Here is a 51,048-nt window from a genome sequence, read left to right as displayed (position 1 = left end):
CCTACACTCGCGAACACTGGGGAATAGAGAACAAATCTCATTACGTACGTGACGTCACCTGGCGCGAAGACGCGCATCAATCGCACACCGGAAGCGGGCCACGAGCCATGGCGACACTCAAAAATCTCGCCGCCGGCCTGCTGCGACTCAACGGTCATCATGACATCAAGCGAACTACCGAATCAATCTGCCGAGATCGCACCAGAGCACTGCCACTACTCGCCACCTAAGTGACACTCCGCTACTCAAGGTGATCTTGATCTAGCCCTGGGTGGCGACGCACGCGAACCAGGTCATCGACGCTACGTTCGGCCACATCCGCCGCACCATTATCAACCTGCTCGCCGTCCCCGAGGACATCGCCGAACGCCTCTTGGCCATCACGCCGCTGGACGTGCAATCGCTACGCAAGGTGGTCCGCGGTCGTCTGATCGGCACAGCCGCCGACCCCGCCCCAGAGGGCGAGATGTACCCACGGCTGCACTGGACCACCAGGATCGAGTCGGCGGTCGAGGGTCGTACGGTTGAAATGAACCACAAGGAACAGATGACCTTGCACGTTCATCCGGACATCGGCTTCCAACTCGACCGCATCGAGTTGCGCGGCAGGCCCGTCGACGGCCAAGCGCCGATCGACCTGACCGACGATGGGATGGCGGTGAGCACAACACCGACCTCCCCTGTCCTGCAACTGCGCCGGACGACCATGTCGTTGATCGAGGAGACTTTGGCCAACGGTCTACGCTCCGACCGGTCGATCGGCCACAGGTTCGCATTCGTGCTCTACGGACAAGCTGTCGCCTTCTTCCACAGCATCAACAAGCTGATCGACTCTGGTCACCCAATCGAAGCACTACCCGCCCTGCGCGCGTTGGTCATCCTCGCCGCACGATTCGAGGAGATGACGGACCCGACCGGTCCTGGACTGGGGATCGCGGTACGTCTTGCGCTCGACTCGGTCGACGAACACCATCCCGACGTCGCCTTGCAACGACAACAAGAAGTCATCGCAGCCGCCGCAACGTTCGGCTTGGTCGTCCCCGACGCGAGCAGCGCCCCCCACTCCAGCACCGTCTACCAGTGCCTTCGCATCGAGATGCTACTGGCCGACCTCGCCAGTGTCGGAGCGGTGCACACCGCAGGTATGCACCTGTTCGACGGCGTTCCGACCTTCCAGGTGCAGCAGCCACCCGGCCCATTGACCGACCTGGTCAGCACAGCGGCAGTCATAGCCGTCCTGAATGCGCTCCGCGATGCCGCGACAGTGTTGAAGTGGCAGCTTGACAATGACAAGCTCGCTACACTCCTTGGCCGCGCACACAGTGCCAACGAGACAGCAGCTAAGAGCGACCTGAAATCCCGCAGCTAAAGGCCATTCTCTACTGCATTCTGCAGCCGCGCCTGGACCTTGCTTCTGTCGACCGAGACAGGGTTTCTAGATGTGTCGGATGGCGTAGCCGACGCCCAAGGCCAGGGCCAGGGCGCCGAGGAGGCGGCGGAGGGTGGTTTCGGGCAGATGCGGACGTAATCGGGCACCGACGAGTCCTCCGAGGAGGCCACCCACTCCGCAGGCCACGCCGAGTTGCCAATGCGGGGCGCCGGTCAAGGCGAGGATCGTAGGCGCAGGCCCCTACCAGGGAGGACGCGAAGGTGGCGGCCAGAGCGGCGGGAGCGACCCGGGCGACGGGCATTCCCCGGCCGACGAGGATGGGGCCGAGGAGTGCCGCCGCCGATGCCGTAGATGCCGGCGATCGTGCCGATGGTGAAGGCGGTGGCGATCAAGACGTCGTGAGTGGTAGGACTGCCCGATCCCTACATGGGCTACCCAGTCGACTTGGTCAGGTGCTCCCGTAGTTCCCTGGTGGCTCGACGCTGGGCGTGGGGGTCGCCATCGTTGCTGTCGATCTCGTCGAGCAAGCGGATCAGGTCCTGCCTGGTGCTCTCGAACTCGATGCGTAGTCCGATGGTCATGCTGTCGTCCTGGTCCGCGCCGACGACGATCAAGGGCGTCGCCGAGCCAGCGCCCGCCCGGCGGGCATGGTCAACGAAACGTTCCAGGTCACCCAGGGGCAACGTGTCTCCCGGGTACGGTAGGTCGAGTTCTATGCGTGAGGTCACTACGTCAGCCTATCTTCGGCTCCACGCTGGAGTTCCCGCCCAGGCAGTAAACTGACCTGCCGGAATCCAGATCCCCGTACTCGCTCCCGCGGAGATGCCGACGCAGCGGGCAGACCCAGGCGGCGTCCCCGCAGCAACGCGGCCCCTGACGAGATTTCATAGGCACGCCCAGAGAAGCTGATCGCACGACAGGGCTGAGGCACTGTGCGCGACGCAGGCAGGTTTGACGTCACGACGATGCACTTCTCGACGACGATCGTGTCGCGTCCCGGCTAGACCGCGGTCAGCTCTCGACGTATGCACTCTGCCTTCAGAAGCGCACCCTCGTGCCGTCCCCGCAGGGATGACGACGCCTTCCTCGTCGGTGCCCAGCTGCCGCACGTGCCGGACCAGGTAGCGGCTTGCGCCCAGGGTTCGGGCGGTCCGGCGGGCGCCCGGTCCGCGCGTTACGGACTCGCCCCAGCGATCAGCCCGAACTCCACGTTCCTAGTGGAGTCCAGCAACATGCCCGCATCGCGCGGAACCCAGAACATCGGCCGCCGCCCCGATCACTGTCACTCTTGAGGCGGTACGAGCGAGGAATGGTGGGCTGGCGTGTCAAGGTTCGCCAGCTAGAACACCATTGATACTGATGATCTCCGGACCTTCGGGAGACGCCCGCGGCCGTCGAGCGCTCCGCTCTTATCGGCGAGTCAACTCCGTTATCCGAGATCGCATCCTTCGTCGACCGCGCCCGGGACGCTAGCGCCACTCACGAGACCCCGGTGCAGGCGCGTCACCGTTGTCCGGCAGTTGCGCGACCTGCTCGGAGAACTCGACGCCTCCGACGGAGACGTGCGAACCCTCGCGCGTGCCATCGCCGATGCCCACGAAGCGGCAGGGAAGCTCGCGGACGGAAAGGACGTCGGCCGAGAGATCGACTGGACCTGAGCGCAGTCGAGGCGCCAACCAACGGTGGACGCTAGGCCCCGTCACCGATGGTGCTGGCCGTCAGCCTTGGACGCCGATGCGGCTACCAGACTTGTGTCTAATTCGGACACTGGATGTATATGCACCGAAGACTCGTCCACGTACCTAATATGCCGCGGCGCATTGGGTACGTGGACGCAGGGCGGCGAAGGGCGCCGGACGTGATCTCAGTGTCGAGCAGATCGGCGGCGAGCTGGTGGTCGGAGCCGCCGTAGAGCGGCCCGCGCGGCGACCACGTGCGGCTTGCCCACTGCGATCTCAAGGCGGGCGACTTCCGGGCTGGATGAACTCGTGGGAGCGCGGACCGGTGATCCGTTGTCTGCGGGCCTGGCTCAGGTTGCGTCCAGCGTCACCCTCGCTTAGGCAGAGCGGCCCGTGTGGTGATGACGATGGCGAATAGGTCGCCATGGTCGTCGATGCGGTCGAGGACGTTGTCGGCGGTGAACACCAGTTGGTCGGGGTGGTGGCAGGTGTGGACTTCGTCCCAGGTGATGGGGGTGGAGACGGTGGGGTGTTCTCGGCCGCGTAGTGAGTAGGGGGCGATGGTGGTTTTGGCGGGGTTGTTCTGGCTCCAGTCGATGAACACCTTGCCGTGTCGGTGGTTCTTGGCCATCGTCGCGGTCACCAGCTCGGGTGTCTGGGCGGCGAAGCGTTCGGCGAGGGTTTTGGCGTAGGTGGAGGGTCGTTCGGGTTGTCGGGTGCGGATTCCGGCGTAGATCTGCATGCCTTTGGATCCGGAGGTCTTGGCGACCGGGGTGAGCCCGTCGGCGATGAGGACCTCGCGGAGTCGTTCGGCGACGCGGCAGCAGTCGACGATGGTGGTGTCGGGCCCGGGGTCGAGGTCGAACACGAGTCGGTCCGGTGGGCGTCGGGTGGGTCCGGGGCCGATGGTCCATTGGGGGACGTGGAGTTCGAGTGCGGCGAGGTTGGCAATCCACACCAGCGCGGCGAGCTCGTCGAGCAACGGGTACTCGATGGTGCCGGGGCCTCGGCCGCTGCGGGACCCGGAGCTGGGCAGTCGGGTGGTGGGCAGCCAGGGCGGTGCCCCTTTGGGGGTGTTCTTCTCGAAGAACTGCTCGCCGTCGACGCCGTCGGGGAAGCGGATGGTGGTTACCGGTCTGCCCGCGAGGTGTGGGAGCAGGACGGGGGCGATGCGGGAGTAGTAGTGGATGACCTCGCCCTTGGTGAACCCGTCGGCCGGGTAGAGCACCTTGTCCAGGTTGGACAGGGTCAACCGTCGTGTCCCGGCCTGCACGGTGATCCGCTCGCCCGTCCCGCTGCCGGTGACGGGTTTGGGGGCGGGTGCCACGGCGGCGGGTGGTCCGGGCCGGGGGTGGGGGCGGTGATGTCGGTGGGGTCGCGGTCGTCGCGCAGGCCGCGCCAGGCGGTGTGGCGGAGTCTGCCCGCTCCTCGGGTGAATTGGCGGTAGACGACCTCGCCGACCAGGACGGGCTCGACCCAGCGGGCGCGGCGGACGTCCTCGCGGGGCGGGTCGACCGCGAACGGGTGACGGGGGCGTTCGAGGGCGTGGAGGCGGTCTTGGAGGGCGGAGCGTTCGCGTTCGGTGAAGCCGGTACCGACGTCGCCGAGGTAGACCAGCTCGCCGGTGTCGGGGTCGTGCGCGCCGAGCAGGAGGCCGCCGAGGATGCCGGTGAACCTGTTCTGCCCGGGCCGCCACCCGCAGAGGATGACCTCCTGGGTCTGGGTGAGGGGGTGTTTGAGCCAGGTGCCGGGTCGTTGTCCGGGGGCGTAGGTGGAGGAAGGTAGTTTGGCGATGAGTCCTTCGTGGCCGGCGGCGGCGACTTGGGCGAGCAATGCGGCGGGGGTGAGGCGGTCGGCGGCGAGGGCGTTGAAGGTGACCGCCGGGACGACCGAGACGAGGTACGGGTCGGGCATCGGGACCTGGTCGAGCAGCGCGCGCCGCTGGTCGTAGGGGGTGTGCAGCAGTACCTCGTCGCCGAGTCGGAGCAGGTCGAAGGCCAGGAAGCGGACCGGGACGTCCTCGAATGGGTCGGCCTGCCGCGGGGAGGTGCTGTGTTTGCGGTAGCGGCCGCGGCGTTCTTGCAGATCGCCGAAGTCCGGGTGTCCGTGTTCGTCGTAGACGACGATCTCGTCGTCGAGCACCGCCGCCCGACCGTCCAGACCCGGTGTCAGGACGCCGGCCAGGGTGGGGAACTCGTCGGTGAAGTCGATGCCGTTGCGACTGGTTAGCACTGTGGTGCCGTCGCTGGCGATCCGCATCGCGCACCGGTAGCCGTCGAGCTTGTGCTCGTAGGTCCAGTCCGGACTCTCCGGGAGACGGCCGCCATCGGGTTTGGCCAACATCGGCTCCACCCACCCTGGCACCGCGGTCGAGTCGGCTCGTGTCATCGCCCTCGACTCCCCACGCCCGCCATCGGCCACTGTGGACTCGACGCTAACCCCGCGCCCGCCGCCACGCGACGCCGCCGACCACTGGTGATCGTTTGAAGTCACGCTGGGACACCGGTCCGCGGCGCCGTGTGCCTGATCCGGGTGCGTCCGTCACCCGCACGAGGGAAGCACCACACCTAGGCGAACATGTGTTCGATCGGCGGGTTAGGGTGGCGACCATGTTCGACGACCGACCCCCCGACGCCACCGTCCACTATCGACACACCAACGCGGGCATCCGTGTCGCGGTCCTGCCGGCCACCTGCAAGGTCGGCACCCACTCGCTGCGCACGGGGGGATACCAGGCCCGCGCCGACCCGAACGACGGCGTCGTGCGGATCTCCTGCCACCAGTGCGCCGAGGCCCCGGACGTCGACCACTTCTGGGTCCTGCGCACCACCGGCGCGATCCCCGACCTCGCCGAACTCGACGACGATCCCTACCGGCACGTCGTCCCCCTCATGATCGACCCCAGAGGCCGCGGCCAGCTCCCCACCCCGCGCCGGACGATCGACGCCCCGCCGCGGTAGCCGCGGGCGCACTCCCGGGTCGTCTCGCGTGCCCTCGGCGGCAGAGGAAGATCTCATACCGATGGCGTCCACCGGTGTGGAGCCGAGCCGGGTCGCACATACGTTCGATTCCGGGTTAGGCTGTGCGGGTTCCGGTGGCGGGTCGGCGGGGAAGGTCGACCCGCCACCAGGACACCCCGAGATCTCCTTGCTGGTGCTCCTCCGGGTTTCCCGACCCTCTCTGCCGCGCCGGATCAGAACGGTCCGCAAGCCTGCCGCCTTAGCGGCACAACGTCGTTGTCCGGTGATCCCCGACGTAGACCGTCTCATCCGCGCCACCCGGGGCCATCGCGAGGACTCCCTCGAAACTCGGGGGCGGGTTTGGCCACACCCCACTCACTCGAGCTCGCCGCTCGATTGACCGGCAAGTGCAACTCCTGCGGCAGGGTGCCGCGCAGGCGGTTTGGTGCCCGGCCACGCCCACCCAGAGGCCCCCGTGTACGCAGCTTCTCTGCCTGGTCGACGGTGGCGGGATCAAGTTTGCCGCTGCGAGCGGAGAAGCCGTCGGCGCGCTTCAGGGCGCCCGCCGACAGCGTCATCCTGGTCTGTGCGGGCCTGACCGCGTTGTTGCGGTGATCGCCCTGGCCGGTTGCCGGATGTGTCTGGCCGTGGTCGCGAAGTGCGTCCGGTGTGGCTAGAACCGTTGCCAGAGTGCGTGGTCGTGGTGGTGGCGGAGGGTGTCGAGGCGGTGTTTCCATTGGGGTTTGAGTGCTGGTCGGTTGGCGAGGTCGGGGACGAGGTAGGTGGTCATGACGAGTTCGCGGATGCGTTTGAGGACGGGCCAGCCGTCGGTGTTGGTGACGTCGCGGCCGTAGCGGGTGGTGAAGTCGTGGTGGTCGGTTTCGTTGGCGAATCGGGTGGCGCTGACGGCGGTGGGGGTGAGATCCCAGTCGAGTGGGCCGATGGCGACGTTGTCGAGGTCGCAGAGCACGAGGTGTCCGTCGTGGGTGCGGAGCAGGTTGCCGGGGTGGGCGTCTCCGTGGACGACGCCGTGGGTGAGGTTCGCGGCGATGGCTTGGTAGTCGAGTTCGGCTTGGTCCCATGCTGAGGTGAGCCACTCGAGGTCGGTGTCGTCGACACCGCGGGCTTGGGCGAGGTGGTGGCGGGCGTAGGCGAACTTGTTCCACACGGGCAGGTGCGCTGCGGGTGTGACCGTGTGGATGGCTCGCAGCGGGTGGGCCAGGTCGGCGTAGCCGGGCCGGTGGGCGGGTCGCAGTTCGGTCCAGAAGGTCGCGGCCCAGTCCGGGCCGATGACGGGTTGGTCGAGACCGGTTGTCAGTGGCGCGACGGGTGCTCCCGCTGTCTGCAGCCATCGCGCGGTGTGTACCAGGACGCGGGTTTGGTCGGCGTTGCCCGCGTGAGGGTTGAGTCGGACCACGACGTGTGCCCGGGGGAGTCGGTAGACCGCGTTGGAGCTGTAGGTGATCAGCTCGGCGTCGGTCGGGTCGAGACCGACCTGACCGCAGGCGGCGGTCAGCATCCGCTGGAACTCGGTGGCGCGCTGGGTGGTCAAGTGGGTCATCGTGTCTTCAACGCGTCGATGCGGTCTCGCAGCGAGTCGGCGTTCTCCGCCGGTAGGTGGATGGCGGCCCGGGCGATGTCGTCGAGTCGGTCCACGGCACGCACCGAGTGGAGTTCCTCGACCTGGGTGATGGCGCGGTCCGCGAGTCGCATCCCCTGGTCCCGGTCGCCGACGCGGAGGGTGGCCGCGGCGAGGATGATCTCGTCGAACACGCGGGAGCGCGCTGGTCTGCCCTGCTCGGGCACGGTGGTGAGCTTCTCGGCCAGGGTGAGTGCCTGGCCCGCGTAGTCGTCGGTGTCGGGGCCCGGGCGGCGGGCCAGGATGGTGTAGGAGTAGGCCCGGACGCCGTCCCAGTCACCGGATCGGGCGAAGTCCGATGCCCAGGGCGGTGCGACACCGGGTTCGATGAGGCTGAGTTCGTGCTCGGCACGGGCGAAGCTGTCCAGCATTCGTTTCGGTTGTCCACGCAGGGCGTGTGCCCACGCGATGGAGACGTGCAGGCGGGCCAGGTCGGCGTAGCTGCCGACGTTCTGCGCGTCCATCTGTCCGAGCTGGAACGCACGCAGCGCGTCGTCAGGCTGCCCGACGTGCAGGCACACCCGCCCGATCCGGTAGAGGGCCGCGGCGACCATCGCGCGATCGTCGCACGCGACACCGAGTCGGAGCGCGGCGAGGAAGTGTCGACTCGCGTCCTCGTGACGGCCGATGTCGTGAGCCGACCACCCGACCAGGGTGTGCAGATCACCCACGGCGGCCTGAAGGTCGGCGGTGACGGCGTCGGTAGCCGGTGCGTCGAGCATCGCGCGCGCGGAGACCAACGCGCCTTGGGCCGCGTCGAGGCAGGCACCGCCCCCACGGTGCTGGTCCAGTTCCCACAGCGCACGGGTCACCGCACGCAGCCGACCGACATCAGCGACCCCCACCCGCCGCGGCACCAGCGGATGGCTCGCCATCGCCACGTGCGGTAGCCATCGAGAGTCCGGATCGGTCGCCGCGATGGCCAGCGCCGCCGCCACTCCGAGCAGTTCACGACGATACCCAGATTCCGGGAAAGCGATCTCGGCAGATGCGCGAGAGGCTGCATTCGCGGCGATGATCGTGAGATGGTTGATGTCGGGAGTGGCCTGGTCCGCAGGAGGCTCCGTGTCCTGTGACGCGCTGTCGTCCAGCAGTCGTTCGAGCTGATCGGTGCCTATGCCGAGTTGTTTCGCGATCCTGGGTCGTTGCCATGGTTGCGGTGTTTGAGCACCCGACTCCCAACGTCCGACCGTGGTGGCGTCCACCTTAAGGCGTTCCGCAAGAGCCTCCTGGCTGAGGCCGAGTGATTTTCGCCGTGCGGCTAGGCGTGGTCGCTTGGCTGCCATGTGGTGTCCCTTGGTGTTAGCGCTGGTAGAGCCCTTGCTCGCAGGTTTTCGCCGGGAAAGCGCGGGGAGAACGCTGTGTATCTGGTCGGTGACGGATGGTTCTCTTGCATTGTACGGTCTGCTTAGGTTTTCGACAACGCAACGAAGCTGTATTTCAGCGAGAATGAGCGATCGGGCGGGATTCCGCAATCGTTTGGGAGATGTCTTCCGTGTTTCAGGTTGCGCGGCACAACAGCCTTGGCCTCAACTCGTGAGATGGGTATTGAGTATGGACTCGGCAGTCACAGATCACGCGGCTGCAGGCAACCCTTCGTACGGGATGACTGCGTGAACCGAGAGTTGTCACATGCGTCAGACACGCGGCCTCTGTATGACCGGTGGGCCACTTCGGTCCAACACCTACCTGAATGCGGTGATTTCCGGCCGCTCGGCGCGTGCAGCCGTGGACCAGGACTGACGACTGGAAGAGTGACCGAGTGAACACACGACACGACAACGACACCACCGCTGCCGGGCAGGACGCTGCCGCGTTGCGTGCGGTGATGGTCGAGCAGCTGCGCACCGAGGCAGAACTGCGCACCGACTCCGTGATTCGGGCCTTTGCCACGGTGCCGCGGGAGGTGTTCGCTCCCGAGGCGCCCCTGGAGCAGGTCTATGACCGTGACGACGTGGTGATCACCAAGCGGGACGAGAACGGGTTGGCCCTGAGTTCGGTGTCCGCGCCGAGGATCCAGGCGGCGATGCTGGAGCAGGCCGGGATCCGGCCTGGGATGCGGGTGCTGGAGATCGGCTCGGGGGGCTACAACGCCGCGCTCATCGCCGAGTTGGTCGGACCGGACGGCGAGGTCACCACCGTCGACATCGACGAGTTCGTGGTCGATCGTGCCGAGCGCTGCCTGGCCGAGGCCGGGTACGGGCGGGTGCGGGTGTTGCTGGCCGATGCCGAGGGTGGTGTGCCCGAGCACGCGCCGTTCGATCGGATCATCGTCACGGCCGGGGCATGGGACATTCCCCCGGCGTGGACCGAGCAGCTGGCCGAGGACGGGGTGCTGGTGGTCCCGCTGCGGTTGCGTGGGCTGACCCGGTCGGTGGCTTTCGTCCGTGAGCGGGGGCGCTTGGTCAGCCGCGGGTATGAGTTGTGCGGGTTCGTGCCGATCCAGGGTTCGGGAGCGAATGCCGAGCGTCTGGTGTTGTTGCACGGCGAGGACGTCGCCTTGCGTGTGGACGGCGATCAGGCCGTGGACGCCGAGGCGTTGCGTGCCGCGCTGGTGTCCCCTCGCGTCGTGCGCCCTTGCGGGGTCGAGGTCGGCGGGTTCGAGCCGTTCGACGAGCTGGACCTGTACCTGGCCACCGAGTTGGACGGCTTCGGGTTGCTGGTGGCCAAACGGGCCGCGATCGAGGCCGGTTTGGCCGAACGCTCCGCGCGGATGGGGGCCAAGACCGCGATCGAGGGCGCCAGCTTCGCTTACCGGGCGTCGCGGGCGGTGACGGAGGACGGTACGTCGTTCGAGTTCGTCGTCTACGGACACGGCCCCGACTCCGACCACGTGGCCGACCGGTACGTGGAGCTGGTCCGCGAGTGGGACCGCGCGCACAGGCACGGTCCCGGCGCGCGGATCGAGGTCTTCGCGGCCGGAACCCCCGACGCCGAGATCGGCCAGGGGCGCCTGATCGAGAAGAAGCACACGCGCGTCCTGATCTCCTGGCCGACCTCGTCCTGACGACCGGCCGGGTTGTCCCCAACGCAGGATTCACCAGTTCAGCGAAGGAGAGTCGCCATGTCCTTGTCCGCGCAGGCCACCCAGGATCCGGTTGTCGCCTCGGGTACGGAGTTCGATCTCGACCTGTCCATCGTCGCCTCCGGGCCGGTGGTGGCCGACCTGATGCGCAGCACCGACGACAACTGCGGCGCTACCTGCCAAAGCGCCTGCTCCAACAGCACCTGCTGACCCGCGCGAGGAGCTGACCGACGGCCTGGCGGCAGGACGCTCGCCGCCAGGCCGTCCTTGTCGAGGGGGCTGTTCGAGGTGTTCACCGTCGTGGACGCGGCCATGCTCCGACTGGCGACCCAACCGATCGACGCGCAAGTACACCCGTGGCCGGACCTGACCGGCGATCACGTGCCGCGGTGGCGCGACTGGCTGGTCCGGGCCTGGACCGACGAGCCGTTCGCCCACGCGGTGGCCACGGCCAGTCCGCACTTGGCGCGGCGCGTGGCCGAGGTGTGCGCGGGAGTCGAGCAGCGGCCCCGGCAGGTGCGCGGCGCGGTCGTGTCGCTGATGCGCTACCGGCTGCGAGCATCCAGCCGCGCCACACCATTCGGCCTGTTCGCCGGCGTCGCGCCCACCGGGTTCGGCCCGGCCACCGTGGTCCGGATCGGCGATGACCACCGCACCACCACCCGCGCGGACGCGGTCTGGCTCTCCGGTCTGGTGAGTGAACTGGAGCGCTGCCCGGGGATGACCGAGCGGCTGCCCGTGGTGCTGAACAACACCGCCGCCGTGCGCGACGACAGGCTGATCATCAGCCTGCGCCAGCACCCCAACCCCGACGCCGCCCGCACCGACCCCGCCGAGGTGTCAATCCGCCACACCCGCGCCATCGAACTGATCACGCGCGAAGCGCGGACCCCGATCCGGGTGGACGATCTCGCCGAGCTGCTGGTCGCCGAGTTCCCCGACACGGCCCGGCCGGTGATCACCACGATGCTGATCGCGCTGGTCGAGCAGCGAGTCCTGCTCACCGGCCTGCGCCCGCCGATGACCGTGGCCGACCCCGTGAGCCACGTCCAAGCAGCCATCGCCGACGCACACGCCGAGGACATTCCCACCGCAGCTGGCCCGCTCGCCCGGCTGCGCGAACACCCCGCACCCGAGACCGCCGGTGGAACCGACCTGCGCATGGACGCCCACGTCGTGCTGCCTCGCCTGGTGGCTGAGGAGGTCGCACGCGCCGCGGGCATGCTGGCACGGCTGACACCCCATCCCTTCGGCGCACCGCGCTGGCTGGACTACCACGCCCGGTTCCTGGAGCGCTATGGCGTCGGCGCGGCCGTGCCGCTGCCGGAGCTGGTGGATCCTGACATCGGTCTCGGATACCCCGCCGGATACCGCGGCTCCCTGCTCGAACCCCCGGCACCGCGGGTCACCGACCGCGACACCGTCCTCGTGCGACTAGCCCAGACCGCGGCCCTGAACCGGCACATTGAGATCACCCTCGACGATGCGACGATCACCGAACTCCAAGCCGACAACCTCACACGGGCGCAGTGGCCCGCGCACGCCGAACTCGCGGCCCGGGTGCACGCGCGCAGCCGGACCGCGCTCGACCAAGGCGAGTTCCACCTGGTCGTGTCCGGGGCGTTCCGCGCGGCGGGCACCACCGCGGGCCGGTTCCTCGACCTGTTCGATGACACCGACCGCGACCGCATGACCCGCGCCTACGCCGAGCTGTCGCCGGTGAACGAGGGTGCGCTGCGGGTCCAGGTGTCCTGCCCACCGCTCTACACCGAGACCGAGACCCTCGCCCGCCACCCGCAGGTCCTGTCCGACCTGCTCTCGATCGGCGAACACCGCCCCGCGTCCCACACCGTGCTCACCCCGCAGGACCTGGTGGTCGTCGGCGACGCGCACCGGTTCACCCTGTGGTCGCGTGCGACCGCGCGGCCGCTCGAGCCGGAGGTGTTCAGCGCGGTGGAGTTCACCAACTTCTCCCACCCGCTACTGCGACTGGCCTGCGAGCTGACCACCGCAAGGGCCGCGACCTGGGGCCCGTTCTCGTGGGGAATCGCTGCCCAACTGCCGTTCCTGCCCCGGCTGACCTACCGCCGCACCGTCCTCGCACCCGCTCGCTGGAGTCTCACCTCCGCCGACCTTCCCGGCACAGGTGCCCTGTGGCCGGAGTGGACGGCTGCAGCAGCCGACTGGCGAGGTCGAGCGATGGTGCCCGCGATGGTCTACCTCGGTGGCAACGACCAACGCCTGCGCCTGAACCTCGACGAACCCGCACACCTGCACCTGCTCCGCGCCCAGCTCGACCGGCACGGACACGCCACCGTGCAGGAAGCCCCCACCGACGACGTGTTCGGCTGGATCGACGGACACGCCCACGAGATCGTCATACCGCTCGCGTCCACCCACGCCCGCACCTGGCCACCACTGCCGGCCCGCACCGCACCGATCACCACGACCACCGCGGGAGACGGACGCCTACCCGGCCTCGGGCGGTGGCTGTTCTGCAAGCTCTACGGCCACCCCGACCGGCACACCACCCTCCTTGCCAACCACCTGCCCGACTTACTGTCCACACTGGACCAACCGATCGGCTGGTGGTTCCTGCCCTACCGCGACCCCGAGCACCACCTGCGGCTACGCATCCGACTCGCCGATCCCGCGAACTTCGGCCCGCTCACCGCCTCTCTCGGCGAATGGGTCTCACGGCTACGGGAGCACGGCCTGGTCGCGACGATGCAGATGGACACCTACCACCCCGAAACCGGCCGCTTCGGCCACGGCCCCGCGATGGCCGCGGCCGAGGAGGTCTTCATCGCAGACTCCGCCGCCGCCCTCACGCAACGCGCACACCTCGCCTGCCCCGGTGCCGCCGACGGCGCGGCCTTGACCGCCGCGAGCCTGCTCGACCTCGCCGCGGCATTCACCGGCGACCACACCGCCGGCACCGCGTGGTTGATCGAACACCTCAACACCGCCCCGATCCCTGCGCCCGACCGCACGGTCTACGACCAAGCACTGCGCTTGGCCGACCCCAGCGCAGACCACGCCGCAGTGCGCACCCTCCCCGACGGTGATCGCATCGCGGCGACCTGGGCCGCGCGCCGCGACGCGCTGACCGCCTACCGTGCCGCCCTCGCTCAGCCGGGGGCGCCCTCACCGGATTCGGTGTTGGCGGCACTGCTGCATCTGCACAGTATCCGCGTCCTCGGGATCGCACCGGCAGCCGAGCGGCTCAGCCACCGCCTGGCCCGCACCGCCGCCCTGAGCCAGACAACCCGGCTGGATGGCCGCCGATGAGCCGCGACCAACCCGAACTGGCTGCCCTGGCCGAGAACATCGCAGCAGGCTTGGCAGACCCCGAGGCCGCGTACACCAGCGTCCACACACCGCGACCCCAGTCGCTGGCAGGCGGCAGCGCCGGGGTCGCTCTCCTGCACATCGAACGCGCCTTCACCCGCCCCGAGCAGTGGGCGACCGCGCACACCTGGCTTTCGGCCGCTTCCAGCGGCGACCTCAACGGCGGACCCGGCGCGTGCCTGTTCTACGGGGTGCCCGCCCTGGCATTCCTGACCCGCGCGGCGGCCAAAGCCACGGGCGGCTACCGACAAGCCTTGGCCGCCCTGGAGGTCGCCACCGACCAGGTGACTCGGCTCAGACTCTCGGCGGCACACGCCCGCATCGACCGAGGTGAGCGCCCCGTGCTGGCCGAGTTCGACCTGCTCCGCGGCTTGACCGGCCTGGGCGCCCACCACCTGCTCCGCACGCCCGAGTCCCCGTTGACCATCGAGGTACTCGGTTATCTCGTTCGGCTGACCCAGCCCCTGCATCACGCTGACGAGTTGCCGGGGTGGTGGGTCGAGCACGGCCCGACCGGGCAGCCACCGGCCGACTACCCCGGTGGGCACGGCAACTTCGGCATGGCACACGGCATCACCGGCCCCCTCGCCCTGCTCGCCCTCGCACGACGCCGCGGCATCGACGTCGACGGACACACCGAGGCGATCACCCGGATCTGCACCTGGCTCGACACCTGGCAGCAACCACACCCCGCAGGCCCCTGGTGGCCCCGCACGATCACCCTGACCGAAGCCCAGTCCCAGCACTGCGATCAACCGGGACCGGCCCAGCCGTCATGGTGCTACGGCACACCCGGCATCGCCCGAGCCCAACAACTCGCAGCCCTCGCCATCAACGACACCGCCCGCCAACACACCGCTGAAAAGGCCTTGCTCGGCTGCCTGAACGACCCGACCCAACTCGCCCGCGTCATCGACCCCAGCCTCTGCCACGGCGCCGCCGGACTACTCCACACCACCTGGCGCACCGCAACCGACGCCACCAACGACCAACTCGCCCACCACCTCCCCACCCTCACCGCCCTGCTGCGAGACCGACTGACGACCACGCCGCCCAACGTCGAACTGCTCGAAGGCAGCGTCGGAGCCGCACTCGCCCTGACCACCGCAGCAACCAACACGGCTCCGTGGTCGAAATGGGACTCCTGCCTGCTGCTCGCCTAATCACGCCAGGGGAATAGATGAGTACCGATCCCACCGACCTGCAGCCACCGCACCTGGACCCGGTCTGGGCGCAGGTCACCGTCGAGTTCACCGACTACGCCACCGCCGAGCAGATCATGTCCCAGCGGCTACTCCCCACCATCAACGACGTCGCCACATTATGGTGGTTCGTCCGCAAAGCACCCCACTGGCGACTGCGTTACCTACCCGAACAACCCGACAGAGCGGCCGACGCCCACCGGGCCGTCACCGAGGTGCTGAACAATCTTCAGTCCAGCGAGCGCATCAGAACTTGGTTCGACACCATTTACGAACCCGAGACCCACGCTTTCGGTGGTACCGACGGAATGGCCATTGCGCATCGACTTTTTCACCACGACAGCAAGTACATCCTCACTCGCCCGATCGGTCCCGACCATCGCCGCGAACACACAATACTGCTGTGCAGCGTACTCCTGCGCGCGGCCGGACAGGACTGGTACGAACAGGGCGACGTCTGGGCGCGCGTCGCCGAAAACCGACCGCCGCGACCACAGACCGCGGACGAACCTCAACCGTCGTTTACCGCTGGCCTCAAACGACTGATGAGTGTGGACGCCAGCCCGAACAGCCCACTGCTCCAACCGGACGGCGGACTCGCAGACCTCGCCGAATGGACCACCGCGTTCCAGACAGCCGGAAACGTACTGGGCGGCCTCGCCCGTCATGGCCAGCTCACCAGAGGTCTACGTGCCATCCTCGCCCACCACGTGATCTTCCACTGGAACCGACTCGGACTGCCCTACCAAACCCAGAGCCTCCTCGCCGCCACGGCGCGAGAGGTCGTATTCGGCTGAAGGTCGTCAACTGCGCCCGCCGCTCGATTGCCCCGGCGGTTCCGTTGCTTCATCACGCGCGCGGTTGAGCGTTGGCAAAACCTGAGGCGGGCCAGTTCTCCTGCTCCACCCGGCCCTTCCACTCCCGGCCGCGGCCGAGTTCCGTTCAAGTCCGGCAAATGGCCTGCAGGTCGCGCGCGGCGAGGTCGAGGCTGCGCACAAGAAGATCTTCGCTGCGAGTGTCCGGAACGCGGTGATCGCGTTGAGCGCGGTACGGCGAACGCTCAACTTGCGGTCGACGTCGAACACGATGACAGCTAGCGCTCGAGCAGGAAACGGAGGTGTTCCGGCGGCGAGCAGGGTGGCTGTGGCGAATCCTGCTGCTGCCACCACGTCGTCGAGGCCTGCCGTGGCGTGCCGTCTGGTGGGTGGGGTGGTTCAGCCGGGAATGACGATCTCCAGCTCGCTGGTTGTCTGGTACACCTCGCCGGCCTTGGTGGCATAGTGGGTGCAGTTGACCCGGATCTTGCGGGCGTCTCCGACGCCGTAGACGAAGTTCGACGCGAAGTTCACGTCGACGAGCGAGCCGCCATTCTCGGAGTCGTAGTCGGTCGTGTAGCCGCCAAGTGTGTCGTAGGCATTGCACCGGACGTTGATGTAGTCGGCGTCGACCCGGTTGTTGCTTGAGTTCGCCAACCGCGAGTAGCCGCGGATTTTCACTCGACGGCCATATCCCTGTGACTGGTAGCCCTGGTTCTGGATTACCCCCTGCAGGTTGAAGGGCTGGAGCGATCCGCTCCCGCCGCTCCCGCCGCCCTCGCCCACTCCGGTAACGATCGATGGCGACTCTGCCATGGCCTGTGCGGGGATGGCGATCCCCAACGACACCACGACGCTGGCTGCAACAATGTTCAATCGTTTGCTCAATGAGGTCATATCGCTTACTTCGCTGCTGCTCCGCGCGGCGTTAACATCCCGTGAGCCAGAGCCGACCAAATCACTCGCTCAGCCTACGACGACCAACTCACCCGATCGTGCAAGCAGACTTGCGGAGGAGGTCGATCCGACCCGCCTTGAGAACGCTCAACTCCGTTGGCTCCCTCACAACAGGGGCTCGGGCCTGGCGCGTGCAACACGGACGCCAACGCCGTCGGCCGTTATGCTGGGCGACAGGGCGGTCCCGAAGTTGGGGGAGCGTCCTCGGCGAGCACAGCGGCCAAGGCGATGTGGCAGAGGCCATGAGCTTGACTCTGTTGACTGATCTGCTTCACAGCTTTCACCTATCCGCCAGCGTTGCGAGCCCAAAAGCTCTATCCCGATTGTCCGTTACTAGTCGTCAGTTGGGGCGCAGGAAACCTTCGCCTCCGACGCCGGGCTGGTACTGCGCCTACACCATTCCATGATGAGGATCCTCGGGGCCGTAGATCGGGCTTTTGGTTATGGCCCCAAAATGAGACCGTGGTAAGCGTCGCGTAAGGTCGCGGCGTCTGGGGTGTCGATCTTGTCGATTTGGTGGACTATTTCGGTGACGCGCCATATGTTGCTGGGGACGATGCGGCCGGATTCGATGGCTTGGAGTGTGGCGTGGCATGCCTCGTCGATGTGGCCGGTGGTGGTCAGTGCCAAGGCGAGGTCGAGGTGTGCGGAGGCGACCCTGCGTGGCCATCGAGTGGGGGTGGTGGGTGTCGCGGGTCGTAGGCGTTCGATGTCGCGGGCGTGTGTTTCGGCGGCTGGGTCTCCTGCCCAGGCCAGGGTGGTGGCGGTGTAGGCGATGGCTTTGTGCGGGTCGTAGTGGTAGTGGTGTTCGACGTCGCTGGGTGGCAGGGGGTTGACGAGTTGGTGGACAGTGGTGATGGCGTTGGTTGTCTGGCTTGTGTCGCCTAGGCGGGCGTGGGCTCGGCCTTCCTGTGCGGCGGCTTGGATCGCGGCTGAGCTGCCGGGCGGGGCGTGGTGTTGGGCGGCGCGGGAGAGTTCGATGGCTTTGGGGTAGTCGCCGTCGGTCAGGACGCGCCATGCCTCGGTTTCGTAGCACCAGGCGCGGATCTCGGCGTGTTCGGCGTGTCGGGCGAGGCTCGCGGCGGTGCGCAGGTAGCCGGTCGCGGCTTGCCGGTGCTGGAGGTCGATGTGGCAGGTGGCCGCGAGCAGCGACAGCCAGCCGCCCGCGACGATCAGGCGTTGCTTCTCGGCAATCGTGGATCGTTTGTCCAGCAGCGAGGCGACATAGCCCAGGTGGGTGCGCAGTTGCGGCAGAAGGTCGGCGGGTGAGGTGGTGGAGTAGGCGATGGCCAGGTCGTCGAAAGATTGTCAATGCGAGTCACGGTTTCGTCGGAGACGTCACTGGCCGCGACCCGGCGCGCGAACTCCCACGCCAGTTCCATGTCGCAGGTTTCCCTGTCCGCGTCAACCGTGGCCGGGGTCGAGATCTGAGCTCCGGAGACAGATTCACCGGCATCTCCGCGCCTCTGTGATGTGCTTTCGTAAGGTCTGGGGGAGGCCTTCGCAGGTGGGTTCAGATTGGCGGAATCACTCGCCGTGTCTGGCGTGACTGGGTCTGTAAGGAATTGCTCGAGTTGTTCGGTGTCTATGTGGAGTTGTTTCGCGATTCTCGGGCGTAGCCATGGTTGTGGGGTTTGGATGCCTGATTCCCAGCGTCCGACGGTGGTGGCGTCGACGTTGAGGCGTTCCGCGAGGGCTTCTTGGCTGAGGCCGAGTGATTTTCGCCGTGCGGCTAGGCGGTGTCGCTTGGCTGCCATGTGAGGGTCCCTCGGGGTGTTCGCGCTGGTGGGGCGGTTGCTCGCAGGTTTTCGCCGGGGTATCGCGGGTGGAACGCTGTGTATTTGGTTGGTGACTGTTGGTTCCCTTGCATCGTAGGGCCTGTGTGAGCGGTCGACAATGCAAGGGAGGGTCGATGAGCAGCGAGGACGTGGCGGGGCCGGTCGTGTTGTCTGATCGTCTTGGCGGTGCTCTCGAGCGTCTTCGGCGATTGGTGGCGGCGGTGTCGACCACGCACCTCCCGTTTAAGGGTGTGTGTGGTCGTTGCGCGACCGCTTGGCCGTGTTCGTGGATTGTCCTGGCCGAGCACAACCGGGGGTTGCTGCGCTGCTCTCCGACTGGCGGGGCCGGCGGTGATGCCCCCGTCGTCGGCCCCGCCGACCATGCCCCGGACGGGCTGTGCCGGTGACCGCGGCTCTGGGTCGGGAGACGCCGGTGGTGGTGCGGGCCGTGGACGAGCTGTGGCTGGTCGCCAGGCCGACCGCGCTGTGTTGTGCCCGGTTGTTCGCCGCCTCGGTGTCGCAGCGCTGGGATCTGGTGCCCGGGGTGGCGTCGGTGGTCGATGCGGCGTTGGTGGAGTTGACCGCGCACTCGATCGCGACCACCTCGGGGGCGGTGTCGGACGAGCTGGTGCTTCGCCTGTCGCTGTATTCGGAGGCGGTGGGGGTGGAGGTGTGGGACACCGGATCCGTTGATCCTGATCCCCGGCTCGCCGGGGCGCGGGTGTTGGCGGCGGTGGAGGGGTGGGGGTCGACGGTCCACGGTCACCGGGGTCGGGTGGTGTGGTGTCTTGTCGCCACAGCCCCCGCCGGGTCGGGTCTGGGGGAGGGCCTGTGTTGATCGCGTTCGAGGGTCTGGGTGGGGCGGGGGTGAGCAGCCTGGTGCGGTCGGTGCACACGGAGTTGACGCGGCGGGGTGTGCCGGCCAGTCGTGTCCCGGAGTTCTCCCACAGCGAGCCCGGGCACCGGCTGCTCGCGGCGTCGGACCGCGACTGGTTCCCGAGGGGTGGACCGGATGAGGTCGACGCGACGGCTCTGACGCGCGCGTTGGAGGTCGTGGCTGATCTGTATTACCTGGATGAGCGGGTGATCGAGCCTGCGTTGGACCGGGGCGAGGTGGTCCTCAAGGACCGGCACCGCGCGGGCGTCCTGTCGTCGCTGGTACCGGACCTGGTCGCGTCCGGGGCGATCGAGGGTGAGTCTCGCGCGATCGAGTGGCTGGCGGCGCTGGTCTCGCAGGTGCGCCACCACCCGACGGTCACCGTGTTCGTGCTCGCGTCCCCGACGACCCGCCTGGACCGCCTGCGCGCCCGCGCCCGCCGCGCCGGTGCGAGACCCCGGCACTCCGACGAGGACGTCGGGGCCCTGCGCCGACGTGAGTTCATGCTGCGCGGGATGCTTCCCGATCATCCCGGCGGGGTCGTCACGATCGACAACGGCGCCCGGCCCTTGGAGGTCGCGACCGGCGAGGTGGTCGAGCTGGTCATGGCTCGACGGGACCCGGCCTGCGGAGAACGGGTGCGGCGGTGAGCGGCACCTGTGATCCCCGGTCGCCAGCACGGCCACCCCTCTCCCGACGTAGGCGCGCGCGCCTATGTGGCTTGTGCGGCAACGGGATGCAGTTGGCGGTTGACGAGAGGCGCCTCGCCGGTCTGTCCATCGAGGTTGGCCGAGCTCGGCGACGAGGCGGACCGGGCCACCCTGCTCACTGTCCTGCTCGACTGGACGGTGTGGGCGGACGTGGCGGCGGTGGTGGCGGATCGGGATGTTCCACCCGGGCCCCGTCGTTGGGCCTGCTCCCGCCCGCGGTCGGCCGGGGGAGTCGTTCGCCTCGGACCGGATCTGCTCACCCGGCTCGCGGCGACGATCGGCCCCACCCCCACGCGGTTGAACGAGCTGCTGGCCCAGTACCGAGCTCAGGGCCGTGGCGAGGTGACCTACATGCCAGGCCACCGCGATTGGTTACAGGCCAACGGTTTGTGACCGGCTCCGCACCTCGTGACCTTGGGTGCCTCGATCCCCTGTCTCACCAGCCCGCGGCCCCCCGAACGGGTGCGGCATTTCACGAACTGTGGGTGCACGATTAGCGATGGGAACAGTAAATGTCGGAGAACTGGGCAGCGGTAGCGGCGACAATCGTCAAGCACCTGAACCTGAGCGGTATGACGCAACAACAGCTGATCGCGCGATCCCGCGTGTCGAAGGCCATCGTGGGGGAACTGCAAAACAATAGCGCCCAACGCCACCGAAGCGTCCGCACACTCGAGTCCATCTCCACCGCTCTCGGCCTCCACCCAGGCCACCTGCACGCCGTCCTCAACAACCAGAAACCACTACCACCCTCGCAGGCACAGAAGTCGGCTCGATGGGACGGCGTGCCCCTCTCGCAGAACCCGCTGGAACTGGCCCGCCTCCGCCAACGGGTACGCCGCCTGGGCACTGAACTCTACAACACCATGAGAAGCCTCAACGAACTCGACGACGCGATCACCGCGGCCGAACAGAACCTGAAACAACACACAGACCCCACCGGCGCCGACGAGTGAGCCGTACACACTTCGACATGATCGATACCAGTCGAACACCACAACAAAACCGTGATGCCGGTTATCCGACGCCCACGATTCCTTGAGAAATAAACCTGATGGAGACGGCACTATGCCCACAACGTTGGACGCTCGGCCCTTTCTCTGGGGTGAACTGACCCGCTTGTCCGAGGCCGCCCACGCCCACCTCGAGCGCCACCCCTCGCTGTCGGTGGCCAGCCTCGACCTGTTCGCCACCGGCATCGGCCCCGGGCGAGTAGAGATCTACGTCGCCGGTGAACTCGGCCAAGCCTGCGGCCACCTGCTGGCATGGCGCAACACCCTGACCCACACCAGCGTCTGCCTCGTGCCCTCCGAAGAACAGCCGAAGGCCATGCTGTTCGGACAGCTGGCCGACGACACCTCCATCACCGTGGTCGCACCCCTCGACGGAGACACGATCACGGGAGACGCGACCGCTCGAACCGGCGACTGGGAACTGCACTGGCTGCGCATGCACGCCTCAACAACTCCTTAAGTGCTCACCGTCCTACGACTCCCGAGCCAGCCGTACGATGCCGTTGACCGGCCGGTAGACGCCGTTGTAGGTCGTTGAGCGCTACTCAGAGAGCCCTTATGTGTGAACTATATACGCCATATCGTGTTCACCTGCCGGAATCTCATTTCGGCAGGTCAATACGAGTACGTTCAGAAGTGTTGAGTGCAGTTCTGAGCGGTTCGACAGGAATTTCTGCTCCGCATTTCTCCCCGCAGTGCTCCCCAGCGCGGATGCTGCTGCAACCGGGGCGTACCCGTGCTTGTTCCAGCGGATATGGGTCTCCCCCTCTCGAACCTCCTCAGGAACCTCGACCATGTCCGGCCAAGGCGTAGGGCGCAGCCGCAAGGGCGGTAGGGGATCATGCTCCGGTGACGGTTACCGGACGTGAGCTCGATGTGCTGTTGGTCGACTACCAGGCGCTGCGGGACGACGAGCGAGCGACAACGAACAGCCAGGCAGCGCTGGCGAGCGTGTTCGTCGCCCTGCTGGCCGGTCTCTTCGCGATCCTCGTCGGGGACTGCCGATTCCGTGGAGCGAGCGCGGCGGCGGCGCGGGCACAGGGGAGTTGCTACGAGCTGGCCGAACCGGTGTACGTGGTGGCGCCCGCGTTGCCGGTCGCAGTGTTGGCCTACATCGTGATGCTTGGTACGCAGATCACGATCAAGAGCTTCTACATGCGCGCAGTCGAGAACGAGCTGCGGGCCTACGTGCCGAAACCGATGGCCGCGATCCCGGCGGTAACCGCGGCGTCAGGCACGGAGCTGCTGCTGGCCATCACCAGCCCGAGGCGCGGGTCGCGGGCGTATCTGGTGATGCTGGTCTACCTGGTCACCACCTTCATCGTCGCGCTCGCGGGCTGGCTAGTGTTCGTGTCGTTCAAGCTGGGGCTCGGCGCGCGGCTCGGCATGCTGCTGTTCTACGGCCCCGTCCTGCTCCTGTTGATCCGCCAGGGGTTCACGGTCAACACCGGCGGTCGGGCGCTGCTGCGCGTCGCGGCGAGCAAGCTGGCCGACGGCGGCTATCCCGCGATGGCGGCCCTGGTCCCCGTCCCGACCAGGAAGGTGCCCGGGGAACGCTCGATGTGGTCGTACCTCCTGCTCCCACGGCCGCAGGACCTCATCAAGTGGCTGTTCATCCCCGTCGCGTACGTGGTGGGTTCGCTGCTGGTCGGCCCCAGCGCCACGCCTGCTCACCTAACCGCGCTGGTCGGTTGGCTGACGTTCGAGTACCTCTTGTACCAGGCCCGGTACCAGTGGAACGACATCCGCGGCCTCACCGACGACATCAACCACCCCGCACGCCAGGAACGCGGGAGGTTGCCCACCGGTCGCGGGACGAAGTTCGCCGTGAGCACTAGCATTCTCGTGATCGCTGTGCGAATGGCCCTCGCCGTGACGGTCGCCCTGGTCGTGACCCCGTTGACTTGGCCCCTGCTGGTCGCGATCGGCGGTGTGTGGGTGTTCGCGGTGGCCTACGAGGCTTTGCGCACGCAAGGGTCGGAGTCGATGGGCCGTGCGGTCGCCATCTGGCTGATCGTCGGCGCGGGCTACACCCTGCGCACCTCGTTCGGCCTGGTGCTCGCGGGGCTTGTACTGGACTGGCACTTGGCCGCTTTCGCCGTCGCCGCTTGGAGCTTCGGCGTCATGTTCGTGACCCTCACCTGGGCGATCGAAGCAACCGGCCACTGCTTCGGCGGCCCGGACCCGCTCTTCTACCCGCCCGCGCTACGCGCTAAGCCGCACCTGTTCCACCTGCTCCGTTTTACTGGCTCCCGTATAACAGAAGTGACCTCGCCGCCTCCGCCGGAGGCCCTGACGATCAAGCCAGTCTCAGGACGAACGTCGCTGACGGCCCCATGGAACATCGGCGTACTTAGAGCGTGTCTTATTTGGTGAGTTTGTTCCAGCAGGTGAGGGCGGCGGCGAGGGTGACGAAGGCGAGGTAATGGGTGGCTTTGGTCTCGTAGCGGATGGTGAGTCTGCGGCGTCCGGTGAGCCAGGCGATGGTGCGTTCGATGACCCATCGGTGTCGGCCGAGCCGCTCGGAGGTATCGACGCCTTTGCGGCTGACGCGGACGATGATGCCGCGTTCGGTGAGCCATCGGCGTAGGTCGCGGACGTCGTAGGCCTTGTCGGCGTGGAGTTTGTCGGGTCGGAACCGTCGCCGCCCGCCCCGGGTTCGGATGCGGGGGATGGCGGAGACCATCGTCGTGAGAGCTTGGTGGTCGTTGGTGTTGGCCGCGGACACCCCGACTACCAGGGGGATCCCGGCCCGGTCGGACAGGGCGTGGATCTTGGAGCCGTTCTTGCCCCGGTCGACCGGTGACGGACCGGTCAGAGAGCCCCCTTTTTCGCCCGAACGGCCGCGCCGTCGAGCACCGCTCTCGACCAGTCGATCATCCCCCGGGCCCCGAGTTCGTCGAGCACCGCTCGTTGCAGCCGCCCCCAGAGCCCGGCCTCGGTCCACGTGCTGAACCACCGGTGCGCGGTCGGCACCGTCACCCCGAACGACGGCGGCAGATGTCGCCACGCACAACCGCTGGTCAACACGAACACGATCGCGGTGAACACCGCGCGAGGATCGGCCACCGACCTGCCACCACCCTGCCGACGACGACCCGCAGGCGGGATCAACGGCTCCACCAACCCCCACAACTCATCCGGCACCAACCGCAATGACAACTCGTCCACGGCCGAAGATCATGTCCGATCAACTACCAAGATCCAAGTGAGACACGCTCTTATCGCCGTGACGTTGGGAGTGGCCGCAGGAGTACCCAGCACGAAACAGGGCTTGATCGTCATTGCCCTATCCGCGATCGCGACCTTCCTCCTCACCAGATCCCCAGCACCGCCGCAACGAGCACTCGTCCTCGGCGCCTCGACCGCTATCATCACGCTCACCAACGGCCTGCTGATCGACTGGACATCCGCGACGGCCATTGCCCTGACGCTGCTCATCTTCCTCGGCGTCTACACCGGATTCTGCCAATCCTCGTACGCCGACTTCCGCTACTTTCTCCCCAACCTCGCCACGTCGGCCCGAAAAATCCTTGCCTCCACCGCAGCCCTCATCCGCACCTTGGCGCGGCTTGCCATCGGAACCCGTACCTGGAACCACCTGCACAACACCCAGCCGCCGAACAGCAGCCCCTGACGAGCCCGGTGGGGCCCGCACAGGTGGATGAACGTCCTCCAGTTCGGCGATCCGCACCTTGGCTGCGATGACGGCCGCCGAGCCAACCTACGATGCCGTTGACCTACTGTTATACGCCGTTGTAGCTCGTTAATGGCTGCTCAGAGAGACCTTATGTGTGAACTATTGAGCCGAAAGTGATCATGTTCCTGTAGATTGATCCGTTTGTGATCGAGGTCAAGGGTGCGCACCGGTTGTCGCCTGCGGAGCGTGAGGTGCTGCGGTTGCGGGTGGTTGCCGCGTTGGAGTCCGGGAGAGTCGTGGGCTATCGGCAGGCGGCGGAGGTGTTCCGGGTCTCGGAGCGGTCGGTGGGAACGTGGTGGCGGGCTTATCGGCGGGATGGTCGCGACGGCCTGGCGACCCGTGGGGGACGGCCCGGCCCGGCCGAGTTGATCGGTCCGGGGGATCGGGGCACTGTGTTCGAGGCGATGGCCGCCTACACGCCTGAGGAACTGTTGATCGGCGGCCCGTTGTGGACCCGTCAGGCGACGGTCGAGTTGATCAGGCTGGTCGTGGGTGTCGACATGACCGAGCAGGGCGTGGGGCTGTGGCTGCGTCGCCACGGGTTCACCCCGCAACGCCCGGCACGTCGCGCCTACGAGCAGCAGACCCATCCAGTTCAACCAGGAGGCGTTGGTGGGCGTGTGGACCAGCTCGATGCCATTGGCCGCGCACCAGGTCCTGACCTCGGCTTTGCCATGCGGTAGGTAGTTGTCGCAGACCAGGTCGAGCTTGCCGGTGGGGAAGCGGCGGCGGAGTTGCTTGCAGAAGTCGAGGAACTGCAGCCGGCGCTTGCGGTCACGGAACCGGTGGAACATCTGCCCGGTGGCCAGGTCGAGCGCGGCGAACATGTGCCGCACGCCTTTGGTGCGAGTGTAGGTAGCGCGCTGCCGGGCCGGCCGGCCCTTCGGGAACCAGCCGTGTCCTGGTCTGGGCTGCAGGTTCAGCGGCCCGAACTCGTCAACACAGAGCACTCGCCCGTCGGCGGGCGGCTGATCATATAAGTCCAGGATGCGACTCTTCTTGGCCATGAAGTCCGGATCCTTGCTGGTTTTCCACGTCTTCGTCGCCTGCCATGACACACCGGCCACGCGCAGGATCTGGCGGATGGTCTCGGTACTCGCCCTGATCCAGGCGTGCTCGGCGAGGTAGTCGACCAGCTTGGCCAAGCTCCAGGTCGTGAACGGCAACACCAATTCAGTGGGCTTGCAGGCGGCGATGCGGCAGATCTGGTCCCGGGCGGCCGCCCCGAACTTACGAGGTCGGCCACCCTTCCATTTTGGGTCCAACGCCGCGAACCCGGACTCGTTGAACGCGTGGATCACTTCCCGCACATAACCTTCCGTCGCGGCGAACATCTCCGCAATCTCACCCGCAGACCGGCCTTGCGACGGGGCCAGCACAATCCCGGACCGTCGCAGCCGCACCCGATCCCGGGCAGACCTCGTGATCTTGACCAGCCGCTGCGCTTCCACCGGCTCCAGCGACCGCACGAACACCTCAGGCTTGCGCGCCATGACTCACCTCCACCGGCAAGCCTCCCGATCACCAGCCCGGATGTCCACGCGACACGATTACCACGCCAACGTTCCTTGATGAGGCACTAGTGATGCTGTCCAGAAGGTTGAGATCGCCCGACCCAGTACTGGATCTTGGATGAGGGTTTCAGCAGGCGGTGTGGTTGCGTGGGGTGGTTGTGGCACCGCAGACAACACTTTCCACAGGTACGTAGTCGCCCGAGGCGAACTTACCTCGTCGCCCGCGACAACGCTTCGAGGTCTGCGTGGCCCTGCCGATCGTTGTGTGCGGTAGTCGCGCGGTAGTTCGGTGAGGTTTGCGGTATCACTCCGATCGCACGACGTTATCTATGTCGCCCCCCGATCGCGGGCTACTTTCAGTCCAGATCGATGAAGGACCTCACGTGTGCCGCCCACAGCGTCAACGCGGCGTTGCCGGCCACCAGATCCGAACACTCAGCCAGGCTAAGCTCGGCGTCCCATGATCAACACCTGACGCTGTCGAGGACGGATCGGCCTCTGGTCAGAGTGAGCCCTCCAAACATGTGACGATGTTCGACCGCGCAACGATCACCCCAGTATGTCGCGCAAGGTTGTCGTGGTGGTCGGTCTGTTGCTCGCGGGGGCCGGTCTGACCTGGTGGGTGCTGCGGGTCACGCTGATCCCGGGCTCGGCGAGGACCGATGCCAGTGGATACGGCCAGTTCGTGTTGGCGGCCATCGGCTTAGTGATCGCCTTGATACCGGTTCTGCGCGATTGGGCAGCCGGTGATAGCGGGCAACCACGCGCCGACGAACTGGCCGACCTCTTGGCGAACGCCGTCCGCGAACAGTGGACCGCCGCGGCAGCGGACCGGGGCCTCCTGCATCCACGGCCGTTGCCGATCCGATGGCGCCGCAGCACCCGCGCCGTCGCGGGGCCCGTCACCGCCGCTACTAGTTCTCAGGCGGGCGGGTTCGACCCACTCCCCGGGCTGGATCGGGTCACTCAGGGGATGCTATGCGAGGGCACCGACCGCGACCTGCACCGCATCTACGGTGGTTTGGCATCGGGACGGGTCATCATTACTGGTCAGCCGGGTTCGGGGAAGAGTTCTACCGCCATCCTGCTGCTACTGGAGGCGTTGGCCTACCGAGACCGCACGCCTGAGAACCTGCGTTCTCGAGTACCGGTGCCCGTCTTATTCACCCTGAGCGGATGGGACCCCAACACCACGGCGGTGCATGACTGGCTGGTCGGCAAACTCGGCGGTCTGACTCCGTTCGTGCGCAACCAGCACCGGACGCACGCGTCACACCTCCTTGCCACCGGTCGCATCGCGGTCTTCCTCGATGGTCTCGACGAGATGGACGCAGCCAACCGCTCCGTTGCCGTGCGCGCTCTGGCAGGCCAGTCCACCTTTAGGCTGGTGCTGCTCACGCGCACGGAGGAACTGGTTGGGACGGCCGAGCAGTACATTCTGACCAGCGCCGCGACCCTCGAACTGCAAGCACTCACCCGCGCGGACGCCCTCACCTACCTGCGGCACTCCCTGCTCGACCCACCACCGTCCCCGTGGCGAAAGCTCCTCAACGTCCTTGCTTCCAACAACGACACACCGTTCACCGCCGCGGTCGACAACCCGCTGACCATCACCCTGATCCGAGATATCTACCAAGTGCGCCCCTTGCCGGATCCAGACTTAGGAGATCCTGGTGAACTACTCGACATTGAACGGTTCGCTACACCTGCGGAAATCAATAGGCACCTCCTAGATCGCGCCATCACAGTTGCTTACACACCTAAACCCGGTCATGTGTCCCCGCCCTACTCGTCCGACACGGCAGTGCGCGCTCTCACTGTTCTCGCCGAGTATCTCCGCGACGACAACACCCGGGATCTCAGGTGGTGGCGAATCCCCGGCTGGGGCGCTGGCATCGCGGGAACACTCACCCACGGCGCGTTCGCTTCGCTCGTGTTCGGACTCGCGGGCGGCGTGGTGTTCGGGTTGACCGGATCACTCACCTCCGCTATCGGACTCGGCTGCGGACTCCTGGCAGGCTTCATATGTGCTCAGTGGGACATGAGTGGCGTGGTCAACGGCGCTTTTGGGGGACTTCTGATCCTACTCATCGCCGCAGCAACTAAGCAGATCACCAACGCCTTGGTGTTCGGGTTCATCGGAGGGCTCACCGTGGGGCTCATCACGGGCCTCTCAGGCGGCGTTCGAGGAACATGCCGTCCAGCGAATATCGACATGCGAATGTGGACTAGAACTCTTCGAAGTCGAAGTTTCTTGTGCTCCACGGCAATTGGTGCCGGATTTGGATTCTTTTCTTGGCGAACCACGGGGCCTGCCGGCGCTATCTCGATGCTTGCGGGGGGCGTGATGGCAGGACTCATGTATAGTCTGGGGCACGACCGGCACAATCAGAACTGGCTCGAGACTACCGCTGAAGTTCGAACTCTCGGACGATCCGAACTGCTTGTCTCCATTATCTGGGGAGTCCTCGCTGGTCTCGCCTTTATCCCCATTCTCGGAGTGATGGCAGCACGCTACAAGTCATCAATATCGCCGTCGGCCGACTCGCATTTGGCGATAATGTGCGCATTGGCGGGGGGCGTCGCGGGCGGCCTGACCACCTCTACGGCCTGGTCGGTATGGGTCAACCAGCTCCACCTCGCCTCGAAGCACCGTATCCCGATACGCCTCATCGCCTTCATTGAAGACGCCCACAAGCGCCGCCTGCTCCGCTCGGTCGGCCCCATCTACCAATTCCGACACGCTAGCCTTCAAGACCATCTCGCCCCACCATGCCCGCACGACGACGATTCACCGAAAGCGGCGGTTGGAGATGCCGACTAACGGATGTCTCGTAACTGATCTTGTTGTTGGTGTGTGGGGGTTGTCGGGTGGGTTGGTCAGGTGGTTCGGGGGAGGTTGTGGAGGAAGGCGATCCCGGCGGCGGTGGCGGCCAGGGTGTGGGCGGCTCGGCGGTAGTCGCGCAGGATCTTGTAGACCTTCATGTCGGCGAGGCGTGTTCGACGCGGGCGCGGACGCGCTTGTGGGTGGTGTTGAGGTCGGTTTTCCAGTCGGGCAGTGGTGGTTTTCCTTTGGCGGGTTTGCGGTAGGGCATGATCACACCGGTGTTGCCCTGGTATCCGCCGTCGGCCATGACCGGTCGTCCGGTGAGGTCCGCGGCGATGCCGGAGTCGCGGTAGGCGGTGGTGTCGTTGCGGTTGCCCGGCAGGGGTTGCCCGGTGGCGATGACCAGGCGGGTGTCGGCGTCGATGGCGACCTGCAGGTTCGTGGAGTAGCGGTGGTTCTTCGACTTCGCCGCGACCCGGTGATCGCGGGTCGGGACCAGGGTCCCGTCCACGATCGCGACCTGGTCGGTTCGGCGCTTGCGGACCGGGCCCAACGCCAGCAACGGCCCGATGGTGTCGATGACCCGGTGGGCCGCGGAGTGCGACACCCCGAACAACAACCCGATCTGGCGCATCGTGAGATTGGTGCGCCAGTAGACGGCGACCAACAGGACCCGATCGGCCAGGTCCAGCCGCCATTGCCTGCCCGGACGGCCATCGGCCACCGCGTCCCCGCCACGCTCGGCCACGACCCGCACAAGCTTGCGGAACTGCCCGGGCGTGAGCCCCGTGAACGGGGCGATCCACTCCGACCGCGACGTCGAGATCACCTGCACCACAGCATGATCACCTCGAACACCACCCAAGATCACCCTGATGTGAGTTACGAGACATTGCGCCTGCCGATAACTTCATCCATGCAGGTTAAAGCCTTGGGTAGCGTGAGCGCCGAGATGCTCCTACTCAACCGATTGCTGCGTGTCCACCGTCTTCCCGGGTGGCTGGGGTCGAGGCTTCGTGGCGCCACCCGTCGATGCTTGGCGGCGCCCTACCTCAGCAACGCCATGTTGAGGCATACGTGGGCACCAGTTGGGAAAAAGTTAAGCCCATGAGGTAGGTTGTGCTCACTAACGTAAGCATCTGGGCTGGAGGGGATTTGGCCGCGAGCAAGGTGCCGTCGAGGTGGGCGTCGGAGCAGTTCGGCGATGCTGCCGTGGACGTCGAGAGGTATGTCGTCAAGGGTTTGCGGCGTGGGCAGTTGGGCGCGCGTGCGGTGCAGGCTGTTGCCCGGGCCGAGGGGGCGACCGGCAACCACCCGTACGGCAGCTTCTGGAATACGCGGTACGAGTTGGTCGTCCAACAGTTCGCGCTGGCTGACCTGCCCGGGTTTGAGATGATCAAGCCGCCGGGGGCCTCTTACCACTTGGCGGTCGTCAACGGTCGTGTGTTGATCCCCTTCCGACACTCGACGACGATGAACAAGCCGATCGCTCAGGCGCAGCTGGGTAGCTTGCTTCCGCGGCGGATCTCTCGGGAGCACGGGGTGTTGCCCGAGCGCACCTTGTTCGACGAGGCCATCGTTGGGGACACCTCGGTCGAATCACTCGAGTCCCCGACCGTCGGCCAGGTGGCGGCGGACGCGAGGGAGTTGGAGTTGACAGTCGTGTACATCGCCTACGTCGCCAACGCCGACAGTGATGACATCCAGGCCGCGTGGTGGGGCACTCCGACGTCCTTGGAGGACGACGGCAGGATGGCGTGGACCCCTGAGCGGATGGACCTCAGCATCGCTGACCAGGTTGCCGCGGGCGGGCACGACACCAGGTTGCGTCCCACAGGCACCGCGGCCAGTGTGCCAGGCTTCGCCCAGGGTGACGAGCCTGACCTCGACGTCGCCTTGCACGGCGACAAGGATGAGCTTCCCGCATCCGAAGCAGAACCGGACAACCCAGGATCAGCCGCCGAAAACGATGAGTGACGACACAGACCAGTCCAACCATCCATTCTCCGTCACGAATCGGGGAGGGCGCAACCGGCGCGGAACCCGCACGCTCCGGCCCAGCCCGGCTGCCGTGCAGGACGCGTTCGACCCAGTCCGTCTGACCCAAGCCCGCAACCTGGCGGGAAAGACGAAGCGGTGGGTGGCCGACAGCTTGGGCGTGACGCCCGCCGCGGTGAGTCAGTACGAGATGGGTACCAACCGTCCACGACCGGACGTCCTCATCCGGCTCGCCGAGGCTCTCGACGTGCCTTTGGCGTTCTTCCTCGCAGGCCGCCCACATGGCCGGTTGGACCCTTCGGCCGCGCACTTCCGAAGCCTGCGCAGCACACGCGCCTACCAGCGCGCCAAGGCGACTTCGCTCACCGAGCAGGTCTGGGAGCTGGCGTACGCGCTGGAGAAGAGGGTTCGTCTGCCTCACGTGGACGTTCCAGGTTTCACCGGCGGCGAGGTCGATCCGGGTACCGAACTCCCAAGGGAGCCCGCGGCGGCCGCGCGGGCGCTGAGGGTCGCCTGGGGCCTCGGCACCGGCCCGATCACCCACCTCGTGCGCAGGTTGGAGTCCAAAGGCATCATCGTGGTCACCCCTCCCCGGGACGAAGACCTGGCCACAGTGGACGCGTTCTCCACATCGCACCTGCCCCGACCGGTGATCGTCCTGACCCCGAACCGGACCAACGACGTCTACCGGCATAGGTTCACCGCCGCTCACGAACTGGCACACCTCGTGCTGCACAGCGACACCACACCCGGGGACATCGCACAAGAACGTGAAGCAGACGCGTTCGCGGCCGAGTTCCTGACCCCGAAAGACTCGATCGCATCCGATCTGCCCGCTCGCGCCGACCTCCACAAGTTGTCGGCGTTGCGCGAAGTGTGGGGAGTGTCCGTGCACTCCCTGTTGTACCGGTGCCGCGAACTCGGTCTGCTGTCGGACTCTTCGGCAAGCCGGGCGTACATCCGCCTCCGCGCGCTGAACGACGCCCCTGGATTCGGCAAACCCGAACCTCTGGGGAACTTCCCAGGCGAACAGCCTGCTCTCCTCAGCAAGGCTTTCTCCCTCGCATGCGGCCACGGGCTGACGATCGCCGACCTGGCCGACGAACTGGCATGGGAGGTGGGCGCTGTGCGACGGATCCTCGACATGGGCGACGAACGCCCAGTTCTGCGCCTGGTTCACAACCTCACCGATGACAGGATCAGCCTGACTTCGCCTGCACTTGAGTAGTCGCCGGGTTGTGGCCTGATGGTCGATAGGAGTGTCGGGCCGGATGGTGCTGCATGGCGCAGGACATCTGCCGCCGCATGTTCAGCACGATTGACGCTTGTTTGAGTGGGCTGAGATCTTCAGTTCTGATCTTGCAGCCACTCGCCTACGGTGCTCTACGCAGACGTCGCGTAGGTGGGTCATCGTCCGGCGTCATGCATCGCTGACCTGGGGGTTTGATCTGTCGATCAGAAAATGTCGGTGGTTGGGGGTAGAACTAGAGGCGCAGACGGGGAGGGCGTATGACTGGCGACGGAGATCGAGAAGATGTGCCCCTGACCAGGCCCAATGGTTGCCGCTGGTGCGGTCTGGAGGAACGGGAGCACTACCGGAGGTGGAAGCCGCCGATCGGTTGGCACCACTGGGTGGTGCCAACCGACGACCAGCGTAAGCAACGAATGCGCGAACGGCGGGAGCGCGTCACCGACACACCAGAGGACGCCAGTGGATTCCTACTCTGCGGCTAGCGCCCGCATCTCATGAAACTGTTGCCGTAGTTGGCTCGGTACTTCCTCCGGCGATCGCAGCGACAGGGCAAGGTCGGCCATCATCTGGGGCTTGCCGCCCGGACCGGTCTCGCTGCCGGACTGGAGCATCTCTTGCACGATCGAACTGAATTTTCCACCTCGTGCGGCGTGAAATTCGTCTGCAGTCCACGGTTTGTCGCGCTTCCATTGCTGGTTGGCAACGCGCGCCCACAACTCATCGGTGAACAATGCTTCAAACTCCTCGACCTCGTCGGGTTCACCAACGAATTCGACGATGTGGCCTCTGTCTGGTCCGAAGTGATGTGCGAGCCGCTTGTCCTGGAACATCGGGTTGGTGCGACTGTCTGCGTCGACCAAGATTCGCACTTTCCGGTTGTGGTCGTGCAGGTAGCGGGCCAGGTGCAGGGCTCCTTCGTTGTTGTCGCACGACCACAACGCAATGCCTGCCGCCTGCGATGACAGTCCCTCGGACAGTCGGAACAGGTGCGGGAAGGCCTGCTGTTCGGTGTCACCTTCGACTCCGAGGAAGAACCGCTCGTGCAGCAGGACCGTGTTGCGCAAGCCAACGCTCGCGGCGATCTTGCCCAAGAACCTGTCGATGTTCTCGTGGGTCTCGGTGCCCAGCAGTTCGACGACGCTCCGGCCCGACTCCAGTTTCAGGTGCACGACATCGGCGATGTCGACTCCGTCGATGAGGTTCATCGAGTGCGTGGCCACCACGACGTTCACATGCGGGATGGCGCTCTGCTCGAGGATGAGTGCCATGACCTTGCTTTGGTGGGCATAGTCCAGGTGGGTGTCGGGCTCGTCGTAGACGATCGTCTGTACCGGTCCGACCGCCGGGGCACCGCCTTCGGCCAGTTCGTCCTGGGCGGAGTTCTGCTCCGCCAAGAGGTTGCTGGTCCACTCCCAGATCGCCAACGATATTCGTCGTCCGCTGCCGCGCCCGGACCTGGTGAGGTCGACCGGCCCGCCGTGAGGTCGGGAGATCTTCAGCGAAGCACCGCGGAAACCGTGGGTGAAAGAAATGTCGGGATCGACCGCGACATCGGTGAGATCGGGACAGCGAAGCATGATGTGGTCTCGCAGCGACTTCGACTCGGTACACAGCCGGTCTTTGACGTCAGTCTCGATTTCCGCCAGACGGCCTCGCAGGTCCGGGTCGTCGGCGATGGCCTGAAAACGCGAAGTGAGCGCCGCTTTGACAGCGACGTCGGGGTTTTCGGCGTTGCCGTCGAACTGGAGGATTCGTGGCAGACGGGCGGCGAGCCCCTTCGGCGCCAGAGTCCAAGCTTCACCAGAGGTGTTGGCTCGTGCGTGCTCCAGCAGCACTGCGAGGTTGTCCGCCATCCGCGTGCCCGCAGGCTCCAAGGCAAGCTCCTGTACCAGGGCCTTGAGTTCCGGCGCCTTGCACTTTGATAGGTCCGCCAACCGCGTGTCGGCGGGAACAGCGATCCAGCACTGCAGCACAGTGCTTTCACTGTCGGCGATCCGCCTGATGCGGGTCTCGGCGGGGAGCGAGTACTCGGTCCGCTCCCAATCGTTGAGGGAGAACACGCCCTCGACGTCAGTGGCTTCGCAGCGATCCTCAGTGCCGGACAGGTAGGACCGGTCGACGTCTTCGAGTCGACGGACACCGAGGAGGAACGCCAGAGAGTCGATCAACGCGGTCTTGCCGCCGTCGTTGTGCCCGGCGACGATGGTCGGAGAGCCGATAGGGACGTCCTTGACCTGGACGAGTGAACGGAAGCCATTCACAGAAAAACTTTTCAAGTGCACGAGTGCGGAGATCTCCGTTCATGCATGATGCTCCCCGACAGCATCACGGTTGATGAGGTTGACATCGGATTTCCCGGGCAGGATCTCCGATCGACTGATTCTAAGGAAACGACGGTGGCTCCCATCGGCGACACGCCGTGAGGAACTCCGCCGCTCTTCGGTTTCCCGCACGAACACAGCCTTACTGGCGGGTCAACTGCCTAGATTCTAGTGTCTGCGGCCGACCCCGAAGGAGGGGTCACGAGCCCCTGCGCTGACCGACCACCCACGTCGGTCCGGCCCTCAACTGACTTGCGCCAAGGCCACGCTCAGAGGTATTCGCTCCTGCTCGACGCGCCGCGGACCCGGGCGAGTTCTCCGACTACGTTGCTCACATTCCCCCACCGCGCGGCTCGACACTCCCTCGGGTTGCACTTCAAGATCTACCACTTCGCCCGGTGGTCTCGCCGCATTTCCCGGATGTCTCAGCGGTGTGCGGCCTCGTAGGCCTTCTTGACCTCGGTGGAGATCCGCCCCCGTTCGGACACGGAATGACCGTTCTGCCTGGCCCATGCGCGGATCAGTCCCGTATCCCGCAGTTGCGCTGTCGGTGAGGTCATTGTCGCTGTCCGGGTGACGACTTGGCGGGCTTTTCGCCGGACATCCTCACCATTCACCTCGCTCATCGGCGGTGCCGGGCCGAGCTGAGTCACGCTGATGTGGTCGTGGTCGAGTTCAGCGGCCAGGTGGCTGAGGTGCGTGTGGTGGCTGAGCACGATGATCTGCCACTCCTCGGCCAGGTCCGCCATCACCTCGAGCGCCACGCGGGCGCGCGTGTCGTCGAAGGCCATGAGGACGTCGTCGAGCACCACCGGCAGCACCGGCAGGCCGCGGGTGCGGCGCTCGGCCTGCAGCGCTCCGATGCCCGCCAGCCGCAGCGCCAGGAACACCTGGTCGGCCGTTCCCTCGGACATCTCGCCCGTGCGGCGGGCGGTGTCCTCGACGTCGATGATCCGCAGCGACTGCTCCCCGCCTGAGGAATGGGCCTGCAACGCGACGTAGCGGCCCTCGGTCAACCTCTCGAGGAGGCGCCCGGCCTCGTCGAGCAGCGGGGAGGCGTGCTTGGCCTCGTAGGCGCGCAGCTCTCCGTCGAGCAGTTCCCGTTGGATCAGGACGGTCAGGTACTCCTCCACCTGCTGGTCGAGAAGTGCTGCCTGCTCCTCCGCCGCGAACTGCAACTCGGCGACCGCGGGACGGGAGACCAGTTCCTTGTGCTGCTGCTTCACCGCCCCGAACTTCTCCAGGTTCTGCTTCTGACACTCCTCCGCGACGACGAGCCGCTCCTCGGCGTCGTCCACCTGTTCCTGGAGCACCTCGTCCTCGACTTCGCTCAGCTCGGCGACCAGGGACGCCACCTCGATCGCGGGGAGAGCAGAACGGACCTTGTCCGTGTGGTCCCGGAGCAGCTCAGTGAGCCGCACGAGGTCTCTGCTCCGCAGGACGGCAGCGTCCACGTCTTCCACCCCCAGCCGTTCGACCAGGTCTGCCAGCGCCGCGCGGTCCAGGCCGAGCGCCGTGTCGACCTTTGCCCGCTTCGCTTCGAGTTCGTCGACCTGCTTCGCCAGGGCCGACGCCTCGGCCGCCGCGGTGTCGGCCGTTCTCAACCGGCGCGCGAGCTCATCGCAGCCCTCGGCAGGCTCTGCCGCCACAATGTGGTGCCTGGCGGCCAGCTCACTGAGGTCGGCGGCGAACTGCTCGTACCGCGACCGACCGCGCCTGCCCGCTTCCGCGGCTGCCTCCGCCTCGCCGTGCAGTTCCCTGGCGCGGTCGACCACACCGATCCGGTGCGTCCAACCGTCGGGTCGAAGGTCGGCGAGTCCCACAGCTGTGGTGCGGTCGAGCCAGGCGGCGGCGAGTTCGTTCTGGTGGCCTTGGGCCTTGTGCAGGTCCGCCGCCGCGTTCTCCCGTCGGTTCGCCTGATCGGTGGCGCGCACGCGCTGCTCTCGCGCGGCGTCATCCTCGGCGATCAGCTCCTCGGCGGTGACGAGCAGGCTCGGCAGGTCGGCTCCTCGGCGATCGCGACCTGCCTCGGCAAGGCGGGCGGCGAGGGTGTCTCGCTGCCGCTCGACCTCGGGCCACCACAGCTGCACCGCCGCCGCCGCTGCGGTTAGGTCACCCTCGGCGGCGAGGACGTCGTTCAACTGCTTCAGCCGCAGCGCGGCCTCGGCCGGTTGCGGGGCGGACAACGACGTGGGCGACCAGAGCTGGTTCCAATCCAGTTCGCAGCGGGCGAGTTCCTCCTCCAGGCCACCGAGCAACTCCCTGGCCTCCTCCGCCTCGCCACTCACCCGTCCGAGCTGGTCGAGGAGCGCACGGCGCTCGGCAGCAGCGGCCAAATCTTCGGCCAGGCGGTCGGCGAGGTCGTCCGCGTGGGCCACGGCGCGTTCGAGCCGGGTCGGCAGGTGCGGCGCCGCGGCGACGGGCTGGCCGCCCAGCCATGAACTGATCGCCGTCGCGACCAGGTCGTCGCGCTCGTGTCGCGCGACCGCGAGCGAGTCGTGGTCGGCGATCTCCCGCTGCTCGATCCCCTGCAGCGCCTTCTCGGTATCGACGAGTTCGGTGTCGGCCTCGACCACGCGACCTTCAGCCGCGTGGACCCTGTTCCGCAGTCGGGTGATGTCGTCTCGGAGGCCGCTGACCCTGGTGGCGTCGGGAAGGGCCGCGATCCGCGTGGACGGGGGCAAACCCAGTTCGGCGAGCTTCGCCGCCTTGCGGCGGGTCGCCACCAGCAGCTCGTCCTGCGCTCGTCGATGCGACTGGTGTGCGGAGTCTTCTCGAGTCGCCGCCCGCACCGCTTCCCGAACCGCCGCGACAGCCTGCGGGTCGGTCGTCTCGGTCGTGCCCAGGCCGTCGAAAACGGTCTCTTCGGTTTCGAGCGCTGTCTTCCGACGCCGTACCTCGGCCCGGGCCTCGGACAACCCACTCGCCATCGCGCTGAGTTCGGCGGCGCGGTCAGCCCCGATCCAGACCTGGCCGATCAGGTCGGCGGTGAGGTGCTCGGGCTCCACAACAATGATGGAGGCGAGAGTGTTTCTCGCCTCGGTATCGAGCCGTTCGGCCTCTACCTCGGACTCCTCAGCGGTTGCCCGGCCGTGGAGTGCGCCTTCGACCTCGCGGTTTAGCCTGCCGACAGTGCCGCGGTCGGAGCGGAGGGCCTCATCGACGCTCACCTCGGCGAGTTGGACTCGTTTGGTGTCGTTGTCCCGGTCGTACCCGCTCTTGACGCTCTCCGCCTGCTTGATCCGGGCCGCCAGTTCAGCGTGTTCCGCCAGCTCGGACTCAGACAGGCACGGCCCCTCCGCTCTGACCTCCGCGACGCGCCGCGTGGTGCCGACGAGTTCACGGATGCTGGGCATCACGCTCTGCTTGGTCTGCACTAGGTCGAACTCGCCCCGGGCTTCGTCCACCGCTGTTTTGGCGAGAGCACACAGCCCTTTCAGTTCCTTCATCTCCTGCAGGGCCTCCTGCACGCGGTCTGCCGCGACCATGCGCTCCGTGACCTGTTCGGATGCCACGACGAAGTCCTGGAGTGTCTTGCGCACGATCTTGTTCTTGGCGTTGCCGTGGGACTTGTACAGCTCGTCGCACCGCCTGGTGAGTTCGTCGAGCACGTGGCCGACGTCCTGCCCGCTGCGGGCACGGAAAACCAGCTCAGCCAGGTCACCGTCCCCGTCGAACAGGCTCTTGCCACCCTTGCGCAACTCGGCGTGCGAGAGTCCGTACGACCGCAACCACTGCTCACGACTGTCGCCCGGACCGCGCCAGCTCTCCGGAACGAGGAGGCCTGTCCCAGCGTCGACCAATCCCGATGCCCGCCGTGTCACTGTCAACTCGATGCCGTCGGGCAAGCACAGGTCCGCGTGCAGGGCGAGGATCGGCCTGCCGTGCCGAAAGGCCCGCGTGGAGCGTGCGGGTATGGACCACAGCAGATCGGCGAGAGCGTCGAGCGTGGTGGACTTTCCCGTCTCGTTGTCGCCCAACACGAGCGTGAGAGCGGGTCCCAGGGCGACCGAGCGGTTCTCGAACACCCCGTACCGGTCGAGGTGCAGTCTGCGAACGCGCATCAGGCTCCTCCCCCGGACAGGCGAACCAGCAGCGAGGCGACCGCGTCCTCGACCAACCGGGTGTGGTGCTCCGGGGAGCCGAGATCCACGCCGCGCTTGCGCAGGACGCGCCCGACCTCTGCACGCAGTGGCCTGACGAACTCCTCGATGGCGGCCGGATCAGCGGCCAGATCACGGCCAGCGTGCTGGATGGCGGTCAACAGGTCGGGGTCCACTGAGGTGTCAGCGCTGGGGACGGATGCCTTCGACCCCGTCTTCTCGACTGTGACTGACCACTTCGCCGCGGCGTCCACTACCGCGTCCCGGAGCCTCTCGCTGTCGGCCAGTTCAGCGGCGGCGGTGGTCGCGCCGACCGTGGTCACACGGGCGACCAACAACCTGGTCCCCGCCGCTGCCGCGGCGTCGGCCAAGGCTTGGTCGACGGTCTCGATCGCGTCGTCGAAGGACTCCCGCCCCGTGACATCGACCTGGAGCGACGCCCACCTGGCAACGTCCAGCGGGACGAACTCCGGTCGCGCCCGGCCACCCGGCTCGATGTCCACGACCAGAGCGCCCTTCGGCCCGGTCTCCCTGATGTGCCTGCCCTGGAGGTTGCCTGGGAAGGCGGCGACCCACTGTCCGTCGTTGACGATGCGGCGTGCGTGGACGTGACCGAGCGCGAAGTACTCGTACCTGTTCGCGCTCAGGTCCCCCGGCTTGCAGGGCGCATAGGTGTCGTGGCCTTCAGCACCCTCCACCGCCGTGTGCAGCACACCCACGTTCGCCAGGCCACCGACGCGGTCCGGATAGGCGACGACCAGGTTCTCGGTCACCGCTCGCTTGGCGAAGCTCTGGCCGTGTACGGCCATACCCCGGTCTTCCCAGAGCACCGTCTGGGCCCGGTCGGCGTCCAGGATCGTGACGCTGTCCGGTAGCCGGACACTGCGGCTGATCACGCTCTCCGCGTCGTGGTTGCCCGCGGCCACGACCACGCGGATGTCCTCGTCGTGCAGGCGGCTCATCTGCTCCTGGAAGAACCGGCCGGTGGCGTAGTCCCGCCAATCCCCGTCGTAGATGTCCCCCGCGAGCACGACGGCGTCAGCCTCGCGCTCGACCGCCAGGGACACCAGGTTCTCCAAGGCCCTACGGGACGCGGAAACCAGGCGATCGGCGGTCTCCCGGCCCGCGTACCTGGTGATCCCGGTCAGCTGGCTGTCGAGGTGGATGTCGGCCGCGTGGACGATGCGGGGCACGTCAGCCCACCACACCACGGTTGATCAAGACCATCATGATGATCGAATCGCCACACCTCCGATTGTCGCTACACCCGGCGACGAACACGATCGGGTGATCGCGATCTCGGACGAGCACGGGACGGGCGGGTTTACTGCGGGTGCGCCGACTGGCTGCGGGATGGTGGAGAAGTCGAACGAAGGTAGGGGATTTCCACCGACAACTTGATTCGATGGTGTGACTGCCGTCGATGGTAGCCAGTCGGTGCGGCTATCGGCCGATCCGTCGCAGAACAAGATCGTGCCGTTCACCAACTCAGGCGAGCACCTGCAAAATCTTGGGGCACAACTACCACCACTCCGCCGCTGTCGCGGTCACATGACGCACCCATTCGACGGTCCATGGTAGACCACCAAAAAGGCGGAGAAGGCCACGCATGCTCGGAGGGCCGACATCCGGGGTGCAAGGGGTTGAATCGGAGTGGCACGAGCCTCGTACTGCGGCCGCCCATGGCCGAGCATTTGACAAACGCACAAATGTCACCGCTCTGACCAGGGCGAACGGTCTCTGTGGTCGCGGTGTGGTCGCACGGCGGGCACGCTCGGTGCGGCGGCCTGTTGTGGGCCCGCCGACAGGACCGTTCGAGCCGAGGAGTGTGTGATGAAAAGTCCGACACGGGGAAGGGTCTACCGCCGGTGCGCCTGCAGGGGTCCTGACGGGCGGCAGCGGGGTGCGAGGTGCCCGAAGTTGGGGACCAGGGGGCATGGTCGTTGGTCGTTCGCTGTGGACTTGGCGACGGTGAACGCTGCCCGGAAGACGATGCGCCGCAGCGGGTTCGCGACGCGTCGGGATGCGGAATCCGCTCTGGGGAAGGTGTTGGAGTACGAGCGCAGCGGTCTGCATGTGGACGACCGGGAGACGGTGGCCGAGTACCTGCGCCGGTGGTTGCAGGTCAAGGCGTTGGAGCTCAAGCCGACCACCATGGCCGGGTACGAAGACTATGTGTTAAGGACTTGGTCCCGGCGCTCGGGGCGCTGCGGTTGGAGGAGCTCAGTCACCGGCACATCGCTTTGTACATCCGCGACCAGCTCGGACGCGACCGGCTCGGACGCGACCGCGGTGCGACCACCTTGCGCCGGTGCGTGGCCACCCTGTCCAGCGCGCTGGGCGACGCGGTCCGTCAGCACCGTCTGTCCCACAACCCCGCCCGGTACGCCACCGTGCCCCGGCCGCCGAAGCACGAGCGGGCGTGCTGGACACCGGCCGAGGCGGCCCGTTTCCTGCGCCACTGCGCCGAGCAGGAGGATCGATTGACGAACCTCTTCGAGGTGCTCGTCGGCACCGGCTTGCGCAAAGGAGAGGCGCTGGCCCTGCACTGGGAAGACGTGAACCTCGACGACGGGGTGCTCCTGGTCCGCCACACCCTGTCGAACATCAAGAACACCACCCCGGTCTTCACCGCCCCGAAGACCAAGTCCAGCCACGCGTGGGTCTGCCTCTCACCCCGCGTCGCCGCCGCCTTCCGGGACCAAGCCGCCCGACAACCCGGCCGGGACCTGGTCTTCACCCGCGAGAATGGCCAACCACGGCGCCCCGAGTACGTGCTGCGCCACTTCCACGCCCTCACCGCCGAGACGGGTCTGCCCAGGATCCGGGTCCACGACCTCCGCCACTTCGCCGCGACGACCATGATCAGTGCCAACGTCCCGCTGGCCATGGTGTCGAAGACGCTGCGTCACTCCACGGTCTCGACCACCACGCAGGTCTACACCCACCTGCTGCTGCCCGCGGCCCAACAAGCCGTCGGGGCCATCGCCGACGCACTCGACAACGCCGGGCAGGAATCAGGCGACCACATTGCGACCACAAACCCGTAAAATGAGATCAGCGGGCTTGTCCGTGAGGACAAGCCCGCTGATCACGACCGTCGGGCTCCTGAGTCGGTATTCGAACCGCTTTGACCTGCTCGAACAGCTTCAACTAAACCACGACATCAGGCATGCCGCCGCTCCACGGCCGTCCCAGGACCACACGTCACCACGCCCCGCGCCGTCCCGGTCCCGGTGGTTGCGTGACCGGTTCACGCGTCCCGAACTGGATGCCATGGTGGATCTCTACCGATCCGGCGCGACCGCTAGCCAGGTAGCGGACAGGTACGGGGTCGGTGTACGGGCGGTGAAACGGCTTCTCGCGCAACGCCACGTCCGCCGCGACCACGCCTAGTACTCAGGGGTTCGCTGGCCCCGGACCGACACGGCCCGGGGCCACGGGGGCTATGTTTTTTGCTTGATGTAACAGGTAAAATTGTTCCACGCTGCTTGCGTAATGGCGACATGTCCAAGTTCCCTGGATTTGGTATCGCGAATCAAGGTATTGGCTCCGCTATCGGCAACCTCGACGCACTGGTCTTGACCGGTGCCGGTTGAGCGTGAGGATTTTCTCCACTTAGTGGGGATGTTCAGATCGATAGCGGCCACTGTAGATCTCCAATTGTTCGATACGATCCGCAATCAACTTCGCTGAGGGTGCGGAGTCGATCGCAGCTGACAGAATCTGGCTGACGATTCGTATAAATGATGAAACGTCGTTTGTGTCTTCGAAAAACAGACTCTGCTTGCTGTGATCTACCTGAACGACTGGAGGCTTGTCTGCGAACTCGACCAGGGAGAATGGTCCTTCTTGTATTGCTGGCGACCAGCCAGCAGCAAAGGGTAATATTCGAATCTCAACGTTGGCCCTGCTTGACATCTGGAGTAACTCTCTAAGTTGATGCGCCATGACATCCGGGCCGCCGATCATGAGATGAAGCGCGGCCTCGCCAACAATAGCTACAAGTCTGGCCGCACCCAGTCGGTTAATTGCGTCCTTGCGACCAAGTCGGACTGCCACCATGCCGCCTATTTCGTCGTCAGCGGCGTTGTCTTGCCGAAGCATCGCCCGCACGTAATCTCCCGTTTGGAGCAGTCCGGGTATTAGTAGCGCCGATACTGTTGTAATCATTTGGGCGTTTCTCTCGATTTCAAGCAGGGTCACGATTTTCCGACGCTTTGGCAGGTATTGCTTTGAGGTTTCCCATGCCAGTCTTTTGATAGCGTCGATCTGCTCTGGTGTAGCTCCAATCGCGGACCCGTAGCGTGCTATGTGGGGAACCTTTAGCGTTCGTTCGCCGGTCTCCCATCGCAGCACAGTAGATGGCGCAACCCCAAGTGCTTTGGCCACTTCCCCGAGCGTGGCGCCGTGACTTTTGCGTAGGGCACGCAATTCCGCGCCAACAGGTGATGATTCTCGCCCAGTGGTGGCCATGGTCGAGATGATAACGAAACTGCCCTCTCTAAAATTTGCCGCCCTATACGCCGTTCCCCCATTTGATATATTGCGCGGCTTCGTTGCGCCCTGGATACTACCTCCAAGCCATTCGGCAAAAGTTGGCAATAAATGGCAATTGACTCCGGTCGATGAAAGGGAGTCGACCGGCGCCATTCCCCGCCGGGTCACGGGCGGGGACATCTTGAAAACAGATGACAGGAGGCGGCATGAGGGGTTCGAAATCGAACTGCCGCCTCCTGTTTGGCAATCACACGATGGTCATTACGTTTGAGAGCAGGGGAGGGTCAGTGCGTACTGAGTACGTAGCGACAGTGGAGGGCAGTCCGATCACGTGCACGGTTTATGGCGGCGAGATTCACATTTCGATCGGATCGGACGGGCAGATGTCGCGGGTGGCAGAGATGACCCTGGTGATAGACGAGGACAACGCGGCGGTGCTGCTGCCGCAACTTGAAGAGGCGTACAGGCGTGTCAGCGGAAGATAAGGCCCATAAAGGCGCGCCGCTGAACTTCGGGGACTTTCGTTGGTATGTAACAAAACTCCATCCGGAACCGCGTGGGTTGGATCATGCTGTGTGGGCGCGGTGGTATCTGGCTACAGCCAAGCCGTACCTGTGGTTGGCGATGCACCCGGCAGTGGACCTGCGGAGCCGAATTGATGCGCTCTGCGCTGGGGCGAGTCGCCTTCACAGGTCATTTGATCTGTGGGTGAATGAGCAGTGATCGGAGAAGGTAATCAACTGCGGTAACGTACTAAAAACGTGGGGCCGGTTCGCGGGAACGAGATTTCGCGAACCGGCCCCACGTTTGGCTTGTCCTAATTGGACTCTACGATCGTGGTGTTGTCCAATTGTCGTACGAGGCTGTGGGCGAGGGTCCAACGGATCAGGGGGTCATCGAATCGACGTATGTCGGCGCTAGTAGCTCGCATCCCGGTGGGACCGGGTTCGTAGGTGGCTCCCCATACCCCGGCGATGGGGTAGCTACCGACACGGACCAGGACGTGCCCGCGTCGCAGGACTGGGCACAGGCGGGCGGATAGGTCCGCGCATTCCTTACAGATGGGGGGTTCGGTGACGCCCATCCCGGCGGGCCAGCCGGGCCAGTCTTGGCGGAAGTCCCGCAGCATCCACATAACCCCGCCGTCGGGGTGGCGGTGTGCGGGGCCGCCGCACACCTGACACAGCAGTCGTCGCATGGCGCGGCGTTGCCGTAGAGGGTGAACGCCCCCGAATATCGGCCGCCCGGTGCCGGGGGTGGCGGGTGCGCGGGTCCACAGGATGCCCCGCCGATCTCGATCAGCCACGGTTTCGTCGGGATAGGCGATCCCCCCGGCCGGGTGCGCGATGACTCGGGCCGGTGGGGTGGTTTCGCTGCTCCAGGCGGTGACGTAGGGGACGGTGTGGGTTACGGCGGCGCTGGTCATGGTGGGTGCTCCGAGTATGGGAATCGGTGTGGATATGTGGGGATTGAAGGCCGTGTTAGGGGTGGCCTTCGGGGCGTTTGTGCCGTTCCAGCCAGTGCAGGCACTCGAAGACGCCCCGCGCGGTGTCGGTGAGATTCGCGATTTCGTTGCCCTCGCCGAAACTGTCGGTCTCAATGGATGTGATGACCTGAGTGGCGTAGGTGATCAGGTGGCGAAGGTCCTCGATCAGCGACGGCACACCCCAGGGCCACGACTCGCGCGTATACGGTCGCAGGAATGGGCGCGGGCGGGGCCGTGCGCTGCGGCGACCAAGGAGGAACGCGGTCGCGGTCCCAGATACCAGTACTCCGAGCGCGGATGCCGCGAGAACGCTACGGCGCATAACCAATTTCCTTGCTTTCAGCGGGTGTGGTCGATAGCGATATGACTCACGCAGTAATGCACTTTCACGACGGCGTAGGGGTCGAACGGGCATTCGGTGGGGACGGCGAACCCGCACTCCTCGTCGGCGCACAGGACGAACCACTCGTGCTCTGGGCTGTCGGTGTGGGCGAGGTCGGCGTAGGGAGTCACACGGCGGCGGTCGCGCGGCTCCAGGGTGGGCATGTCACGGGGGCGTGCACGGCGGCGAGCTGGTCTCCGTCATTCACGACACCAGCGTTCGTGTTGGTGCGTAAGGCGAAAGCATCGTGTTCGTGCCGTGCGGGGTGGTGAAGGACGGTCCGACCGCGTACAGCACCGAGCGGCGGGGGTTTTGTGGGTCAAGGGTCAACGCCCACCGCAGTACCCACGACACATCACCCCGGTAATGCTCGGTGACCCATTGCGGCCGCAGTGGGTCAGCCCCGGCGATGTGGGGTGCCCGGTAGGCCAGTGCCCGCGCACCCCACACCATGACCACGTCCACGGCGCTGGGTCGCGTTATGCTCGCGCCGAACGCCGCTGGCCGGTGTGGGTCGCCGAGTGGTCCGACGTACCAGCGTCGGCGGAGCAGCTCCCCGAGGTAGAGGTCCAGCCAGAACGTGTCGAGGTTCGCAGTAGAGGCGGCCATGGGGTTTCCCACCTGGTGTCGTTGTGACTGTGTCGGTCGGGCTGGTCGCAGCCTGTTACCGGGGTGGTGACGCGCGCACGCCCTTGCCCACATGCGGTTGGGCATGGCAAACCGGCATGGCGACGTGTGCGGTGAGGGCATGTACTTGGCGCATATCCGCAGGTCCGAGCCGGGAGCGCCGCTTTGATGGGGTCACGGTGCGCGGTCGGTCAGCTACGGTGAGGCTGAACGCGTTGGGTAGCACCCGGAGGCAATCACGTGAACGTCGGCGACGATGAGGACCGAGCCCCGATCGACCCGGCGATCTGGGACGCTCCGACGATGCGGACCGCGCTGGCCGCGCACGACATCGCCAGCGTGTTTCAACTGCTCAAACGGGCGGGTGTGCCACAAGGGCGGATCGCCGCGCTCACCGGTCACACCCAGCCGGACGTGTCGCGGATCATGAACCGCCGCCACCTGGTGCAGTCCTACGCGGTGCTGGATCGGATCGCGACGGGTTTGGGTATCCCTCGGGGGCTGATGGGCCTTGCGTACGCGCCGGGATCAGACCCCCACGCGGCGGTGAACCTGGTGGCGCACGACGGGCGAGAGACCGTGAAAGGAGAAGTGGGCGTGCAGCGACGGGCATTCATCGCGCTGGTAGCTCAAGCGGCGATCGTGGGCGGACTGTCGGAGGTCGACCTAGACCGCCTCGCCGCGGTGACCGGACCGTCAGCACCGGGAGCCGCGGCGTTCCCGGGCAAGGTCGGCGACTCTGACGCCGTCACCCTGGAGGACACGGTGGCGTTCTTGCGGGCCCAGGACGGCCAGGCGGGCGGGGGCGCGGTGCGGGCCGCCGCGACCGGCTACCTGGACTGGGCCGCTTCCCTGGCCACCGCGTCCGGCACCGATCCGGTGAAACGGCGTATTCAGGTCGCCCACGCGGACCTTTACAGCGTCGCGGGGTGGGCGAGCTTCGACATTGGGGACCACGCGACCGCCAAACGGCATCTGGGCATGGGCCTGGCGATCGCGAAAGACGCCGACCAACCCGATCTCGCCGCCACCATCTTGTGGCAACTGGGGAGGGTTTTCCTGCACGCCGAAGACCCTGACGGCGCCCTAAAAATGTTCCAATTGGGCCACGCCGCCGCGCAGGACGCCGATAGCACCCACGCGGTGGCGCTTATGCACATCAATAGCGCGTGGGCCTACAGCGAGATGGGCAAGACACACCATGTCGCCACGTTGGTGGCGCGAGCGTCGGAGGAACTGGAACGCGCCTGCGGGGACGCCCCTTCGTGGCTGACTTTCATGGGACACACGGAAATCCAGGGCATCGCGGGGGTGTGCTACGCCGCCCTGTCCGCTCGCGACCGCACCTACGCCGATACGGCGTTGGAGCACGCGAGCACATCACTGCGAGCCCGGGCGGCAACGGACACGCGTCGGCGCGCGTTCGATCTGATTGGGATCGCTACCGCGCAGCTGCGCGCGGGTGATCCCGACGCCGGGTGTCAGAGCGCGCACCAGGCCCTAGCGGTGTCCTCCACGGTGCGCTCGTCGCGGTTGACTGATCGGCAAGCGTGGATCGCGCACGCCGCCCGCCTGTATCCCCGCCACTCCGGCGCGCGTGAGCTGGTCGCCACGCTGTCCGCTCCCACCCACCTCTAGCGGCCCTGGGCGGTCACGAGCGCGCGAGCAAGGGTGGTCCAGCCCCATGCCCCGTGTGGGTGTGGGCTGGATCTCACCCTCCAGTGGTCTACACCAACACCCCCACCGAGCCTTAGTGTCGTGGTGTCCACAACGGACCACGAACCGACCCGAGGCAGGGAAGCCCCGTGACAGGCACGGCAGCACGCGACCGGCGACCGATCTCGCCGCGCGTCGACGGCACCAACGGCGATCTAACGCCGCCCTGATCCCTGATCGGGTGAAGCCCCGGGCATTCTCGCCCGCGAGGCAATAGCGAAATGTTTCCCTATTTCGTGAATCACACGCAACAGTGTTCCATTCCGTTGCGTGTCACTGCCCATTTTCTTTGTCTACCAACAGGAGTACGTCATGGGTGAGTCCATTATGGATACGAGCCGTATCGAGGATATGCGTGCGCGGGTGCGGCATCTACGCGAACGGGTGGAGGCGATCCAGGTGCGTCTCGCGCGCGTGGTGGAGCAGATCGCCCACCTCGATCCCGATATCACTCGCGATCGATGAGCGCCGTGAGTGTTTCCAGCATGTGCTCAATCCTTTCAAGACGCGCTTCCATGGACGCTAGCCGGTCCTCGTCGTGCCCATGCGCGTCAAGGTCCGGCGCGGGGACGGCGGTGACGTAGACGCCGCTGCCGTGCACGGCCCCCACGAGTCCTTCGGCCTGCAACGTCATCACCGCTTTTTGGGCGGTACTCACCGACACGTCATGAGCGCGGGCAATCGTCGTATAGGACGGCAAAGCGTCGCCGATCGCTATACGGCCCGCCGCGATGTCCTCGCGCAACTCGTCCGCGATCCGCATATACGGCGCTCGCGCCGCAGGTGGTGTCGTGTCGCTCATAGGCGGGGACTCTACGCGCATACAGCCCACACACCGCGTGCACCATTCCGTTTCACCGCAATCGAATCACCCGTTGGTGATCCCTCACTGCTCGCGCTGATCGCGTACTGTCCGAACAGTGCCCACAGGGGGCGCGAAACGGAAAGGAGAAATCGCGATGAGTACCGAACCTCCATCCGCCGCCGATCCCGACCCGATTCCCGTCGATAGCCCTGATAGGGGTCCGTGCCTGCCGTGGACCCATCGGCCCCGGCTGTTGCCGGTGCTACCGGGGTGGGTCCGCTCGTGGGTCACTCTGTGGGCCGCCGCCCGCTGGGTCACCCGCTACGGCGCCCACCTGAGCGTGTTCCACCTCGTGCGGTTCCCGCTGTACGTACTGCGGCTGGCCTGGTGCGCCCCGCGCGGTCTCGCCCGCCTACTCACCGAAACCGCCGCGTGGGTACTCGACGGGGAAGGGCGCCCGCTGCGGGCCGGGGCGGTAGCCGAAGCCACCCCCGATGTGTATCTGCGGTTGGTGGCCGAGCGGCGGCGGCGGGTGCGCCTGCGCCTGGCCCTGCTCGCCGTCCTGGTCGTCCTGGTGGTGGTCGCCGTGCTACTGGCGCCGCTGGCCCCCACGTGGGTCCGGGCCACGGCGGTCACGCTGGTGGTGGCGGGGTTGGGGTGGGCCGGTATCCCAGCCGACGCGCCCCTCGCCGGTCCGGCGGTGATCCCGCACCGGGTGCAACGCTTGACCGCCGACGTCATCACCCGCGCCCTGTTGGCGTTGGGGATCGCCGAAATCAACAAAACCACGAAAGCCGGTGGCGGGGTGTCGTTTCCGGCGCCGATCACCCGCGACGGGCCCGGCTGGCGCGCGGACATCGACCTACCCCACGGGGTCACCGCCGTGGACATCCTCGACCGCCGCGACCGCCTCGCCTCCGGCCTACGCCGCCCCGTGGGCTGCGTGTGGCCAGAACCCGCCCGCACCGAACACGCCGGGCGCCTGGTGCTATGGGTCGGAGACCACGACATGAGCCAAACACGCGCGGTCGCATGGCCGCTAGAAAAACGGGGCACCACAACACTGTTCGAGCCCGTTCCGCTGGGGCAGGACCCACGCGGACAACTCGTGAGTGTGCCGCTGATGTTCTCCTCCGTCCTCATTGGAGCAATGCCCAGACAAGGCAAGTCTTTTGCCTTGCGGGTGTTGCTGTTGGCCGCCGCCCTCGACCCTCTCGCCGAACTACGGGTTTTCGATTTCAAAGGCACCGGGGATCACGGCTATATCCAGAAAATCGCCCACCACTACGCCTCGGGAGCGGCGACACCCGCCACACTCGACGCGTGCATGAATAGCCTGCGGCAGCTCGTCCACGACGAGCTCGTTTCCCGGGCGGAGACGATTTCCCGGCTCCCACGGGATGTGTGCCCGGAAAGCAAAGTCACCCCGCAGTTGGCCGCCGCCGGGTTGGGGCTGCACCCCATCGTTATAGCGGTCGACGAAATCCAAGAGTTGTTCTCCCACCCCGATTATCGGCAAGAAGCAGAAGCCCTGTGCACGGCGCTGATCAAACGCGGCCCGGCACTCGGGATAATCCTGATCCTGGCGACACAGCGGCCCGACCGCGAATCCCTTCCGACCGCGATATCGGCGAACGTGGGCGTGCGTTTGTGTTTGCGGGTTATGGGACAGGTAGAAAATGACATGGTGCTCGGCACCAGCTCCTACCGGGCGGGCATCCGCGCTACTAGCTTTTCGGCGCAGGATCGGGGAATAGGCATCCTGATCGGGGCATCCGATGAGCCGCGCACCGTCAAATGCGCCTACATCACCGCCGAAGCAGCAGAAGCGGTCGTGGGGCGCGCGCACGCCGCCCGCGCGGCGGCGGGCACCCTCACAGGGCACGCCATCGGCGACACCACCACCCGCGATGAGCCCGTCGCGGTGTCGCTGCTCGCCGATCTCGTCGCGGTCACCCGCCCCGAGGAAACAAAGATTTGGCTCGAAGTCTTGGCGGATCGGTTGATGGATTTGCGGCCCGACATCTACCGGTCATGGGCCGAACGCGACGGGGAAACCAAAGCACGCGGCCTATCAGCGGCACTGAAACCCTACGGGGTTTCCACATCGCAAGTATGGGGCACCACAACCACCGGAAAAAGCGCCAACCGACGCGGGATTCGCCGCTCGGATCTCCTCGCCGCGCACCGCGACACCACCACCAGCGGCGCCCGCCACCGGGCGGCATCGGGCGGAGACCTAGCGGCCACCCCCGCTAGACCTAGCAGGCCCACTAGCAACCAAAACCAGCCCTGGGACTGCCCCGGGTTCGGTTGACACTCGGGGTTGATGGTTCTCAAGCCGCCTGAGCGGCCTTGTAGATGGTCTCAAACTCGACTGGGGTGAGTCGCCCGAGGCTCCGTTGTCGGCGTCGTCGGTGG

The 51,048-nt window shown here is 66.4% G+C and carries 43 protein-coding genes and 3 pseudogenes; 25 read left to right on the top strand and 21 right to left on the bottom strand.

The features are described 5' to 3' along the window. Positions 1–230: pseudogene (locus QSK30_RS31810) on the top strand (ISAs1-like element ISMul1 family transposase); the annotation flags it as partial. Between the two features lie 41 nt (positions 231–271). Further along, on the top strand, positions 272–1,369 hold the full coding sequence (locus QSK30_RS31805; RefSeq protein ID WP_285508595.1) for a hypothetical protein: 1,098 nt from the start codon (positions 272–274) through the stop codon (positions 1,367–1,369). 66 nt (positions 1,370–1,435) lie between these two features. On the opposite strand, the gene QSK30_RS37045 is transcribed toward QSK30_RS31805, so the two are convergent. Both QSK30_RS37045 and QSK30_RS31800 read right to left on the bottom strand, forming a co-directional pair. Next, the gene (locus QSK30_RS37045; protein WP_502871916.1) at positions 1,436–1,606 is read right to left on the bottom strand and encodes a TSUP family transporter; all 171 of its coding nucleotides are present in this window, start codon (positions 1,604–1,606) and stop codon (positions 1,436–1,438) included. Positions 1,607–1,821: 215 nt separating this feature from the next. Then, entirely contained in the window at positions 1,822–2,118 is a 297-nt protein-coding gene (locus tag QSK30_RS31800; protein ID WP_285508594.1) for a hypothetical protein, read from the bottom strand. 792 nt (positions 2,119–2,910) lie between these two features. On the opposite strand from QSK30_RS31800, the gene QSK30_RS31795 reads away from it, so the two are divergent. Further along, positions 2,911–3,048 carry a hypothetical protein gene (locus tag QSK30_RS31795; RefSeq protein ID WP_285508593.1) on the top strand — a complete coding sequence of 46 codons (138 nt, stop codon included), beginning with the start codon at positions 2,911–2,913 and terminating at the stop codon, positions 3,046–3,048. 388 nt (positions 3,049–3,436) lie between these two features. Here the strand turns inward: QSK30_RS31795 and ligD are convergent, their stop codons facing one another. Together ligD and QSK30_RS31785 are read right to left on the bottom strand one after the other, a co-directional pair. Continuing rightward, positions 3,437–4,321, bottom strand: a complete 885-nt coding sequence (gene ligD, locus QSK30_RS31790; protein WP_285508592.1) for a non-homologous end-joining DNA ligase — start codon at positions 4,319–4,321, stop codon at positions 3,437–3,439. Then, positions 4,318–5,457, bottom strand: a complete 1,140-nt coding sequence (locus QSK30_RS31785; RefSeq protein ID WP_285508591.1) for an ATP-dependent DNA ligase — start codon at positions 5,455–5,457, stop codon at positions 4,318–4,320. The genes ligD and QSK30_RS31785 overlap by 4 nt, the downstream gene beginning before the upstream one ends. A gap of 221 nt (positions 5,458–5,678) precedes the next feature. Here QSK30_RS31785 and QSK30_RS31780 point away from each other — a divergent pair, with 221 nt between their 5' ends. After that, positions 5,679–6,029 carry a hypothetical protein gene (locus tag QSK30_RS31780; protein WP_285508589.1) on the top strand — a complete coding sequence of 117 codons (351 nt, stop codon included), beginning with the start codon at positions 5,679–5,681 and terminating at the stop codon, positions 6,027–6,029. A gap of 673 nt (positions 6,030–6,702) precedes the next feature. Here the strand turns inward: QSK30_RS31780 and QSK30_RS31775 are convergent. Continuing rightward, positions 6,703–7,581, bottom strand: a complete 879-nt coding sequence (locus QSK30_RS31775; RefSeq protein WP_285508587.1) for an aminoglycoside phosphotransferase family protein — start codon at positions 7,579–7,581, stop codon at positions 6,703–6,705. Positions 7,582–7,586: 5 nt separating this feature from the next. Continuing rightward, a complete protein-coding gene (locus QSK30_RS31770; RefSeq protein ID WP_502871915.1) occupies positions 7,587–8,954 on the bottom strand; it encodes a helix-turn-helix domain-containing protein in 1,368 nt (455 codons plus the stop codon). 476 nt (positions 8,955–9,430) lie between these two features. Here QSK30_RS31770 and fxlM point away from each other — a divergent pair, with 476 nt between their 5' ends. From fxlM to QSK30_RS31745, 5 genes are all read left to right on the top strand, one after another. Then, positions 9,431–10,675, top strand: coding sequence for a methyltransferase, FxLD system (fxlM, locus tag QSK30_RS31765; protein ID WP_285508584.1), 1,245 nt, complete (start codon positions 9,431–9,433; stop codon positions 10,673–10,675). Positions 10,676–10,732: 57 nt separating this feature from the next. Then, a complete protein-coding gene (locus QSK30_RS31760) occupies positions 10,733–10,903 on the top strand; it encodes an FxLD family lanthipeptide (RefSeq protein ID WP_285508583.1) in 171 nt (56 codons plus the stop codon). A gap of 78 nt (positions 10,904–10,981) precedes the next feature. Then, positions 10,982–13,984 carry a lantibiotic dehydratase gene (locus QSK30_RS31755; protein WP_285508581.1) on the top strand — a complete coding sequence of 1,001 codons (3,003 nt, stop codon included), beginning with the start codon at positions 10,982–10,984 and terminating at the stop codon, positions 13,982–13,984. Further along, complete coding sequence (locus QSK30_RS31750; RefSeq protein WP_285508580.1) at positions 13,981–15,207, top strand: lanthionine synthetase C family protein; 1,227 nt, start codon at positions 13,981–13,983, stop codon at positions 15,205–15,207. Before QSK30_RS31755 ends, QSK30_RS31750 begins: the two co-directional genes overlap by 4 nt. Before the next feature lie 17 nt (positions 15,208–15,224). After that, a complete protein-coding gene (locus tag QSK30_RS31745; RefSeq protein WP_285508579.1) occupies positions 15,225–16,043 on the top strand; it encodes a thiopeptide-type bacteriocin biosynthesis protein in 819 nt (272 codons plus the stop codon). A gap of 417 nt (positions 16,044–16,460) precedes the next feature. On the opposite strand, the gene QSK30_RS31740 is transcribed toward QSK30_RS31745, so the two are convergent. The 3 genes from QSK30_RS31740 to QSK30_RS37035 all read right to left on the bottom strand — a co-directional run bounded on the left by QSK30_RS31740 (position 16,461) and on the right by QSK30_RS37035 (position 18,775). Then, positions 16,461–16,958, bottom strand: a complete 498-nt coding sequence (locus tag QSK30_RS31740) for a hypothetical protein (protein WP_285508578.1) — start codon at positions 16,956–16,958, stop codon at positions 16,461–16,463. A gap of 501 nt (positions 16,959–17,459) precedes the next feature. Continuing rightward, complete coding sequence (locus tag QSK30_RS37215) at positions 17,460–18,263, bottom strand: NsdA family TPR-like regulatory protein (RefSeq protein ID WP_502871917.1); 804 nt, start codon at positions 18,261–18,263, stop codon at positions 17,460–17,462. Next, complete coding sequence (locus QSK30_RS37035) at positions 18,191–18,775, bottom strand: helix-turn-helix transcriptional regulator (protein ID WP_352231653.1); 585 nt, start codon at positions 18,773–18,775, stop codon at positions 18,191–18,193. The genes QSK30_RS37215 and QSK30_RS37035 overlap by 73 nt, the downstream gene beginning before the upstream one ends. Positions 18,776–19,199: 424 nt before the next feature. Here QSK30_RS37035 and QSK30_RS31730 point away from each other — a divergent pair, with 424 nt between their 5' ends. The 6 genes from QSK30_RS31730 (at position 19,200) to QSK30_RS31705 (ending at position 23,772) form a co-directional block, all read left to right on the top strand. After that, the gene (locus tag QSK30_RS31730) at positions 19,200–19,634 is read left to right on the top strand and encodes a hypothetical protein (protein WP_285508576.1); all 435 of its coding nucleotides are present in this window, start codon (positions 19,200–19,202) and stop codon (positions 19,632–19,634) included. Next, on the top strand, positions 19,628–20,323 hold the full coding sequence (locus QSK30_RS31725) for a hypothetical protein (protein ID WP_285508575.1): 696 nt from the start codon (positions 19,628–19,630) through the stop codon (positions 20,321–20,323). The genes QSK30_RS31730 and QSK30_RS31725 overlap by 7 nt, the downstream gene beginning before the upstream one ends. Positions 20,324–20,422: 99 nt before the next feature. Continuing rightward, positions 20,423–20,776: a hypothetical protein gene (locus QSK30_RS31720; protein WP_285508573.1), complete on the top strand. Its 354-nt coding sequence runs from the start codon at positions 20,423–20,425 to the stop codon at positions 20,774–20,776. A gap of 119 nt (positions 20,777–20,895) precedes the next feature. Further along, positions 20,896–21,339, top strand: coding sequence for an XRE family transcriptional regulator (locus QSK30_RS31715; protein WP_285508571.1), 444 nt, complete (start codon positions 20,896–20,898; stop codon positions 21,337–21,339). Positions 21,340–21,451: 112 nt separating this feature from the next. Beyond that, the gene (locus QSK30_RS31710; protein WP_285508569.1) at positions 21,452–21,856 is read left to right on the top strand and encodes a hypothetical protein; all 405 of its coding nucleotides are present in this window, start codon (positions 21,452–21,454) and stop codon (positions 21,854–21,856) included. Between the two features lie 389 nt (positions 21,857–22,245). Further along, on the top strand, positions 22,246–23,772 hold the full coding sequence (locus QSK30_RS31705; protein ID WP_285508567.1) for a hypothetical protein: 1,527 nt from the start codon (positions 22,246–22,248) through the stop codon (positions 23,770–23,772). On the opposite strand, the gene QSK30_RS31700 is transcribed toward QSK30_RS31705, so the two are convergent. Continuing rightward, positions 23,762–24,558, bottom strand: a protein-coding gene (locus QSK30_RS31700; RefSeq protein WP_285508598.1) for an IS5 family transposase whose coding sequence is annotated in 2 segments (ribosomal slippage) — positions 23,762–24,228 and positions 24,228–24,558 — 798 coding nt in all. Because the reading frame shifts where the segments join, the coding sequence is not laid out codon by codon here. The genes QSK30_RS31705 and QSK30_RS31700 overlap by 11 nt on opposite strands. A gap of 112 nt (positions 24,559–24,670) precedes the next feature. Here QSK30_RS31700 and QSK30_RS31695 point away from each other — a divergent pair. Beyond that, positions 24,671–25,033: a hypothetical protein gene (locus QSK30_RS31695; RefSeq protein ID WP_285508565.1), complete on the top strand. Its 363-nt coding sequence runs from the start codon at positions 24,671–24,673 to the stop codon at positions 25,031–25,033. A 206-nt stretch (positions 25,034–25,239) separates the two neighbouring features. Beyond that, the gene (locus QSK30_RS37030; protein ID WP_352231654.1) at positions 25,240–25,779 is read left to right on the top strand and encodes a helix-turn-helix domain-containing protein; all 540 of its coding nucleotides are present in this window, start codon (positions 25,240–25,242) and stop codon (positions 25,777–25,779) included. Here QSK30_RS37030 and QSK30_RS37025 read toward each other — a convergent pair. Continuing rightward, positions 25,696–26,589: pseudogene (locus tag QSK30_RS37025) on the bottom strand (IS630 family transposase); the annotation flags it as partial. The gene QSK30_RS37030 and the pseudogene QSK30_RS37025 overlap by 84 nt on opposite strands. 580 nt (positions 26,590–27,169) lie before the next feature. Between QSK30_RS37025 and QSK30_RS31685 the strand changes: the two are divergent. Continuing rightward, positions 27,170–29,434, top strand: a complete 2,265-nt coding sequence (locus tag QSK30_RS31685) for an NACHT domain-containing protein (RefSeq protein WP_285508561.1) — start codon at positions 27,170–27,172, stop codon at positions 29,432–29,434. A gap of 56 nt (positions 29,435–29,490) precedes the next feature. Here the strand turns inward: QSK30_RS31685 and QSK30_RS31680 are convergent. Continuing rightward, positions 29,491–30,272, bottom strand: a pseudogene (locus tag QSK30_RS31680) (transposase family protein). A gap of 320 nt (positions 30,273–30,592) precedes the next feature. Between QSK30_RS31680 and QSK30_RS31675 the strand changes: the two are divergent. Next, on the top strand, positions 30,593–31,414 hold the full coding sequence (locus tag QSK30_RS31675; RefSeq protein ID WP_285508558.1) for a hypothetical protein: 822 nt from the start codon (positions 30,593–30,595) through the stop codon (positions 31,412–31,414). Positions 31,415–31,508: 94 nt separating this feature from the next. Next, entirely contained in the window at positions 31,509–32,663 is a 1,155-nt protein-coding gene (locus tag QSK30_RS31670) for a helix-turn-helix domain-containing protein (protein ID WP_285508556.1), read from the top strand. Between the two features lie 491 nt (positions 32,664–33,154). On the opposite strand, the gene QSK30_RS31665 is transcribed toward QSK30_RS31670, so the two are convergent. The 3 genes from QSK30_RS31665 to QSK30_RS31655 form a co-directional block, all read right to left on the bottom strand. Then, a complete protein-coding gene (locus QSK30_RS31665) occupies positions 33,155–34,948 on the bottom strand; it encodes a TOPRIM nucleotidyl transferase/hydrolase domain-containing protein (RefSeq protein WP_285508553.1) in 1,794 nt (597 codons plus the stop codon). 485 nt (positions 34,949–35,433) lie between these two features. Further along, positions 35,434–39,072 (bottom strand): AAA family ATPase, encoded by a 3,639-nt coding sequence (locus tag QSK30_RS31660; protein ID WP_285508552.1) that lies wholly within the window; start codon positions 39,070–39,072, stop codon positions 35,434–35,436. Next, a complete protein-coding gene (locus tag QSK30_RS31655; RefSeq protein ID WP_285508551.1) occupies positions 39,072–40,304 on the bottom strand; it encodes a metallophosphoesterase family protein in 1,233 nt (410 codons plus the stop codon). The genes QSK30_RS31660 and QSK30_RS31655 overlap by 1 nt, the downstream gene beginning before the upstream one ends. Positions 40,305–41,297: 993 nt before the next feature. Between QSK30_RS31655 and QSK30_RS31650 the strand changes: the two genes are divergently transcribed. Beyond that, complete coding sequence (locus QSK30_RS31650) at positions 41,298–42,161, top strand: tyrosine-type recombinase/integrase (protein WP_285508550.1); 864 nt, start codon at positions 41,298–41,300, stop codon at positions 42,159–42,161. A gap of 396 nt (positions 42,162–42,557) precedes the next feature. On the opposite strand, the gene QSK30_RS31645 is transcribed toward QSK30_RS31650, so the two are convergent. Beyond that, entirely contained in the window at positions 42,558–42,761 is a 204-nt protein-coding gene (locus tag QSK30_RS31645) for a DUF397 domain-containing protein (RefSeq protein ID WP_285508548.1), read from the bottom strand. Beyond that, a complete protein-coding gene (locus QSK30_RS31640) occupies positions 42,730–43,587 on the bottom strand; it encodes a helix-turn-helix domain-containing protein (protein ID WP_285508546.1) in 858 nt (285 codons plus the stop codon). The genes QSK30_RS31645 and QSK30_RS31640 overlap by 32 nt, the downstream gene beginning before the upstream one ends. A 311-nt stretch (positions 43,588–43,898) precedes the next feature. On the opposite strand from QSK30_RS31640, the gene QSK30_RS31635 reads away from it, so the two are divergent. Then, positions 43,899–44,096, top strand: coding sequence for a hypothetical protein (locus QSK30_RS31635; RefSeq protein WP_285508544.1), 198 nt, complete (start codon positions 43,899–43,901; stop codon positions 44,094–44,096). Between the two features lie 996 nt (positions 44,097–45,092). Here the strand turns inward: QSK30_RS31635 and QSK30_RS31630 are convergent. From QSK30_RS31630 to QSK30_RS31620, 3 genes are all read right to left on the bottom strand, one after another. Next, positions 45,093–45,275 carry a hypothetical protein gene (locus QSK30_RS31630; RefSeq protein ID WP_285508542.1) on the bottom strand — a complete coding sequence of 61 codons (183 nt, stop codon included), beginning with the start codon at positions 45,273–45,275 and terminating at the stop codon, positions 45,093–45,095. Between the two features lie 161 nt (positions 45,276–45,436). After that, complete coding sequence (locus QSK30_RS31625; RefSeq protein WP_285508540.1) at positions 45,437–45,643, bottom strand: hypothetical protein; 207 nt, start codon at positions 45,641–45,643, stop codon at positions 45,437–45,439. 40 nt (positions 45,644–45,683) lie between these two features. Next, positions 45,684–46,088 carry a hypothetical protein gene (locus tag QSK30_RS31620; protein WP_285508538.1) on the bottom strand — a complete coding sequence of 135 codons (405 nt, stop codon included), beginning with the start codon at positions 46,086–46,088 and terminating at the stop codon, positions 45,684–45,686. 258 nt (positions 46,089–46,346) lie between these two features. On the opposite strand from QSK30_RS31620, the gene QSK30_RS31615 reads away from it, so the two are divergent. Together QSK30_RS31615 and QSK30_RS31610 are read left to right on the top strand one after the other, a co-directional pair. Next, positions 46,347–47,744 carry an NsdA family TPR-like regulatory protein gene (locus QSK30_RS31615; RefSeq protein WP_285508536.1) on the top strand — a complete coding sequence of 466 codons (1,398 nt, stop codon included), beginning with the start codon at positions 46,347–46,349 and terminating at the stop codon, positions 47,742–47,744. Positions 47,745–48,092: 348 nt separating this feature from the next. After that, positions 48,093–48,287 carry a hypothetical protein gene (locus tag QSK30_RS31610; RefSeq protein ID WP_285508534.1) on the top strand — a complete coding sequence of 65 codons (195 nt, stop codon included), beginning with the start codon at positions 48,093–48,095 and terminating at the stop codon, positions 48,285–48,287. Here the strand turns inward: QSK30_RS31610 and QSK30_RS31605 are convergent. Next, on the bottom strand, positions 48,271–48,624 hold the full coding sequence (locus tag QSK30_RS31605) for a winged helix-turn-helix domain-containing protein (protein ID WP_285508532.1): 354 nt from the start codon (positions 48,622–48,624) through the stop codon (positions 48,271–48,273). The genes QSK30_RS31610 and QSK30_RS31605 overlap by 17 nt on opposite strands. Before the next feature lie 157 nt (positions 48,625–48,781). Here QSK30_RS31605 and QSK30_RS31600 point away from each other — a divergent pair, with 157 nt between their 5' ends. After that, positions 48,782–50,944 carry an FtsK/SpoIIIE domain-containing protein gene (locus QSK30_RS31600; protein ID WP_285508531.1) on the top strand — a complete coding sequence of 721 codons (2,163 nt, stop codon included), beginning with the start codon at positions 48,782–48,784 and terminating at the stop codon, positions 50,942–50,944. Positions 50,945–51,048: the final 104 nt, after the last annotated feature.

The organism is Actinokineospora sp. NBRC 105648 (assembly GCF_030269645.1).
In the GTDB taxonomy this organism is placed as follows: domain Bacteria; phylum Actinomycetota; class Actinomycetes; order Mycobacteriales; family Pseudonocardiaceae; genus Actinokineospora.
Note: the sequence above shows the minus strand (reverse complement) of the source record. Positions and strands in the feature narration are given on the sequence as shown.

Coding starts and splice junctions, on each gene's coding strand:
- QSK30_RS31640 (WP_285508546.1), bottom strand. CDS start 43,587: ATGGCCACCACTGGGCGAGAATCATCACCTGTTGGCGCGGAATTGCGT.
- QSK30_RS31605 (WP_285508532.1), bottom strand. CDS start 48,624: ATGAGCGACACGACACCACCTGCGGCGCGAGCGCCGTATATGCGGATC.
- QSK30_RS31770 (WP_502871915.1), bottom strand. CDS start 8,954: ATGGCAGCCAAGCGACCACGCCTAGCCGCACGGCGAAAATCACTCGGC.
- QSK30_RS31715 (WP_285508571.1), top strand. CDS start 20,896: ATGTCGGAGAACTGGGCAGCGGTAGCGGCGACAATCGTCAAGCACCTG.
- QSK30_RS31710 (WP_285508569.1), top strand. CDS start 21,452: ATGCCCACAACGTTGGACGCTCGGCCCTTTCTCTGGGGTGAACTGACC.
- QSK30_RS31600 (WP_285508531.1), top strand. CDS start 48,782: ATGAGTACCGAACCTCCATCCGCCGCCGATCCCGACCCGATTCCCGTC.
- QSK30_RS31745 (WP_285508579.1), top strand. CDS start 15,225: ATGAGTACCGATCCCACCGACCTGCAGCCACCGCACCTGGACCCGGTC.
- QSK30_RS37035 (WP_352231653.1), bottom strand. CDS start 18,775: ATGGCAGCCAAGCGACACCGCCTAGCCGCACGGCGAAAATCACTCGGC.
- QSK30_RS31740 (WP_285508578.1), bottom strand. CDS start 16,958: ATGACCTCATTGAGCAAACGATTGAACATTGTTGCAGCCAGCGTCGTG.
- QSK30_RS31760 (WP_285508583.1), top strand. CDS start 10,733: ATGTCCTTGTCCGCGCAGGCCACCCAGGATCCGGTTGTCGCCTCGGGT.
- QSK30_RS31750 (WP_285508580.1), top strand. CDS start 13,981: ATGAGCCGCGACCAACCCGAACTGGCTGCCCTGGCCGAGAACATCGCA.
- QSK30_RS31780 (WP_285508589.1), top strand. CDS start 5,679: ATGTTCGACGACCGACCCCCCGACGCCACCGTCCACTATCGACACACC.
- QSK30_RS31625 (WP_285508540.1), bottom strand. CDS start 45,643: ATGCCCACCCTGGAGCCGCGCGACCGCCGCCGTGTGACTCCCTACGCC.
- QSK30_RS31660 (WP_285508552.1), bottom strand. CDS start 39,072: ATGCGCGTTCGCAGACTGCACCTCGACCGGTACGGGGTGTTCGAGAAC.
- QSK30_RS31685 (WP_285508561.1), top strand. CDS start 27,170: ATGTCGCGCAAGGTTGTCGTGGTGGTCGGTCTGTTGCTCGCGGGGGCC.
- QSK30_RS31785 (WP_285508591.1), bottom strand. CDS start 5,457: ATGACACGAGCCGACTCGACCGCGGTGCCAGGGTGGGTGGAGCCGATG.
- QSK30_RS31620 (WP_285508538.1), bottom strand. CDS start 46,088: ATGGCCGCCTCTACTGCGAACCTCGACACGTTCTGGCTGGACCTCTAC.